Origin of the sequence: Paenibacillus foliorum (assembly GCF_013141765.1) — a bacterium.
In the GTDB taxonomy this organism is placed as follows: domain Bacteria; phylum Bacillota; class Bacilli; order Paenibacillales; family NBRC-103111; genus Paenibacillus_S; species Paenibacillus_S foliorum.
Genome location: NZ_WHOD01000098.1, coordinates 1 through 57,671 on the forward strand (window position 1 = coordinate 1; position 57,671 = coordinate 57,671).

The 57,671-nt window shown below is 45.9% G+C and carries 46 protein-coding genes and 2 riboswitches (1 of these 48 running past the window's edge); of the genes, 39 read left to right on the top strand and 7 right to left on the bottom strand.

The window, feature by feature from the left end; translation table 11 throughout:
- From GC093_RS25305 to GC093_RS25340, 8 genes are all read left to right on the top strand, one after another.
- Nucleotides 1-1,593: S-layer homology domain-containing protein (locus GC093_RS25305; protein WP_171654699.1), on the top strand; the 1,593-nt coding region annotated here is incomplete at its 5' end.
- Between the two features lie 764 nt (nucleotides 1,594-2,357).
- Nucleotides 2,358-3,149 (top strand): HAD-IIA family hydrolase, encoded by a 792-nt coding sequence (locus GC093_RS25310; protein ID WP_312886609.1) that lies wholly within the window; start codon nucleotides 2,358-2,360, stop codon nucleotides 3,147-3,149.
- 126 nt (nucleotides 3,150-3,275) lie between these two features.
- Nucleotides 3,276-4,604, top strand: coding sequence for an ABC transporter substrate-binding protein (locus tag GC093_RS25315; protein ID WP_171654701.1), 1,329 nt, complete (start codon nucleotides 3,276-3,278; stop codon nucleotides 4,602-4,604).
- 155 nt (nucleotides 4,605-4,759) lie between these two features.
- Complete coding sequence (locus GC093_RS25320; protein WP_171654702.1) at nucleotides 4,760-5,650, top strand: carbohydrate ABC transporter permease; 891 nt, start codon at nucleotides 4,760-4,762, stop codon at nucleotides 5,648-5,650.
- Between the two features lie 20 nt (nucleotides 5,651-5,670).
- A complete protein-coding gene (locus GC093_RS25325) occupies nucleotides 5,671-6,483 on the top strand; it encodes a carbohydrate ABC transporter permease (protein ID WP_171654703.1) in 813 nt (270 codons plus the stop codon).
- 84 nt (nucleotides 6,484-6,567) lie between these two features.
- A riboswitch (TPP riboswitch) is annotated at nucleotides 6,568-6,674 on the top strand.
- 157 nt (nucleotides 6,675-6,831) lie between these two features.
- Nucleotides 6,832-8,106, top strand: coding sequence for an acetylornithine deacetylase (locus GC093_RS25330; protein ID WP_171654704.1), 1,275 nt, complete (start codon nucleotides 6,832-6,834; stop codon nucleotides 8,104-8,106).
- Nucleotides 8,107-8,151: 45 nt separating this feature from the next.
- Complete coding sequence (gene tenA / locus GC093_RS25335; protein WP_171654705.1) at nucleotides 8,152-8,829, top strand: thiaminase II; 678 nt, start codon at nucleotides 8,152-8,154, stop codon at nucleotides 8,827-8,829.
- 13 nt (nucleotides 8,830-8,842) lie between these two features.
- Nucleotides 8,843-9,352, top strand: a complete 510-nt coding sequence (locus tag GC093_RS25340; protein WP_171654706.1) for a metallophosphoesterase — start codon at nucleotides 8,843-8,845, stop codon at nucleotides 9,350-9,352.
- On the opposite strand, the gene GC093_RS25345 is transcribed toward GC093_RS25340, so the two are convergent.
- A complete protein-coding gene (locus GC093_RS25345) occupies nucleotides 9,318-9,653 on the bottom strand; it encodes a hypothetical protein (protein WP_171654707.1) in 336 nt (111 codons plus the stop codon). The genes GC093_RS25340 and GC093_RS25345 overlap by 35 nt on opposite strands.
- Before the next feature lie 152 nt (nucleotides 9,654-9,805).
- Here GC093_RS25345 and GC093_RS25350 point away from each other — a divergent pair, with 152 nt between their 5' ends.
- The 6 genes from GC093_RS25350 to GC093_RS25375 all read left to right on the top strand — a co-directional run bounded on the left by GC093_RS25350 (nucleotide 9,806) and on the right by GC093_RS25375 (nucleotide 18,721).
- Nucleotides 9,806-10,582 (top strand): C40 family peptidase, encoded by a 777-nt coding sequence (locus GC093_RS25350; RefSeq protein ID WP_171654708.1) that lies wholly within the window; start codon nucleotides 9,806-9,808, stop codon nucleotides 10,580-10,582.
- Between the two features lie 354 nt (nucleotides 10,583-10,936).
- Nucleotides 10,937-13,759 carry a fibronectin type III domain-containing protein gene (locus tag GC093_RS25355; protein ID WP_171654709.1) on the top strand — a complete coding sequence of 941 codons (2,823 nt, stop codon included), beginning with the start codon at nucleotides 10,937-10,939 and terminating at the stop codon, nucleotides 13,757-13,759.
- 153 nt (nucleotides 13,760-13,912) lie between these two features.
- Nucleotides 13,913-14,827 (top strand): TRM11 family SAM-dependent methyltransferase, encoded by a 915-nt coding sequence (locus GC093_RS25360; RefSeq protein WP_312886608.1) that lies wholly within the window; start codon nucleotides 13,913-13,915, stop codon nucleotides 14,825-14,827.
- Between the two features lie 248 nt (nucleotides 14,828-15,075).
- The gene (locus GC093_RS25365; RefSeq protein WP_171654710.1) at nucleotides 15,076-15,852 is read left to right on the top strand and encodes a TspO-related membrane protein; all 777 of its coding nucleotides are present in this window, start codon (nucleotides 15,076-15,078) and stop codon (nucleotides 15,850-15,852) included.
- A 322-nt stretch (nucleotides 15,853-16,174) separates the two neighbouring features.
- The gene (locus GC093_RS25370) at nucleotides 16,175-18,121 is read left to right on the top strand and encodes a dihydroorotate dehydrogenase (protein ID WP_171654711.1); all 1,947 of its coding nucleotides are present in this window, start codon (nucleotides 16,175-16,177) and stop codon (nucleotides 18,119-18,121) included.
- A gap of 285 nt (nucleotides 18,122-18,406) precedes the next feature.
- On the top strand, nucleotides 18,407-18,721 hold the full coding sequence (locus tag GC093_RS25375; RefSeq protein ID WP_171654712.1) for a DUF2325 domain-containing protein: 315 nt from the start codon (nucleotides 18,407-18,409) through the stop codon (nucleotides 18,719-18,721).
- A gap of 322 nt (nucleotides 18,722-19,043) precedes the next feature.
- Here the strand turns inward: GC093_RS25375 and GC093_RS25380 are convergent, their stop codons facing one another.
- The gene (locus GC093_RS25380) at nucleotides 19,044-19,907 is read right to left on the bottom strand and encodes an AraC family transcriptional regulator (RefSeq protein ID WP_216624804.1); all 864 of its coding nucleotides are present in this window, start codon (nucleotides 19,905-19,907) and stop codon (nucleotides 19,044-19,046) included.
- A gap of 158 nt (nucleotides 19,908-20,065) precedes the next feature.
- On the opposite strand from GC093_RS25380, the gene GC093_RS25385 reads away from it, so the two are divergent.
- Nucleotides 20,066-20,473, top strand: coding sequence for a hypothetical protein (locus GC093_RS25385; RefSeq protein ID WP_171654714.1), 408 nt, complete (start codon nucleotides 20,066-20,068; stop codon nucleotides 20,471-20,473).
- Nucleotides 20,474-20,545: 72 nt separating this feature from the next.
- Here the strand turns inward: GC093_RS25385 and GC093_RS25390 are convergent, their stop codons facing one another.
- From GC093_RS25390 to GC093_RS25400, 3 genes are all read right to left on the bottom strand, one after another.
- Entirely contained in the window at nucleotides 20,546-22,126 is a 1,581-nt protein-coding gene (locus GC093_RS25390; RefSeq protein WP_171654715.1) for a glycoside hydrolase family 26 protein, read from the bottom strand.
- An 84-nt stretch (nucleotides 22,127-22,210) separates the two neighbouring features.
- On the bottom strand, nucleotides 22,211-22,408 hold the full coding sequence (locus GC093_RS25395; protein WP_171654716.1) for a hypothetical protein: 198 nt from the start codon (nucleotides 22,406-22,408) through the stop codon (nucleotides 22,211-22,213).
- A 539-nt stretch (nucleotides 22,409-22,947) separates the two neighbouring features.
- Nucleotides 22,948-23,316 (bottom strand): helix-turn-helix domain-containing protein, encoded by a 369-nt coding sequence (locus tag GC093_RS25400; protein ID WP_171654717.1) that lies wholly within the window; start codon nucleotides 23,314-23,316, stop codon nucleotides 22,948-22,950.
- A 480-nt stretch (nucleotides 23,317-23,796) separates the two neighbouring features.
- On the opposite strand from GC093_RS25400, the gene GC093_RS25405 reads away from it, so the two are divergent.
- The 21 genes from GC093_RS25405 (at nucleotide 23,797) to GC093_RS25505 (ending at nucleotide 51,952) form a co-directional block, all read left to right on the top strand.
- Nucleotides 23,797-23,976 (top strand): hypothetical protein, encoded by a 180-nt coding sequence (locus GC093_RS25405; protein WP_171654718.1) that lies wholly within the window; start codon nucleotides 23,797-23,799, stop codon nucleotides 23,974-23,976.
- 409 nt (nucleotides 23,977-24,385) lie between these two features.
- A riboswitch (cobalamin riboswitch) is annotated at nucleotides 24,386-24,615 on the top strand.
- A 278-nt stretch (nucleotides 24,616-24,893) separates the two neighbouring features.
- Nucleotides 24,894-26,771: a precorrin-3B C(17)-methyltransferase gene (gene cobJ / locus GC093_RS25410; protein WP_171654719.1), complete on the top strand. Its 1,878-nt coding sequence runs from the start codon at nucleotides 24,894-24,896 to the stop codon at nucleotides 26,769-26,771.
- Between the two features lie 34 nt (nucleotides 26,772-26,805).
- On the top strand, nucleotides 26,806-27,843 hold the full coding sequence (locus tag GC093_RS25415; RefSeq protein WP_171654720.1) for a sirohydrochlorin chelatase: 1,038 nt from the start codon (nucleotides 26,806-26,808) through the stop codon (nucleotides 27,841-27,843).
- A gap of 87 nt (nucleotides 27,844-27,930) precedes the next feature.
- The gene (cobK, locus tag GC093_RS25420) at nucleotides 27,931-28,704 is read left to right on the top strand and encodes a precorrin-6A reductase (RefSeq protein ID WP_171654721.1); all 774 of its coding nucleotides are present in this window, start codon (nucleotides 27,931-27,933) and stop codon (nucleotides 28,702-28,704) included.
- A gap of 4 nt (nucleotides 28,705-28,708) precedes the next feature.
- On the top strand, nucleotides 28,709-29,359 hold the full coding sequence (locus GC093_RS25425; protein WP_171654722.1) for a precorrin-8X methylmutase: 651 nt from the start codon (nucleotides 28,709-28,711) through the stop codon (nucleotides 29,357-29,359).
- A 6-nt stretch (nucleotides 29,360-29,365) separates the two neighbouring features.
- Nucleotides 29,366-30,640 (top strand): cobalt-precorrin-5B (C(1))-methyltransferase, encoded by a 1,275-nt coding sequence (locus GC093_RS25430; RefSeq protein WP_246315298.1) that lies wholly within the window; start codon nucleotides 29,366-29,368, stop codon nucleotides 30,638-30,640.
- Nucleotides 30,641-30,689: 49 nt separating this feature from the next.
- Complete coding sequence (cbiE, locus tag GC093_RS25435; protein WP_246315300.1) at nucleotides 30,690-32,054, top strand: precorrin-6y C5,15-methyltransferase (decarboxylating) subunit CbiE; 1,365 nt, start codon at nucleotides 30,690-30,692, stop codon at nucleotides 32,052-32,054.
- Entirely contained in the window at nucleotides 32,047-32,757 is a 711-nt protein-coding gene (cobI, locus tag GC093_RS25440) for a precorrin-2 C(20)-methyltransferase (RefSeq protein ID WP_171654724.1), read from the top strand. Before cbiE ends, cobI begins: the two co-directional genes overlap by 8 nt.
- Nucleotides 32,757-33,533: a precorrin-4 C(11)-methyltransferase gene (gene cobM / locus GC093_RS25445; RefSeq protein ID WP_171654725.1), complete on the top strand. Its 777-nt coding sequence runs from the start codon at nucleotides 32,757-32,759 to the stop codon at nucleotides 33,531-33,533. Before cobI ends, cobM begins: the two co-directional genes overlap by 1 nt.
- Nucleotides 33,530-34,654 (top strand): cobalt-precorrin 5A hydrolase, encoded by a 1,125-nt coding sequence (locus GC093_RS25450; protein ID WP_171654726.1) that lies wholly within the window; start codon nucleotides 33,530-33,532, stop codon nucleotides 34,652-34,654. Before cobM ends, GC093_RS25450 begins: the two co-directional genes overlap by 4 nt.
- A gap of 25 nt (nucleotides 34,655-34,679) precedes the next feature.
- Nucleotides 34,680-36,101: a cobyrinic acid a,c-diamide synthase CobB gene (locus GC093_RS25455; RefSeq protein WP_171654727.1), complete on the top strand. Its 1,422-nt coding sequence runs from the start codon at nucleotides 34,680-34,682 to the stop codon at nucleotides 36,099-36,101.
- A gap of 2 nt (nucleotides 36,102-36,103) precedes the next feature.
- Nucleotides 36,104-36,661, top strand: coding sequence for a nitroreductase family protein (locus GC093_RS25460; protein WP_171654728.1), 558 nt, complete (start codon nucleotides 36,104-36,106; stop codon nucleotides 36,659-36,661).
- A gap of 337 nt (nucleotides 36,662-36,998) precedes the next feature.
- On the top strand, nucleotides 36,999-38,009 hold the full coding sequence (locus GC093_RS25465) for an aldose 1-epimerase (RefSeq protein WP_171654729.1): 1,011 nt from the start codon (nucleotides 36,999-37,001) through the stop codon (nucleotides 38,007-38,009).
- A 57-nt stretch (nucleotides 38,010-38,066) separates the two neighbouring features.
- Nucleotides 38,067-39,041 (top strand): Gfo/Idh/MocA family protein, encoded by a 975-nt coding sequence (locus GC093_RS25470; protein WP_171654730.1) that lies wholly within the window; start codon nucleotides 38,067-38,069, stop codon nucleotides 39,039-39,041.
- An 83-nt stretch (nucleotides 39,042-39,124) separates the two neighbouring features.
- Complete coding sequence (locus GC093_RS25475) at nucleotides 39,125-40,357, top strand: MFS transporter (protein ID WP_171654731.1); 1,233 nt, start codon at nucleotides 39,125-39,127, stop codon at nucleotides 40,355-40,357.
- 129 nt (nucleotides 40,358-40,486) lie between these two features.
- The gene (locus GC093_RS25480) at nucleotides 40,487-41,473 is read left to right on the top strand and encodes a LacI family DNA-binding transcriptional regulator (RefSeq protein ID WP_171654732.1); all 987 of its coding nucleotides are present in this window, start codon (nucleotides 40,487-40,489) and stop codon (nucleotides 41,471-41,473) included.
- Nucleotides 41,474-41,883: 410 nt separating this feature from the next.
- Nucleotides 41,884-43,209 (top strand): S-layer homology domain-containing protein, encoded by a 1,326-nt coding sequence (locus GC093_RS25485; protein ID WP_171654733.1) that lies wholly within the window; start codon nucleotides 41,884-41,886, stop codon nucleotides 43,207-43,209.
- A 31-nt stretch (nucleotides 43,210-43,240) separates the two neighbouring features.
- On the top strand, nucleotides 43,241-48,103 hold the full coding sequence (locus GC093_RS25490; RefSeq protein ID WP_171654734.1) for a fibronectin type III domain-containing protein: 4,863 nt from the start codon (nucleotides 43,241-43,243) through the stop codon (nucleotides 48,101-48,103).
- Between the two features lie 27 nt (nucleotides 48,104-48,130).
- Nucleotides 48,131-49,696 (top strand): endonuclease/exonuclease/phosphatase family protein, encoded by a 1,566-nt coding sequence (locus GC093_RS25495; protein WP_171654735.1) that lies wholly within the window; start codon nucleotides 48,131-48,133, stop codon nucleotides 49,694-49,696.
- Between the two features lie 56 nt (nucleotides 49,697-49,752).
- Nucleotides 49,753-51,093, top strand: coding sequence for an ABC transporter substrate-binding protein (locus tag GC093_RS25500; protein WP_171654736.1), 1,341 nt, complete (start codon nucleotides 49,753-49,755; stop codon nucleotides 51,091-51,093).
- A gap of 79 nt (nucleotides 51,094-51,172) precedes the next feature.
- Nucleotides 51,173-51,952 (top strand): hypothetical protein, encoded by a 780-nt coding sequence (locus GC093_RS25505; RefSeq protein ID WP_171654737.1) that lies wholly within the window; start codon nucleotides 51,173-51,175, stop codon nucleotides 51,950-51,952.
- A gap of 106 nt (nucleotides 51,953-52,058) precedes the next feature.
- On the opposite strand, the gene GC093_RS25510 is transcribed toward GC093_RS25505, so the two are convergent.
- Together GC093_RS25510 and GC093_RS25515 are read right to left on the bottom strand one after the other, a co-directional pair.
- Nucleotides 52,059-53,600, bottom strand: coding sequence for an MDR family MFS transporter (locus GC093_RS25510; RefSeq protein ID WP_171654738.1), 1,542 nt, complete (start codon nucleotides 53,598-53,600; stop codon nucleotides 52,059-52,061).
- Nucleotides 53,601-53,750: 150 nt separating this feature from the next.
- Nucleotides 53,751-54,842, bottom strand: a complete 1,092-nt coding sequence (locus GC093_RS25515) for a ParM/StbA family protein (protein WP_171654739.1) — start codon at nucleotides 54,840-54,842, stop codon at nucleotides 53,751-53,753.
- A gap of 193 nt (nucleotides 54,843-55,035) precedes the next feature.
- Here GC093_RS25515 and GC093_RS25520 point away from each other — a divergent pair, with 193 nt between their 5' ends.
- The 3 genes from GC093_RS25520 to GC093_RS25530 all read left to right on the top strand — a co-directional run.
- The gene (locus tag GC093_RS25520; RefSeq protein ID WP_171654740.1) at nucleotides 55,036-55,995 is read left to right on the top strand and encodes a M23 family metallopeptidase; all 960 of its coding nucleotides are present in this window, start codon (nucleotides 55,036-55,038) and stop codon (nucleotides 55,993-55,995) included.
- Between the two features lie 19 nt (nucleotides 55,996-56,014).
- The gene (locus GC093_RS25525) at nucleotides 56,015-56,443 is read left to right on the top strand and encodes a bactofilin family protein (RefSeq protein WP_171654741.1); all 429 of its coding nucleotides are present in this window, start codon (nucleotides 56,015-56,017) and stop codon (nucleotides 56,441-56,443) included.
- Between the two features lie 236 nt (nucleotides 56,444-56,679).
- Nucleotides 56,680-57,671 carry the 5' portion of an MHYT domain-containing protein gene (locus GC093_RS25530; RefSeq protein ID WP_171654742.1) on the top strand. It continues 802 nt past the right edge of the window, so 992 of the gene's 1,794 nt are visible here — the first part of the coding sequence; its start codon is at nucleotides 56,680-56,682; its stop codon lies beyond the right edge, outside the window.

Below are 57,671 nucleotides of genomic sequence, written 5' to 3' on the forward strand. Positions count from 1 at the left end.
GTATCAGCAGGGAACGCGAGCGGCGAAAGCGCGAACGCATCGCAAGTCAGCGTAACTCCAGCTGAAGGGATTACGATTCCAGCAGCTCCAACTGGATTGACGGCAGCAGCAGGCAATGCTCAAGCAACATTGGGCTGGAGCAGTGTAACAGGAGCCACTTATTACACCGTGAAACGCAGTACTGTGAGCGGGGGCTCATATACGGTAATAGCAAGTAATGTCAGTGAGACAGCTTACACAGACACAGGCTTAACGAACGGAACGACTTATTATTATGTGGTGACAGCAAGTAATACAGCAGGGCAAAGTGCGAATTCGAATCAAGCAAGTGCAGTACCTTCTACAGGGAGGAGTGGAAATCACAGCAAGGGCAGTGGTACGGGTTCAACGGGCACGGATGTCAGTCAACCAGCCGTTCCGACTGATCTAATTAAAGCCAAAGATGGCAAGGTGGATTCCTCCGAGCTTAAGGAAGCATTTAGCGCTTATTCCAAGGTACAGGTAAAATTAGCTGGGGATAAGATAGAGATTCCTGCGGCCAGTCTTACCGAAGCCAGCAAGGAAACGGGCAAGCTGCTGGTTGTTGCGAGTGATAATGCGACCTATACGCTGCCTTTATCCTTATTGAAGCTTGAGGCTTTGGCACAGCAGCTGGGAGTGAGCGTGGATGACATGTCCATCCGATTTACACTTCAGAAACTAAATGGCAGCGATGCAGCTGAAGTTCAAGGCGCTATAGCAGCATTAGGCGGCAAGCAAGCAGCCGATGCCATACATTTTGAAGTGGAAGCAGTTAACAAAGCAGGGCAATCGGTACGCGTTACCTTAGGTTCTACGTATGTATCTAGAGAAATTGCTGTAAATAAGACGATTGATCCCAAGAAAGCGACAGGCGTACGGATTATGCCGGGATCAAATCAGCTTAGATTCGTGCCAACCCTCTTCTTTACGAAGGACGGGATTACAACAGCTACGATTAAACGTAATGGGAACAGTGTGTATACTATAGTAGAAAATAACAAATCCTTCGCTGATCTAGCGAATCACTGGGCCAAGGAAGACATTAAGTTGTTAGCGAATAAGCTCGTCGTTGATGGAGTGAGCGATAACCGTTTCGAAGCGGACCGCCCTATCACGCGGGCGGAATTTGCAGCGCTGCTGGTCCGAGCATTAGCGATGGATCCTGCGGCTGCAAAAGCAAGCTTCAGCGATGTAAAAGACGCTGACTGGTATGCAGAAGCAGTGGCAACAGCTGTGTCCGCAGGCATTATAAGCGGCTATGAGGATGGTGCATTCCGTCCGAATAAAGAAATCACACGTGAGGAACAGGCGGCGATGATTATTCGCGCGATGACTTACGTGGGTGTTGATACAGGGATTACCCAAGCCCAAAGTAAGCTCGGGGATATCCTGGCACCATTCAAGGATGCAGGCAAAATCGTTTGGGCGAAATCGGAGATTGCTGCAGCCATCCAGTCAGGACTGATGAACGGCATGACGACTGACACCTTGGAATCAGGCAGCCATGCCACTCGTGCACAATCGGTCGTATTGTTGAAACGCTTCTTAAGCAAAGTTAACTTTATTAACTAGCAGCTTCATGCTCTCTAGTTAAAAAAACTGCCTGGCTCTCTGTATGTACTTTGAGAGCCCAGGCAGTTTTTTTAGAAATTCTCCCATAGTGGCCGTGAGGCCGTGGACATTATGAACTCTATCATCAATCATGCTTTATCTTTGGGATCAATAGCACTCACTAGCTCTAGCAAGCGGAACGTAGTTCCGCTATTTGCGTATATCCCATCGAATTCATGAAGTCGACGGAACTACGGTGCGTTATTTCGTTTGTAATGACGAGAAATTGCTCTATTTCAAGCAAATAAGTGATCCACGTTCCGTTTCACTCGAATGATATCGTTTACATATTTAAATAGAGCATCTCTCTTCCTCTTCAGCGTTAAGAGTTAAGAGTTAGCCGTTAAGAGTGTGAAGTGCCGCTCAAACGGTGATTGGCAGACGGAGGAACATGGATCTCCATGGATCCGGTTTCTTGACACATTTACAAAACATTTACGCGTGTTTGATCGTAAGATAACATTCGGTTGTTATAGTATGGAAGTAAGAAACAATTGGATAACAAGGGTACGAGATGAGGAGAAAACCCTTTTATGCAGCAGACGGACAGCCTGTTTAGGCGAGTGCAGCCGTTTGATGGATAGAGGGTTTTTTGTGCTGTTGTTCAGGAGGTATAAGTTTTACGGCTTGATGTTTTGTATCAACATGGACAAACGTGGACGGTCCGCTAAGGACAGTTAAGCCGACTATTCTTGTTTACAGGAGGGGCACAGACATTGTCGGATGTGATCGATTTTGAAGGCTATTTTTTTGACTTGGATGGAACGGTTTTGCTGGAAGAACAACTGCTTCCAGGTGTTCTAGAGACTCTTAAGGTGCTGCGTCAAGCAGACAAGAAGATCCTATTCCTCACCAACACGACAACACGAACGAGAAGAGAATGTCAGGTTCGTCTTCAGAAGCTGGGTCTTGAGGTGTATCTGGACGAGATAATTACGGCGGCATTCACCTCGGCGCTTTACTTGCGTGAAAGTCACCATGAGCCAGTCGTGTTAGTAGTAGGAGAGTTGGCGCTGATCCATGAACTGGAGGAGCAAAAGCTTCAGCATACGACGGATCCATTAGCAGCTACCCATGTGCTTGTTGGCATGGACATGAGCTTCAACTACGACAAGCTGCATCAAGCGATGAAAGCTGTGCGCAATGGAGCGACTCTGATAGCAGCTAATCCTGACCCGAATTGTCCAGTGGTCGGCGATCTCATCCCTGACACATGGTCGATGGTAAAAGCGATTGAAACAGCGAGCTGTGTTGCAGCGACAGCGGTAATTGGCAAGCCATCGAAGTACTACGGTACCAAGGTGCTGGAGAGAAGCGGGCTTCCTGGCGAGCGTTGTCTTATGGTTGGTGACAGGCTGGAGACCGACATTTTGTTCGGAGCAAACAATGGTCTTCGTACAGCATTAGTGCTTACAGGGGTCACCTCCGAGAACGATATGAAGCTATCTCCGATTAAACCGGATTATGTATGGTCTTCACTTAATGATTTCGTATTGAGGTATCAAGCAGCCAATTGATGATGTATTTAACCTTGCTTCACACTGCTGTAATAGCTGCTTTACATTTGTCTGTTACAGTGGTAGTGGATAAGCACGCAGTGGAGCAAGCCTGCATACCAAACTATTTTTAAAGGAGAGAATTCCATGCGTTCCCTTACAACCAAAATGATTAGTATCGCTTTATGCTGCACCACACTTGCTGCTTGCGGCAAAACGGCTTCCGTGCCTAATACCGCTTCACCTGCAGCGGCTCCTGCTGAAACCAAGACAGAAGAGAAGGTTGAGCTAACCTTCTATTACCCAATCGCAGTTGGAGGGCCTTTGACGTCTACAATTGAGCTTATGGCCAAAGAATTCACAAGTCAGAATCCTAATATTACGGTGAAGCCTGTCTACACAGGAAGCTATGCAGATACCGCTGTGAAGACGCAAGCTGGAGTACAAAGCAAACAACCCCCTGATGTGGCCGTGTTGCAATCGACAGAGCTATTCAGCTTGCTGGATATGAATGCCGTTATTCCATTGAATGATTTCATTGCCAAAGAAGGCGGAGACAAATACCTTTCTGATTTCTACCCGGCGTTCATGTCTAACTCTCAAACTGGCGGCAATACATACAGTATCCCTTTCCAACGCAGCACTATCGTTCTTTATTATAACAAGGCACTATTCAAGGAAGCGGGTCTCGATCCTGAGAAGGCGCCGCAAACGTGGGCAGAAATGAAGGACTACGCCAAGAAGCTGACTAAGAACGGCACTTGGGGTCTAGAAATCCCTGTAACCGGCTATGGGTACTGGATGCTTCAAACTTTTGCCTTGCAAAATGGTAAAAACCTGATGACTGAGGATGGCAAAAAGGTCATGTTCAACACGCCTGAGAATGTAGAGGGAATGCAATATTGGAGCGACTTGTCCAAGAAGGACAAATCGATGCCTGAGGGAGTTACCGATTGGGGAACCGTGCCTTCCGATTTCTTAGAAGGTAAAACAGCGATGATGTACCATACGACCGGAAACCTATCTAATGTAAAAAAGAATGCCAAATTCGACTTCGGCGTAGGCTTCCTTCCTAAGAATAAAAACTTCGGCAGCCCAACGGGCGGAGGCAATTTCTATATTTTCAAGGATATTGACAAAAAGAAGCAGGAAGCAGCATGGAAGTTTGTGAAGTTCATGACCGAAACGGAACGCGCAGCACAATGGAGTATCGATACCGGCTATGTAGCTGTGAAGAAATCGGCTTATGAAACCGAGCGCATGAAGAAATATGCCGCTGATTTCCCGGCAGCTCTCGTAGCCCGCGATCAGCTACAATATGCATCGGCTGAGCTGTCCACACATAACAACGGTAAAGTTATGAAAACATTGAATGACCAGGTGCAGGCTGTACTGACAGGCACACTGACCCCTGCTGAAGCTTTGCAGAAAGCACAAGAAGAGGCAGATAAAGCTTTGGCTCCATTTAATAAGTAAGATACCAATGAATTGGGGGAGCACCTTGAGGGTATGGCTGAGCTTAGGTAAATGCCATTGAAGCACCCACCCCCGTGTGTGCTCCTGTTCTTCTCTTAACTCAGATGGATACGGTATATAGAATTTAGACACTTATGTAAGAAGGAGGCTCCCCCTTGGGCGTCACAAAATTAAACCTTTGGAAAACGAACGTTTTTGCATGGCTGCTGCTTTTGCCTTCGTTAATCTTTTTGTTCCTGTTCACCTTTTACCCGATTGCCAAGACGATCCGCCTAAGCCTTTACCAAGCTGATTTGGCTACTCAGGTGCCTCTGTTTATAGGTTTGGATAATTATTCGAATCTGTTGGATGACGAGATATTCTGGAAGGTGATGTACAACAATTTCTGGTTTGCGCTGGGAACAGTGCCCACCTCAATTAGTCTTGCTATTCTGATGGCGATTTTCGCTAATAAAGCACTTCGGGGGACTGGCTTGGTACGTACTGCCTTTTTCTACCCTACCATGATACCTATGATTGCTGTTGCCAATATTTGGTTGTTTATTTATACACCGCAATACGGATTGTTGAGCAGAGTAATGAAAAGCTTTAGTGCTGGCGATATCAACTGGCTAGGATCTCCTCAGATGGTTATGTGGGCGATGGTTTTTATGGTGATTTGGAAGGAAGCCGGCTATTTCATGATATTTTATTTGGCTGGGCTGCAAAATATTTCCCCCGATCTATATGAATCGGCTCATGTGGACGGTGTAGGGCGATGGACGGTATTTCGCAAAATCACGTTTCCCCTGCTGATGCCGACTACCTTGTTTGTAACTATTGTGGCGTTGACGAACTCGTTCAAGCTGGTAGATCATTTGATGATTATGACCAAAGGCGGGCCGAACAACGCGAGTAATTTGCTACTCTATTATATTTACGAAACGGCCTTCAGCTTCTGGGATCAGGGCGTGGCCTCCACCTTGACTGTGGTGATGATTGCGGTTCTGCTGCTGTTTGCTGCTTTGAATTTCTTTGGTTTGGATAAAAAAATTCATTATCATTAAGAAAAAGAAAGGCGATTCTTATGCTGCTATCGAAATTGAACATTAGCCGCTGGCTCCTATATATATTCGCTGCATTGTGGCTTGTACCGCTGCTTTGGATGACGGTGACGGCATTCCGTCCCAAGCAGATCGCGCTCTCGCCCTCGTTTTCGATGGAGTTTACACTCCAAAACTTTGCCACTGTATGGTCTGCTGCGCCGTTCACCCAATATTACATCAATACCGTTATTATCGTCGTGTGTATCTTTGGTGTGCAGATGATTACCGCTACGATGGCTGCTTTTGCTTTTGCCCGAGTTAAATTTTATGCCAAAAGCTTAGTATTTCTGTTGTTTCTCGTGCAAATTATGGTTCCGGCGGATGTGCTAATTTTTCCAAACTACACGGTTCTGAAGGAATTGTCGCTGCTCGATACGAAGCTTGGTATTATGATACCTTATTTTGCCTCAGCCTTTGGCATTTTCCTGCTGCGTCAAATGTTCATGACAATCCCGCCGGAGCTGGATGAAGCCGCCATGATAGAGGGCTATTCCAAGTGGCAGATTCTTTGGAGAATTTATTTTCCATTGTCTCGCCCCTCTTATATTGCGTTTGGACTAATCTCGGTCAGTACTCATTGGAACAACTTTTTGTGGCCGCTCATTGTAACGAATTCGGTTGAAAACAGGCCCTTGACCGTGGGACTTGCGATATTCGCCCAATCCTATGAGATTGGCGCTCAATGGACGGAGGTCAGTGCAGCCACACTGTTGGTTATTGCCCCGCTAATGGTCGGATTTCTGCTGTTCCAGCGTCAGTTTATGAACAGCTTCATCCATTCGGGAATTAAATAAATCTAAGAGATCATGAATATGGCTGAAGTTTGAGTTAGCAAGTACTCGTATGGTACTATCTAAATAACCGCTAATTGAATATTTATTGAACACTAGGGGTGCTGTTTAAGCTGAGAGAGACGACCTAAAGTCTTAACCCTTCAATACCTGATCCGGATAATGCCGGCGAAGGGAAGTGGCTGTACTTGCATGGGGTTGTCTATGCAATTAGCCGCTTTCATTCGGAAGCGGTTTATTTGCTATTGTGCGGCTGGGCATACTTTGATGGCTTTTCTATGGAAAAGCTAAGCGGGAAGCTTATGAAGAAAGCTTTTGCTTATGCAAAAACTTTTAGGAGGAGAACATGCTATGAAAGAGCAGTTGGACCTGTTGATCCGGCAAGTCGATGATCGTCAAGATGAGCTGATTGGTCTGTTAGAGCGGTTAATTCAATTCCGTACACCGGCTCCACCTGCCCGTAATACGGAGGAAGCCCAGCAGTTTATCGCATCTTTTTTACAAGATAAGGGCTTTGCAATAGATAAATGGGATGTGTACCCTGGAGATCCTAATGTCGTTGGCGTGTTAAAGGGGCAGGCAGGGGATACCTATAAGAGTCTCATTATCAACGGTCATGTGGATGTAGCAGAGGTTAATGAGGACGAGCCATGGGAGAAGGAACCGTTCACGCCGATAGTAAGAGACGGGGTTATTATCGGGCGCGGCGCTTCGGACATGAAAGGCGGTCTGGCCGGCGCGTTGTTCGCTATTCAACTGCTGCATGAGGCCGGTATCGAGCTCCCGGGGGATCTCACATTTCAATCCGTAATTGGTGAGGAAGTAGGAGAAGCGGGAACGCTGGAATGCTGTAAACGCGGCTATAGTGCAGATTTCGCAGTTGTGGTCGATACGAGTGACTTACATATTCAAGGTCAGGGCGGCGTCATAACCGGTTGGATAACTGTAAAAAGCAAGCAGACCTTCCATGATGCCACCAGAAAAAGTATGATTCATCCGGGAGGCAAGCTGTTCGGCGCGAACGCAATTGAGAAAATGATGAAGGTCATTCAGGGGCTCCAGGAATTGGAAAGGCACTGGGCGGTCATGAAGAGCTACCCGGGGTATGCACCTGGAACCAATACGATCAATCCTGCTGTCATTGAGGGAGGCAGACATGCTGCTTTTATTGCCGATGAATGTCGGTTGTGGATTACCGTCCATTTTTATCCGAATGAAACCTACGAGCAGGTAGCGAAGGAAATCGAAGCGCACATTCTACAGGTGGCTGAAGGTGATATATGGCTGAGAGAGAATCCGCCGCAGTTTGAATGGGGAGGGTCTTCAATGATTGAGGACCGTGGTGAAATCTTTCCTTCTCTGGAAGTAGACGCGAATCATTCCGCTGTGCTTACATTAATGAGCTCGCACGAAAGCGTTGTTCGCGAACAAGCAATTGTCGATGTTTCGCCTACCGTAACGGATGGAGGTTGGTTCGGAGATGCAGGCATCCCTGCGGCCATATATGGTCCAGGGGATTTGCAAAATGCGCATGCGGTCAATGAGCAGGTTTCTATTGAGCAGCTGATCCATTTCACCAAAGTCATCCTGAAGTTTATTTATGAGTGGGGTCATACAAGAAAATAATCATTTGCATTAGTTATAGTTACTATTAGAATTGGAGGAAGCAGCATGAAATTTACCGAACATTTACTGGAAAAGTTCCACCTGGAATGGCGTCAAACCTTTGAGCATCCTTTTGTGCAGGAGCTGGGTAAGGGGACGCTGGATAAGGAGAAATTCCGTTTTTACATGATCCAGGACTACTTATATTTGATTGATTATGCGAAGCTGTTTGCATTAGGGGCGATCAAAGCGAATGATCTTGAAACCATGGGGAGATTTGCTGCGCTTTTGGATTCCACATTGAATGAAGAAATGTCGCTTCACCGTACCTACGCAGCTAAATTCGATATTTCGGAGGAAGAGCTGGAGCAGGCTAAGCCCTCGCCTATCACTTTGGCGTATTCGCATTACATGCTTCATGTAGCACAGAATGGTTCGCTCGCCGACCTGACTGCTGCACTGCTTCCGTGCATGTGGAGCTATTGGGAGATTGGTAAAGAGCTGAACCAAATTCCGGGTTCCGCTGATCATGAATTTTATGGAGAGTGGGTCAGCATGTACAGCTCGGATGAATTCGGCTCCTTGGCACGGTGGTGCATCGGGCTGATGGATCGTTTAGCGGAAGGGAAATCTGAAGCCGAGCTTGCCAAGCTGGAGGAGATTTTTCAGAATACGACACGCTATGAATATATGTTCTGGGATATGTCTTACAATCGCCAAATGTGGCCAGCCCACGTAAAGTAAAGGAGAGCTGCCAATGCCCAACGTATTTTTGATTTCCGACCATCATTTTGGTCATGCCTCTATTATTGATTTTGAATCCAGACCTTTTACCAATGTGGATGAGATGACCGAGACGATGATTGAGAAGTGGAATTCTGTTGTTCGCAAAGAGGATAAAGTATACCATCTGGGCGATTTCTCCTTTTTGAACAAGGATAAGACCGCCAGTATTGTGTCGAAACTCAACGGCTATAAAATATTAATTATGGGCAATCATGACCGGGGAAGAACGAGACGGTGGTGGCTTGAGGCAGGGTTTGATGAAGTGAGCGAGCATCCAATTGTTTATGGAGGTTTCTTCTTCCTATCGCACGAGCCCATGTATATGAACAAGCATATGCCTTATGTTAACATCCATGGTCACATTCACGGTCAAAAATATGAAGGCAATCAATATATCAATGTTTGTGTGGAGCATTGGGATTATACGCCTATCTCCTTTGAAGCTATCAAAGCATTGGTCGTTCCGAATGAGGAGCAGTAACTGTAAGGCCGAACCGTTCCAAGTGGCTCCAAAGCTGTTCTTTTTGTAAAATTTCTATTTGCTTTAAGCCCATAAGATCAAAGTGGGGATATGGAGGACGCTGATGGATATACGCAGGGTTGAGTCCATTAGCGATACACCATTCCGATAAAATATCGAGATGAGAACACCCCACTTTGGTGACGGTTTTAATACCTGGAAAGCGCGGGTCGATCCAATAATGGGTAATAAAAGCAAGCTCTTCCCGCGTCACGGCGTCCTTCCACTGCTGCAGTTCTTTTCTAGTTATTCCGAATGCCACTTTTGCGAACCCCCTTTTATGAACATAGATGTTACTTACTGTAGGTTCGATTATAGCATGAGCTGGATCAAACCTTGAAATTATGGGCTGTATGTAATAAAAAAGAGAAATTTTGGCACCCTAACCCCATTATCTTTGCAGGGGGTATGATGATGCGAAAATTAAGATTAACAATTGGATTTCTATGTAGTGTTGCCTTGCTCTCCGGATGTGCCACACCAAAACCAAAAATTCAACAGCAATCCGTACAGGATGATTCGCAAAGAGTTACAGAACCTGTATCTGACAATAAAATGTCAGATCTTAATGTCATTGAACATGATGCAGAGCTTTATGTGGGGGATTTGGGCGTGGAACAAATGGTTTCGCCTTCAAAGATTAGGACTTTCGAAAAGACAAGCAACAAGAAGAATTATTTACTCGCTCCGAATGGATATCCGTTGGAACAAGCTTTCCCTAATAAGGCTATTTCCCCTATTAAAGACAGCTACGTGGAAAATATAATCGAGACCGCGAAAACTTATTTAGGCACCCCTTATGTGTACGGGGCTGATCGAATGGATCCATCGACCTTCGATTGCTCGAGCTTTACGCGCTGGGTGTATTTATATTCATTAGGCATGGATTTGCCTTGGGATTCAAGGAGTCAAGCTGCCTATGTTACAGCGTTTTCCAAGCGAACCTACAAGGGCTTAAAGGAAGCTCGCCGCGGCGATCTGTTGTTCTTTACTAGATTTAGGGGCAATAAGGCATCCGATTATGCAGGGCTAGATGCTTCTGAAAAGCAAATCACTCATATGGGCATTTATTTGGGTGGGGGGAAGATTATTCATTCGGCTTCCAAGGAAACAGGGGGAGTCAGGATTGACAACATTATGGGAAAACATTTGGAATATCGGTTAGTAATGGGCGGTGGAGTTCTTGATTGAACAAGCACTTGTAACATGATTTAAAGGTATTTCAAATGGGCACAACCTGTTGTTCGAGAAAGCCAATTCCAGGGGATCACGTTGGTGATGCCTTATTTGGCGTTTCTCATCAGTTGAACCTCTTTTTCGAGAAATTTCAACAATGACAACACTTTTCGCGATAAGCTACCTTTTCAGATTAGGTACAAAGCCACTCTTGACATGATACAAAACGTATCTTATATTGAGGTCGAAAGTATACATATTGTACCGGTAAATAGAGGAGAAATGATTCGACAATTACTATTTTATTTGTATGAGAGGACTGAAAATTAAATGGATGCTATGCACGTCCAAAACCGCAGGTGGAAAAAAATGAGCTTATGTCGGAATTTGAGCATCATGATTATGACAGTGATATTTCTACAATACAGCCTTCCATGGGCATCTACTCAAGTATATGCGTCTAATTACTGGGAAAGCCTCGGTACGGGCGTGGAAGGTAGAATTGATGATATCGCGGTTTCCGGCAGCAATGTCTACGTCGGGGGAAGTTTCGTCCCAAGCGGCGAGATACTGACGAAGTTTATTGCCAAGTGGGATGGATCTGCCTGGAGTAGTCTGGGTGGAGGGGTAGATGGAGCGGTTCATTCCATTGCGGTTTCTGGCAGCGACGTTTATGTCGGGGGACAGTTCTTGAATGCTGGAGGAAGTCCAGCAAGCTATATTGCCAAATGGAATGGATCAACCTGGCAAAGCCTAGGCAGTGGTCTGAGCAGCAATCCGAGCAGCAGTGTTGTAGGGACAGTCGATGCTATCGCGGTATCGGGAACCGATGTATACGCCGGTGGAACCTTCACTTCAGCAGGAGGAACTCCGATCAGCTACATCGCGAAATGGAATGGATCAACTTGGCAAAGCTTGGGGAGCGGTCTCAATGGTGAGGTTCGTGCTATCGCTGTATCGGGAACTGATATATATGTAGGGGGATTCTTTACCACTGCGGGCGGCAGTCCGGCCAAATATATTGCTAGATGGGACGGTTCAAGCTGGCATAACGTTGGCTCCGGATTCAATGATGGATTCAATGTTCGTGTGGAAACGATCAAGATATCCGGAACTGATGTATACGTAGCTGGTCATTTTACTGGAGCAGGAGATGTTCAGCTAGGCCACATCGCCAAATGGAACGGATCAGCCTGGCAAAGCCTGGGTACCGGACTAAGTGACACGGTTTATGACATTGCCGTATCTGGAGTGGATGTATATGCCGGCGGGGTCTTCATGAATGCAGGTCCTCGAGAGGTCAGATTTATGGCCAAATGGAGCGGATCAACCTCTTCGTGGGATAGTGTAGGCGGCGGCCTTGGTACGGTTGTGGAGGCGGGATTTGCTTACGCGGTAACCAAATCCGCTACAGGTATTTATGTGGGCGGACAATTCTCTGTAGCAGGCGGCATCCCGGCCAGTTATATTGCTAAATGGGTTACTGGCAGCACTGAGCCGGCCATAACTAAACCGGACCCGCCGACTGGAGTGACCGCGGCTGCAGGCAAAGGTTTGGCAACGGTAAGCTTTATCCCACCAGTTAATAATGGAGGTGGTATCATTAAGGGCTATACGGTCACATCCAGCCCGGGTGGCTTCGTAGCAAGCGGGACAGCGAGTCCGATCACTGTAACAGGACTGACCTACGGTATGGCATATACATTCACAGTGACGGCGGCGAACGAAGCCGGAGCATCTGTGCCATCCGAGCCTTCGAGTCCAGTAACTCCAAGTCCGACGGCAACAGTGCCGGATCCGCCGACAGGGATAAGCGCAGTAGCGGGCAAGCAATCGGCCACAGTAAGCTTCACACCTCCGGTTAACAATGGGGGCAGTGCCATTACGGGCTATACCGTTACATCCGATCCAGGTGGCTTGATAGCGAGCGGAGCTGGCAGTCCCATCACGGTGACGGGGCTGACCTATGGGAAGGCGTACACTTTCACGGTGACAGCGACGAACGAGACGGGGACATCGTTGCCATCAGCGCCCTCAGGCTCTGTGTCTCCTGGAGGTCCGCCGGCAATAGTGCCAGATCCGCCGACGGGGGTAAGCGCAGTAGCAGGTAATCAATCGGCCACAGTGAGCTTTATACCGCCTGTCAACAACGGCAGCAGCACGATAACCCAATATACCGTTACGTCGAATCCGGGCGGGTTCACTGCAAGCGGGGCTGGCAGTCCGATTACGATAACTGGGCTGAATAATGGAGTGTCATACACGTTCACGGTAACGGCAACTAATGGAGCAGGCTTATCTGCACCTTCACCAGCTTCAGCATCCGTCACACCATTCTCGCCGTCAAGGTCGTCATCCAGGTCATCAAGTTCTTCTTCGGCGTCAGTCCCAGGCGCTCCGACTGAAGTAAGCGCGTCAGCAGGAAATGGTTCGGCTATTGTGAGCTTTACGCCACCGGTTAACAATGGAAGCAGCGCCATTACGGGCTATACCGTTACATCCAGTCCAGGTGGCTTGACGGCAAGCGGGGCTGGCAGTCCGATTACGATAACTGGGCTGACCAATGGAACGGCCTACACGTTCACAGTGTCAGCGACTAATGGAGCAGGCATTTCCATCTCGTCAGCCCCAACTGTATCCGTAACACCAATTCTTCCTGTGACTGCAGTGTTGCAGCACAATGCCTATATATCGGGATTTCCTGACGGCACGTTCAGACCGGATAAAAGCGTCTCCCGCGCTGAGCTAGCCACCTTATTGTCACGAGTATTCAGTAAGGAGGAACAAGCAGCAGCAAAAGTGTATACGGATGTCGAGTCCTCGTATTGGGGAAAAGCAGCCATTGACAAAGTGACAAAAATGGGGTTGATGCAAGGGTACGAGAATGGGGCCTTCGGACCGGATAAAAGCGTCTCCCGTACGGAATTAGCTATCATCGTAGCTCGCTTAAACATCCCTAAGGATGAGGTAGGAAAAATGATAGACCGAAATTCAGCTGAAGCTGTAACCCGCGCCGAAGCCGTCACCATCCTTAGTCATCTGCTTGGCAGGCTGCCTCTGTCAGGAGCAGCTCAAAAGTGGAGTGATGTTCCACTGCAGCATGAGAATTACGAGTTCATTCAAGAGGCATCTATCGACCATACCTACGAACATAGGAAGGACGGCAAGGAACAATGGGTTCCTTCATCTTAAATGGATTGGTATTGCCGATTATACAACTGACACAGCGCCTGACATAGCAGAACCTGTCCCACCGTTTAATATATCTTGGACTTTTTAAACAGTTCTCAATAATGTTAAACTGGAGGGGAATGTTTTTCTGAAAAGTAAGGATGGAGCAGTCGAGTGAATTTATACACATTTATATGCCATGAGGATGAGAGAGAGCTGTGCAGCCTGGAGCTGCGTACTCTGTTTGGAACCGAACCGTGTGTCGGTTATATGCAATCGGAGCGGTCTATAGACCCGAGCCGCAGTCCCTTCATCAAGCAGCGGCTCGCTGTGATGTACAGTGGCGGCAGCCTCGAAGAGATCGCGCATCAAGTAGAGGCGCTGGAGCTTGAAGCTTCGACGTTCAAGGTTGTTTACGTCGAAGCTGAGGGCGCTGCTGCCTATGATGAGCAGCGGGCAATTGAGCGGCAGCTTGGCGCGCGTATTCGCGGCAAGGCCGAGATGCGCAAGCCGCAGCGCCTGCTCGGCGTGGCTTACGCGGAGGGCCGCTGGCTGTTCGGCGATTGCCGCAGCAGCGAAGCCGTATGGCTGCGGCATAATGCCAAGCCGCAGCATTATTCCACCGCGCTAAGCACACGAGTAGCCCGCGCAGTGGCGAATATCGCCGTGCCGCAGCCGGCGGGTGTGAAGGCAATCGATCCCTGCTGCGGCATCGGGACCGTATTAATTGAGGCACTATCGATGGGCATCGATATTATCGGTCGCGACATCAACCCGCTGGCGGTGCGCGGCGCGCGGGCCAATTTATTGCATTACGGATTTGCGGATACTGTGGCAATCGGAGACATCAGAGAGTTAAATGGCAGCTATGATGTGGCGATTGTTGATCTGCCGTATAATCTTTGCTCCAAGCTTTCGCAGGAGGAGCAGCTGGCAATGCTCCAAGGCGCGCACCGATTAGCACGCAGAGTGGTGATCATCGCGACGGATACCATCGATTTAGCCATTCAAGAGGTCGGTTTTACCATAGTTGACCGGTGTGTCGTTAAGAAAGGGAGCTTTTCGCGTCATATTCTCGTGTGCTCTTAGCTTAGTAAGCCTTCTGCTTGCAAATAACCGCTTTCGTTCAGCCATTGGCTGGTTCGACAGCGGTTGTTTACATTTAACCTGCTCCTACGAATCTTTGCGTAGTAGGTTAGCTATCATCCGAATAGGTTATAGTACCCTATGAGAAAAATTCATAGAGTCGAGTATAGTGCGATATGGACAAGCATATACTGCTAACAACTGCATATGTTAACGGACTATATTACCAATTTGGATGGGAGGTTTTATTAATGAAACAGTCCTTGCAACGCTTGTTGAATACGGTTTCACTTCTCGGTGTACTTGTGGTGAATTGGCTTGCAGATGCGCTGCCTATCAACGGATTAACTACTGGACAAATATCGGCCATGTATCCTGTGCAAATTACGCCCGCGCCTTATGCCTTTTCGATTTGGGGGCTTATTTATGCCCTGCTTATCGGCTTCGTCATTGTTCAATGGCTGCCAAAAGTACGGGAACGCGCAGAGGTGAAGCGCATTGGACCCTGGTTTATGGTTAGCTGTCTGTTCAACGTGGGCTGGATTCTAGTATGGCATTATTTATATATCCATGCTTCGGTGTTTGTGATGCTGGGTCTTTTACTTTCATTAATAGCGGTCTACTTATGTACAAGACAGCTTGGATGGTCATCGGAGCCGTTGATTCTATGGTTGGTACAAGTTCCATTCAGCATTTATCTGGGTTGGATTTCCGTTGCAGCTATTGTAAATGCTGCAGCAGCTCTTAATGCAGCACATTGGGATGGGTTTGGCATGTCAGGTACGGTATGGACTGTGTTTTTAATACTTTTAGCGTCAATTATTACCCTTGCTGTGGGCTGGCTTTATGATGATCCAGCTTATGTTCTAGTACCTGTATGGGCGTTTATTGCCATAGGAGTGGCGAATCATGGAAACACGGCGATTGTTTATATGGGAGGGACTGCGGCAATTCTATTGTTTGTTTTTGCTCTCTGTCTATTAGCAGGTAGAAAGCTTCAATGGCGCCGCTCCGCGGTTGTGGGGTAAAAAGGAAAAGAATACGATGAAACTAGAAATAATTAGCGTGCTTTGTTGACCTGAGAAGCTTCTGTCTTTTCAGCATGGATAATGTGGTATTGTTTGAAGGCCGTGTCCCTGGAGGAGCGGTCTTTTTAAATTTATATGTTGGATTTGGGGAGAGGAGCGAAGCGTATCCCTTATTTAATAAGTAGGAGCAGCCGTTAATCCTTAGCTGGAAAAAAGGATAACCACGCTGCCTGTGGAATACCATAAGTTATTATGATGCGAATAGTAAAAACGCTTCTCTTTAACTTTTATAAATATATTTTACAGTTTTGAGGTGTTGAGCATGCCAGATTGGTCTTATCAAACTTTGTTTCGTCCTATCTTGTTTCAATTGCCGTCTAAGCTTGCACGTGATTTCACGTTGAACGCGATGGGAACCTTGAGCCGGCTTCCTAGTGGGAGCTTTGTGATTCGGACGTTGGGACATATGGAAACCGAGCCGATCCTGGAAACAAAGCTGGCAGGGGTCTCACTGAAATATCCTGTCGGGTTATCAGGAGGCTTAGATACCCGCGGTACGGCGCATAGAGCATTAGCGCAGTTTGGGTTCGGTTTTATAGAGATTGGACCGATTACTATAGAACAATCAGTTTCAGACCAACAAATCCTGCGGGATGTAGATAAGGAAGCTATCCTATACCCCGAGGATGGCGTTAATGAAGGGCTGGACCAAACCATACGAGCGATGCAAAAGCATCAAGGTCATTCACTCCCGTTGATGTTTCGTATAAGAAGTGCCCCCGGACTTCTGCTGGAGGAAGCCCTAGAGGAGCAGAGGCTGCTGATGGAGAAGCTCTCGCCCTATGCTTCCGCATTTTATATTGAGCTTCACAGCAGCACTAATGGAGCGGTAGAGCAAACAGCCTCGTATTTAGAGGCGGTTCTGAAGACCGGACAGTCGCTTCCAGATCCGAAGCCGATGCTTCTGTATATCCCGCTCGATTACCCCAATGGGGAACTACAGCAGTTGTTGAATGTGCTTCCCATAAATAGGTGGAGCGGGATCGTCATAGGGGATATGCGAAAAACGGCAGAAGGGTATGTGACTGGAAAAGAGAGCAAACCGCTATGCATGGATAAGGTGGCTCTCATACGCCGATTATGTGGTCAACCTATGCCTGTTATTGCAACCGGAGGTGTTCATGAGCCTCAGGATGCGCTTGATCTAAGGCAAGCCGGAGCCACTTATGTTCAGCTGCACAGTGGATTGGTGTATGCAGGTCCGGGGCTTCCCAAACGGATTAATGAAGCTGTGATATATGAACAGATCCGATATACCAAGCCGCCAGATAATCCATCCTTCTGGTTCAACTGGGGATGGATGTGCCTGCTGGGAATCGGTATGATAATTGGCGGATTACTAGCCTGGATCATTGCAGCGACGAGCGTCGTCCTTCCTTATGACGTTTCTTTTCTTGGCATGGGTGCAGCCGCATTGGAAGAGGCCAATCCATTCGTGCTTCAATTCATGTCCCATGATCGGGTTACTTTAGCAGGAACGATGATATCTATCGGTGTCATGTACTTTCAGTTATCGCGGTATGGTCTTCGCAAGGGTATCCATTGGGCTAAAACAGCGCTAATGACCCCTTGCTTGGTCGGGTTCAGCAGTTTTTTTCTATATTTGGGCTATGGTTACTTTGATCCGCTTCACGCACTGGCTGCGGCTATTCTACTACCTATGTTTATACTGTCAATGCGAAGAAATGTGGATCTGCCCTCCTATGATCCCCCGAATGTGTTGAATGATCGGCTTTGGAAGCAAGCCCAATGGGGACAGCTGATGTTTGTTGTGCTGGGCTTCTCGCTGGCTATCGGAGGTGTAGTTATTGCCATCGTTGGGATAACGAAGGTGTTTGTCCCGCAGGATCTAGCATATTTATGTGCATCACCAGAAATGCTGCAAGCGATCAATGAAAGGCTGCTGCCTCTTATTGCACATGACAGGGCAGGCTTCGGCGGAGCCTTATTTTCTAGCGCGTTATCTATATTAACTGCGGCGCTATGGGGAGTAAACCAAGGCAGGCGCTGGTTGTGGTGGACCTTCTTGATCGGAGGCATGCCCGGCTTTATTGCAGGCTTCAGTGTACATTGGCATATTAACTACACGGATTTCATTCATCTGTTCCCTGCTTATTTTGCCTTTCTTGTCTATGTAATCGGCTTGATTCTACTCTATCCATATTTGATGTATCAACAAAAGCGCAGGGATATCACAGGCGAAAATTAGCTAAAGCAATATTTAATAGGCCGACTGACCATAATCAAGCTGAAAAAAAGCATCCTTCTACAGTGGTAAGAGAGTGTGACCAAATCTCGAACCAGAAAAGGGTGTTTTTTGTTTTATTTTGGACATGATCAAAGCAGATCTTGACAATGATAATGATAACCATTATCATTTAATGTGTAAGCAATATTTGCGAGCAAGTATACATATCAAGCTAATGATACTGGTTTGCCGGAAAATGCTTACGATGCTGGTTTTGCTGAAGCGAAACCCTTAGGAGGAATGTACATGCCGGCGATTTTGGTAGTAGGGGCCGATCATTTAGGAAATATGCCAGAGCAATTAGCCAATATAGGCTTTGATGAGGTCATGCATATGTCAGGACGCAAATGTCAGATGGTTCGTAAAGGAATTCCCGACCGGATCAATGCCGTGCTGGTGCTGACCGACTATATCAATCACAACTTGACTAAGGTAATTAAACAACAAGCGAAGGAACAGGATGTTCCGATATACTATGCTAAAAGATCCTGGTGCTCGGTTCAAAAGGCTTTATGCTCCTGCACTATGGAATGTGAGTTAGCTAAAAATACTAAACACTAATTTTTGCTCTCCAATCATGTCCAAGCAGTAGCCTCAGACCCTAGAATATGGGCTGTACGGTCTGTCTGGACATGGGAAACAGGTATGCGTATGCTATTTATAACGCTCTCGAATCCTGGGCGTTCGTTGTATTGCTGTATGACGATGGTCGATTCCCGTTAGCAATGAAGTGATTATAGGCATGCCTAAGCCATCACACCAATGGCTACCTCCTCCATAAAATCCCTCATTAAAGTTTACTTTTAGATCTTGTCCACTGATTTCTCCCTGTCAGCTCTACATCTTAATTCCCCCAAGGTTGGCTCATTATCTCAAGAGCAATTTATTTCTGCATAAATGATTGAGAGCGGTATTGAAGGGGCGAAAATCCGGTAATTTTTTTAAACAATCTGCAAAAATACGAGAAATTAGGAATTCCCACACTAACTCCAACTTGTTCGATTGGGGTTGTTTCGGTGTTCAACAGCCAGCAGGCTTGACGGATTCGTCGGGACATGATGTAGTCGGTAATACTGCTGCCTGTTTCAGAGCTGAATAGATGAGAGACATGGTGCTTGGATAAATGCAGCTCATTAGCCAAAATTTCAAGAACAAACGGAGCTGTATAATTCATTTCAATCCATTGCATGATTTTCTCAGAGTGACGTTCAGAACGGATGGGAGCGTTCTCTGTAAGTGCAGTTTCGTGCCATAATCTGCGGATACGGTCTAATATTTGGATGGTCATCAGCGATGCTGCCTCGTAATATTCTGTGTCTGATTGGCTCAAGTGTTTGTCGAAGAAGTGACTAAGAATTTGCAGAATAAACGCATCGTCGGATTCATTTGTAGTAATCACTTGATTAGTAAGAGTCCCTTTCCATAAATGCTCAAAAAATCGGTTTACGGCAGGGAACATTTTTATATAGGCTACTAAGGCCGTAGGTTCAAATTTTAGTAAGGAGCGTTCATAGGGAGAATCTTTGCTAACTTCAAAATGCACCCGATGCAGCTGGAACGGCTGAAGGCACAGTATGCTTCCTGCTTCCAGAGTATACATCTTTTGATTTAATACTGCATGGCCCCGGCCGCGGTGAACGATCAGCAACTCGATGCCCTGATGGTAATGATAGAAACTTTTGTACTCCTCGCAGTAATTTTTATATTGAAGATAAAACGGGTTTTTATCCAGTTGAAATTGTGCCAACAGCAATGTAACCGCATCCTCTCCAAAAGTTATAAAAACATCGCAATACAGTACTATTTTGACACAATCAAATATAACTGTACATCATAAAAATTTGTTATTCTATGAATAACGCCACTCGAATTAGTAATTGTATTCCTATCCATTAGCACCATGTTGTGAAAGGACAGGATGAGGCGAGCCGCGTTCACAATGATGTGATTATCCAAAAGGAGACGGATCGTATGACGACGACGGTACAAGATTTAGTAACGGATGCTGAGTACACTCGTATTTTGGATGGAGTTAACGATTTACTGAAGGAGACCTATCAAATTCCCGACAGCAAATCGGCCTGGGTATTAGATCAAAGTCATGGCAGGGTTGATGATTATTTATTCGACTATTCTTCCTATGTAGCCTTAGTTAAGGATACGCGCAGCTATATAATGGATACATTCGAAAATCAGTTTGAACAGAAGGTTAAAAAGGAACAAGAACAGACCGACCGGATGATTAATGATGCAGCTGCGTGGCTTGCCTATGAATGCGTCAAATGTTATTTTGAAAAGCGTTTGTGGAGATAACTATGGATGTGCCTGGACAGTAAAAATAACCCCCTCATTCCACATTGGGATAGGAGAGGTTATTTTTCTTGTTTATTTAGGTAAGGGTATGCTTGCTTCTGCAAGCTTCTCCATGCTTCTGTTAAATGCGGTGATAGTCAATGGCAGAGAGGGATCGAGCTTGGAAAAGTCGAGCTCAATCTCCCAAGGCAGCTCATAGGTTATGCCCAATTGCTTCCCATCCTGATAATATACGATGGCAAACGGATGTTTGCTCTGGGGAAAGGATACATGGGTGAACAGCTTATGCTTACCCTGCAGCTTCGAGGCCTGGGACCAAGGAATGTATGTCGAATTCTCATGGGTACGAGCACCTTCTTCAACGCGGCTTAAGAATAGATCGTGTTGAATGGATCGCCTGTAGAGTAGGTCTGCGAACGGATTTTCACCGAGATCATAAACCGCATCCATCTTGCTGCGAATGGCTCGTTCCTTGCCGAAGTTAAAATAAGTGATAGCTTTTACCCGAGGGTACATCCGGGCTAAATAACCATATAGGTCCCCAAGCTGTCCCTCTGCCCAACGCTCATAGCTTTGGTTAGTCGTCAAATTATAATGCGAGACGGCTCCCTCCGAGATCATGATCGGTTTACCAGGAAATTTGCCGCTTAACGGTTGAAATGATTGGAGAAATCCGCTCTTATCCCCGATTTTATCCTCAGGACCGCCAACCGCATAGAGCGAGTAGCCAATCCAATCGACATACTCGTCTCCAGGATAATAGTCATCGATATTGTTCATAGGCATGAAATTAGGTGACCAAACCATTACGACATTCGGTGCTTCTTCTTTCATAATCTTGTGGATGAGGCGGAACTTCTCTATATATTTCTTTGGATCGCCATGCCAGGGCACCCACGCTCCATTCATTTCTGAAGCGTAGCGAAGAAACACGGGAATACCGGATGCCTTGGCCTCGCGAGCGAAAGTTCGCACGTATTCGTCATCTTGCACATCATCCAGCCCATATCGAGGCTCCCAACCAATTTGTAATGCGCCACCCAAAGCTTTTACCGTTTCTGCTGTCTTTATTGGGAAGTAGGATGTAGGGTTGGTTTGAACCTTCCGCCAGCCTACATAGGATAAGTAAATGGCGTGCTTGCGTCCGTAGACGGATTCGATGTTGTTCATATTAAATCCAACCCGTTTATCTGCCCCAAGCATACCTAAGTAAACACCGGACTGTGGTTCGAATTTGGCTAGTGTAGCGGATGCTGCTGAGGGTACGCTAACGTAAGGCTCTAGAGTAACCGTTTGCAGTTCGGCAGTAGTTGGCTCGAAAGCTGCCGACACAGATACAGAGGAATCATGAGCCAAGTATTGCTTGCTTAGGTCTTCCGCCGCATTGGCTTGTTCCAGTTCATTGACGCTTCTATAGTAGGCAGCTTTCCGGCTGACCAAATCTGCCGCTGCACGCCATTCGCTTTTACTCACGGTATCGGCCAGCTGTTGGTCCCACCAAGCTAATGTTTGATTAACGGGACTTATCGGAACGGGCTCAGCTTCAACCAGCGGATTAATCAATGGAACCGAGTTTCTATTTAGATGGAACTGTACAACATACACAATATAAACAACAAACAACGAGGCAACTAGCAGTGAGATTTTCCTCATTCGTACAATCCTCCGGCCGATGATAGTTTCCTCACCATTATACCGTATAAAATAAGCGGCGAATGTAGAAATATGAGGAAATTATCAAGTTCTGTTAGAAGAACGTTCTGCACGAATAAAGGCTATAAACTTTCTGGCATCCTCATGGGTTAATTCGCGACCTTCTAATGTAAGAGTAAATTCTTCTAAGATGTGATCGTCCGAAAATGCTAAGTGTTTCACAAATGTTTGGATATCTTTATTATTGAGCATGAAAATCCCCCTTGTTCCGATCCTTTTCATAGTTTAAGTTGACCTCCTGTTGCATAAAGTCTGCTAAAAGAAGTTTAATTATTGATACTTTTTGTATCAAAATTTCAAGTGTTAATAGGTTTTAATAAACAATAGATACTCTTTGTATCAATATATTCTCGCATGAAATTACATGAATATCAATCATTTTTAGTAAAACTATCATTTTTTCAAATGAAGGATGCTGCTTTCTACTGGAATATAAATACACGAATTTGAGAAGATAATTGCATCGAAATTACGCCAAAGTTTCCACAATTCTCGTTTGCCCATGTTCAGGATACTACGGGACATGCTATGGAGGCTTGGAACGCATGGGAATCGCGTGGTTACAAATAAAACCAAATAACAGGGTGGTTAGAAACTAATATGATCTGCCACTAGTTGGAGGATTTACCGCTAATCCTGCGGGAGTTCGTGACATGGCTTAAAATTAAGACCCACAGCGGGTTGCTGTGGGTCTTGTCTTAATTGTTCTTTTATTTGTTCTTTTATCCAAAGGAATGTGGCTGATAAATGCTGTGACTAAATTAACCCATGGATCGTTCCGCTCGGATAAATGCAATGAAACGTCTCGCTTCTTCTATTGTTAATGCTTTACCGTCAATAGTTAAATTAAATTTCTTTAATATTTCTTGATCGGATAACTCAAGGCTGTCCGTGAACTCACTAGTTTCTAGATACTCAGATGCTTTGGGATCCTTGGTTCGACTCAATAAATAATCAACAGATACGTTGAAGAAGTTGGCTATCTTTTGTGTAGTTCCATGATCAGGTTCCCTGCGGTTATTTTCGTAATGGGAAAGCGAGGCGCGGGTAATTTCTAATTTGCGCGCAAGTTCTTCCTGAGTAAGCCGTTTTTCATTACGAAGCTCGACGATTCGATTACCGAAGTTCACGTTGTACCTCCTAACCTAATAAGTGCGTGTTCAAAAAGTTAACTTTTCAGCACCGAGAAGGTTGCAATATTATCGATTATACATCAGTCCTTACAATGTAATCAATAAACTTGGAGCGCAATGGGGGAATTATGTCGATATAGAAACTATTACTTTTGTGGAAGCTTGACGAAATCCGTACTCTACCAATTGGTTTAAGAGATAAAGTTGCTGATGTGGAGAATGATTCATATAAAAAGTGTCTAAGAAATCGACAAGAAGTTGGCTCTACGTAAGGGAATTTGAATAACAAGCAGGGATTTTTCCGAATGAACTGTTTAACTATTTTTTTTGGAAATAGTTAGGGTTTCGACAAAAATAATGGGCATTAATTTCAAAACAATACCATCAAGTGACACTTTTTTTTATATGCGTTCGTTATAATAGTGTCTAAAAGATTCTTACCATTAAGGAATTCAAAGATGGAGAGTGGAGATAACAATGGAACGGACAAAGACGAGTCTTGATATCCGCTTAATTCTGAAGCAGCTTAATATTCCAATTGAAAAATATGAGCAGTGGAACCATATGGACAACAACAGTAAGTCAGAGCCGCTTCCATTACAATACCCCGATGCTTGGAATTCTGCTGAGTCCACTCTTCGCCGGCAGAAAGCTTAAGTTATTAGCCGCTGCCTCATGCAAAACAAACACATATTGTGCGTGTTTAAAAAGTCCGCTTTCAGAACCGAGAAGATTGGACGAAAGTCGAGGAAGGAGGAACGGAGCGTAGGTAATACCTACGGAGTATCGGACTTCCCGGGTTTGTTCAATATTCGATGCCGATCAGCTGCTTGCTATAATTCGTTATAAGAAAACCTCAAACGTTGTAAAGCCATGGGTGGGCGACCGCGTTTTAAATGTTGGTTTTCTTGTGACAAAGAATAAACTTCAGCTTTGCTGAATAGGGTATTCTTTGTCGTTCAAAGTGTACTTTTTAAACATCCTCATAAACCGAGTTGTCCTCTCATAGCATCATAGTGTTATAGACAAAGCTTTGCCTTGAATGATATGATTGCACTGGACAACTCAATATTTTTTTAGAAGAGGTGCTGTAAGTAGAGAGTTTTCTACTTCAGCTTAATAGGGAAGCCGGTTTAAATCCGGCACGGACCCGCCACTGTAATGAACACCGATTCACTTTGAGTCGGTACATGTTCCGATAATGTTGCCACTGGAGCCCATAGGGCCAATAATCCGGGAAGGTAGTCGGAGGATGCTGTTCTAAGTCAGGAAACCTGCCTGCTTTGAAAACACTGTTGACCTACGAGGATTTGGGGAGGTGTTAGAAATCCGCTTACCTTTTATAAATAAGACACTGTTATCGTCTAGTGTTTCTTATGGTCTGCGATGCCCAAGCATTTCTAACACATATGTTGGAAATGCTTTTTTTGTCGTTCATACAAATTTTCAAATAGATTTTCGTGTGTGTTGAGGGCTCCTCTTAAAATGCGAGTTCAAAAGTCTGCTGTTGGTGTGAATATATAGGACTTGATTGTCCCATGTGAATATATAATTAAGGAAAGGATGTGTGCTGTATGGCTGGGAAATTGCTTATTGTCGGCTTCGGACCGGGCAGCTTTGAGCATATTACAAAACGGGCTCGCGAAGCGCTCCAAGAGAGCGAGGTTATTATTGGCTATAACACTTATGTGGATCTGATTCGTGGGCTGTTGAGCGACCAGGCAATTGTCCGTACAGGAATGACCGAAGAGGTTAGCCGTGCTCAAGAAGCGGTAAGGCAGGCGGAAGCAGGGAAAAAGGTTGCGGTAATCTCTAGCGGCGACGCGGGTGTGTACGGTATGGCTGGTCTTGTGTATGAGGTATTGATGGAAAAAGGCTGGCGCAGGGAGAGCGGTGTGGAAGTTGAGATTATTCCTGGCATCTCAGCAATAAACTCTTCGGCTTCATTGCTTGGAGCACCCGTCATGCACGATGCCTGCACAATCAGTTTAAGTGATCACTTAACACCATGGGAGCTCATTGCAAAACGCGTGGATGCGGCAGGACAGGCGGATTTTGTCATCGCTCTATATAATCCGCGCAGTGGTAGGCGAACACGGCAAATTGTAGAGACGCAGCGAATTTTGCTAAAGTATCGATCACCGGAAACACCCGTAGGGATTGTGAAAAGCGCCTATCGGGAGCGGGAGCATGTAGTGGTGACGAATCTGCGCGATATGCTCGACCACGATATCGGCATGCTGACGACGGTCATCATCGGGAACTCATCGACAACGGTGTACGATGGATTGATGATTACACCGCGCGGTTATCAGCGCAAGTATACCTTGGGAGCGGATGTGCAGCCGCTCCGTCCGCATCAGCGGCTGCAGCAGGAGGCAGAGCCCTGGGCGCTGCAGCAGTGGGACTCGGAGCCTGTCGGTGACGGCGATGAGGACTGGACCTTTGAGGAAGACGACGATGCCGAAGATGCGTATGTGAAGGCGCCGGAACGCGCCGGAAGTGCGGTAGCGGTAGGCGCGGAGCGAGAGGCGACGCTGGCGCGCGGCGGAAGTGCGGTAGCGATAGGCGCGGAGCGTGAGGCGACGCTGGAGCGCGGTGGAAGTGCGGTAGCGATAGGCGCGGAGCGTGAGGCGACGTCGGAGCGCGGCGGAAGTGCGGTAGCGGTAGCAGCTGCGGCAGCTCCGCTGCTGCTGGCGCTGGAGGCGCTGCAGCTCGCCACGCGCGGTAGCGGCGAAGCCATGGATACCAGCGGTGCGTCAGCGGCTGGTGGGTCTGCGCTGATGGCCGGATTGTTCCGGCAGCAGTCGATTTTTGAGCTGGCGGTGAGCCCGGGCGTAGCCGACAAGAAGTTCACAGCTAAGCAGATGATTACATTAGCTGATGTTGTTGGTGAGAAGGGGACGATGGAGTATACTCCGCATCACCAAATGATTTTGCGTGTGCCAACTGAAAATCCTGAGGAAATTACGGCAAGACTGCGCAGCGAAGGTTTTCTCTTAGCTCCAATCGGAGATGTGGCACAAATCAAGGCTTGTGATTTTTGCAATGGCGAGAAGGGTGAAGCCATTCCTTATGCAGAATCTTTGCAGCAAAAGCTAGGTGGCATCAAAGTACCGAAAGAGCTGCGGATCGGGTTAAACGGCTGCGGAATGGCGTGCTATGGAGCCGTAAATGAAGATATCGGCATCGTATATCGTAAGGGCAAGTTTGACTTGTTCCTGGGGGGCAAAACCGTAGGCCGCAATGTACATCCTGCTCAACCTGTAGCAGAAGGAATTGATCCCTGGCGTCTGGTGGAGACCATTGAACGTATTGTACACCGGTTTATTGATGAAGGACATCCCAATGAACGATTCCATAAATTTTTTAAACGAGCGAAGGAACTGGAAGGCTACCGTCATCAGGATATGCCTGCTTTTACAATAGAAAATGCAATTTGTGGGGATTAAAACTAGCATGCAGTAGAACGGGAGGAGTTTACGGATGAACGCGGTATTATTTGTAGGACATGGAAGCAAGGATGCGGAGGGCAACGAGGAAATCCGTATTTTTGTGAAATCGGTAGCTGAGGGACTCGAGGATTTGATGGTGGAGACTTGTTTCCTGGAGTTTGAATCTCCAACTATTATGCAAGGAATTGATAAATGCGTTAGACAAGGAGCTTCAAGAATAGCGGTTGTCCCTATCACATTATTTTCTGCGGGGCATGCCAAAATCCATATTCCTGCGGCGATTGACGATGCTAAATTGCGTTATCCAACTATTGACTTTACATATGGTAGACCCATTGGAGTCCATCAGCAGGTGCTGGATATTCTCACTTCGAGGCTGGAATCCGTAGGTCCCTTGAATGAGCTTGGACTAAATCAGGAGCAAGGGCTTGAGGAAACAGCTGTACTCGTAGTTGGCCGGGGCAGCAGTGATGCTGATGCTAACAGTGATTTGTTTAAAATCTCCCGCCTCTTCTGGGAAAAATTAAAGGTCAAATGGGTCGAAACGGCATTTATCGGGGTAACGGCTCCTTTAATGGATGAAGGCGTTGAACGATGTTTGAAGCTTGGGGCTCGCAGAGTTATAATTTTACCTTATTTCTTATTCACAGGTGTATTAATTAAAAGGATGGAGAACATGTTAGAGCAGTACTCGGAGCGATATCCAGAGCTTGAGTTCGCGCTGGCCGATTACTTTGGCTTTCATCCAACATTGAAAAATATTTTGCAAGAGAGAGCTCTTGAAGCTGTACAAGGTGAGTCCAAAATGAACTGTGATATGTGCCAATACCGCTTGGCGGCAATGGAGCACATCGATCATCACCATCATCATGACGATGACCATCACCATGACCACGATCATGGTCATGGTCATGATCACAGCCACGACCATGGACACAATCATGATCATGATCACAGCCATGACCATGAACACAAGCATGACCACGGTCACGAGCATGACCATAATGACCACCATAAACATGAACAACATACTCCTGTTCATGCCAATGACTCAGGTGATAATAAGTAGAACAAAGAGTTAGATCCACTTGAACCTACGCTTTTCTACAAGCGATAAAACAACTTCTGTATTAAGTAATCGCGAGGAGGTACTTTCATGATACTGGTTATGGCCGGAACTAGCGATGCGCGCGAATTGGCATTGAGTATTCACCAAGCAGGCTATACTCTGCTTACTACTGTTGTAACTGACAGTGCAGCCAAATCGATGGATGAAGCAGGCTTGCCTGTACTCATCGGACGCCTGACTGCCGATGCTATTGCTGCATTGGTAAGGGAAAAGGGGATTCGTACTATCGTGGATGCAACGCATCCGTTTGCTGAAGAAGCGTCCAAGAATGCAATAGCCGCAGCTCAAGCAGCAGGAGTACCCTACATTCGCTATGAGCGCGACCGTTTGACGATCGAAGGGCATCCGCTTATCACATTCGTTGATGATTATGAGCAGGCGGCAGAGCAGGCAGCAGCGCGCAAAGGCGTTGTGATGCTGACAACGGGCAGTAAGACGCTGCATATTTTTGCCAAGCGGTTGCTTGGCTTGCCGGATACCACACTGGTTGCCCGGATGCTTCCACGCAGAGATAATATGGAGAAATGTGAAGAACTCGGACTGGAGCAAAAAAACATAGTAGCGATGCAGGGGCCTTTTTCCAAGGAGCTGAATAAGGCGCTTTACTCACACTACAAGGTGACTTTGATGATTACGAAGGAAAGCGGAAAGGTCGGCGCGGTGGATGAAAAGCTGGAGTCGGCACTGGAGCTGGGGATTGAGTCTATCATTATCGGTCGCCCGTCCGTGGAATACGGATTACACTTTAGCGATTTCGACAGTGTTGTAAATAAATTAAACGAACTTCTACAGGAGGCGTAAAAATATGGATTTTGGTACGGAGTTTAAGCCGTTGACCGTTCAGCCGCAAGAGATCGAGGAGGAAAGCTTCCGTATGATTACGGAGGAATTGGGCGAGCATCCTTTCACAGAGGAGCAGTACCCTGTCGTGCAGCGGGTTATTCATGCATCCGCAGATTTTGAACTGGGGCGGAGTCTCGTATTCCATAGGGATGCCATTCAGGCGGGAATCCGAGCGGTTCGTGCCGGTAAACCAATTGTTGCAGACGTACAAATGGTGCAGGTAGGTATCAGCAAGCCACGTTTAGCTAAATTCGGTGGGGACGTTAAGGTATATATTTCGGACCCGGATGTAATGGAAGAAGCAAAACGATTAAATACAACGCGTGCAATTATTTCGATACGCAAAGCAATTCTTGAATCCGATGGGGCTATTTATGCAATCGGCAATGCGCCAACAGCGTTGCTGGAGTTGATTCGTTTAGTTAAGGAAGGCGCAGCAAAGCCTGGCCTAGTGATCGGCGTCCCCGTTGGATTCGTGTCTGCGGCGGAGTCGAAGGAAGAATTGGCGAAGCTGGACATTCCGTTTATTACGAATATCGGACGTAAAGGCGGCAGTCCGGTTGCAGTCGCGACGGTCAATGCGATCTCCTTAATGGCGGAACGGTTAGGGTAAACTGCTATGACAGCGGATAATACGGGCAAGATGGATAATCCGGATAAAGCTGAAAATATGGACATGGCAAGCGAGCCAGACAAGTCCTCAGATAAGACTGACAAGTCAGATGGAGCAAATAAACCAAGTAAGTCTGACAAATCAGATGTAACAAGTAAACCAAGTAAATCAAGCCAAAAAGAAGTCAATGCAACCAAAGAAGAGAAGCCGTTACGGCATGGTTATACAACAGGTTCTTGCGCAACGGCGGCGACTAAAGCGGCACTAACAGCACTAATCCTGCAGGAGAGTCAGTTGTACTCGACGATCCGAATACCGATCGGAGAGGACGTTACATTCGAGATTGTTCGCTGTGAGTATGAAACGGAGCGTGCAGAAGCGGAAATAATCAAGGACGGCGGTGACGATCCGGATGCAACTCATAAAGCACGGATTATTTCTGAGGTCAGCTGGCGTTCTGAGTCAGGCATCGAGCTTGACGGGGGTGTCGGTGTAGGCCGCGTTACAAAGCCGGGCTTGCCCGTGCCTGTTGGTGAAGCTGCGATTAACCCTGTTCCGCGTAAAATGATTCGGCAAGCAGCAGAAGCTGTGCTTAACCAGTATGGGATAGACAGGGGAGTTCGGGTCGTTATTTCTGTGCCGGATGGCGAGGAAATCGCAAAGAAGACATTGAATGGAAGACTCGGAATTCTAGGTGGAATTTCGATTCTTGGTACAAGAGGCACTGTGGTGCCTTTTTCCACTTCTGCCTACAAGGCAAGCGTTGCTCAAGCTATTCGTGTCGCTGTGACTTGTGGATGCACTCATTTGGTGCTGTCAACAGGTGGACGCACTGAGAAGTATGGGATGGACATGTATCCTGATTTATCGGAAGAAGCGTTCGTCGAGATGGGAGATTTTATTGGTTTTGCTCTCCTGCAAGCGAGAAGACAAGGCATTCGAAAAGTGACCTTGGTTGGAATGATGGGTAAATTCTCGAAGGTGGCACAGGGAGTTATGATGGTACATAGCAAAAGTGCGCCCGTCGACTTTGGTTTCCTGGCAAAGGTTGCATCAGATGCAGGGGCTACTCAGGAGCAAGCAGCAGCTATTTTGGAGGCCAACACGGCTGCACTAGTCGGTGATTGGATGCAGGAATGGGGCTATAGCACTTTTTTTGAACTGCTATGTTCTTATTGCTGTGAAGCTGGTCTGAGGGAAGTCGGAGGCGGCATGGAGATTGAAACGGTGATTATTTCCATGAAGGCCAGCTTGTTGGGCAGCGCACGAATGGATGGCTGACAACGGTAGAGTGGGGGTTGACTCACCGGCATGCAATGCAATGGGGGGAATGGGCAGGATGAATGAACGGCATACACCAATTGATGGCAAGCCGAGCAATAGCAATCTAAGCAGTAAGCCAAGCAACAACAAACTAAGCAACAACAAACCCAAGGTCATAGGCATTGGAGATAACGGCCGTGACAGCTTGCTTCCGTTGTATCTGGATTGGATCACACAAAGTGAGGTGCTAGTCGGCGGGGAACGTCAGCTGCAGTTTTTTCCTGAATACCCAGGAGAGAAGGTAGTGGTGAAAGGCGGCTTGTCAGAGCTAGCAGCACGACTAAAGTCAGAAGCAGAGCAAGGACGAAGGACGGTTGTGCTGGCTTCAGGTGATCCATTATTTTATGGGATTGGCGGCTATTTGAGCTCCAAGCTGGAGGTAGAAGTGTATCCGAATTTGAGCTCGATTCAATTGGCTTTTGCGCGAATGGGTGAAAGCTGGCAGGATGCCGAGCTCATCAGTGTTCACGGACGAAACATAAAAGGGTTGGCTCAACGTATTGACGGGAAACGGAAGGTAGCTCTGTTAACCGATGATCATAACAATCCTGTTGCTATAGCAGCTTATTTACTTTCTTTTGGCATGGAGGAATATGAAGTCTTTGTTGCGGAAAACCTGGACGGATCTGAAGAACATACCGGTTGGTTTGGGTTGCAGGATCTGGCAGCCATGGAAGCAGCGGACTTCTCCTCATTAAATGTTGTCATTCTTAAACATAAAGCCGATGCAGCCTCCACGCTGCCTGATTGGCCGCTTGGGATTGACGATGAGCTGTTTGCGCAGCGCAAGCCGGATAAAGGATTGATCACGAAAAAAGAAATCCGTGTGCTGAGTCTTGCGCAGTTGGGGCTTCGGCCGAACAGTATCGTGTGGGACATCGGCACCTGCACAGGCTCGGTTGCTATTGAAGCTGCGAGAATTGCGCGTCAGGGCGAAGTGTATGCCATTGAGAAAAACGAAGGCGATTTGCAAAATTGCTTGGAAAACATGCATCGGTTTCGTGCGGATATCACAGCTGTTCAGGGACGTGCTCCTCAAGGGTTGGAAGCTTTTCCTGACCCGAACGCCGTGTTCATTGGCGGCAGCGGAGGCGAAATGAAAGAGCTGCTTCACATTTGCTGCAGTCGTTTACAGCCTGGAGGCAGGATTGTGCTGAATGCGGCAACTATTGAAAACTTATATGAAGCTAACCGTACGTTCGCGGAGGAAGGCTTTGCTACAAACATTACATTAGCGCAAATATCGCGCAGTAAACCCATTTTGGATATGACGCGATTCGAGGGCTTGAATCCCATTTATATAATAACGGCACAGCATAAGAAGCCCGAAAACAGCACGGCTGGGGAAAAGGAGACTAAAGCAGGTGAGTAATTTAGGCGTTTTATATGGTTTGGGCGTCGGTCCAGGCGACCCGGAATTGATTACAGTTAAAGCTTTTAGAATTTTAAAGGAATCGCCTGTAATTGCCTACCCTCGTAAAAAAAAGGGAGCTAAGAGCTACGCGCTCGCTATTACGGAGCTGTATGTAAATACGGAAGAAAAGACAATGATCGGATTAACCTTCCCGATGACCAGAGACCGTGAAGCATTGGAAATGCAGTGGAACAAAACGGTAGATTCCGTCTGGGAGCATATTCAACAGGGGAAGAACGTTGCTTTTGTAACCGAAGGCGATCCGATGATTTACAGCACATTTATTCATTTAATGAGATTGATGAAGGAGCGCCATCCTGAGGTGGGTATAATCTCCATTCCGGGCATTTCCTCGATTAATGCATCTGCATCCCGTCTAGGCATCCCAATGGCTGATGGAGACGAGCAGATCGCAATTGTCCCGGCTACGGAAGATTATGATACGATGCGGCATGCGATTGAGTCTCATGATTGTATCGTTTTTATCAAGGTGGCTAAGGTAATCGATCTGATGATTCGGGTCTTAAGCGATCTTGGTTTGGTGGACAAAGCGGCGGTGCTTACAAAAGTGACCTCTTCGGAGGAAGAGATTTGGCGCAATATTTTGGAGCTTAAGGGTCGCGAGCTTGAATATCTTACGTTAATGGTGGTGAGGAAATAATGAAAATTTATATCATAGGTGCGGGTCCTGGGGATCCAGATTTGATTACGGTTAAAGGTCTTCGTATTTTGCAGGAGGCTGACGTTGTTCTGTACACGGATTCGTTGGTTAATGAAGAATTGATCGCCAAGGCTAAGCCTGATGCTGAAATTTTGAAAAGCGCGGGGATGGATCTGGACGAAATGGTCCGGGTTATGGTAGATCGTGTCAAGGAAGGCAAAATGGTGGCGAGGGTTCATACGGGGGATCCTGCTGTGTTCGGGGCGATCATGGAGCAGATTGCTCTTTTGAAAAAGGAAGGTATCGGCTACGAAATCATTCCAGGCGTAAGCTCCGTATTTGCCTCGGCAGCTGCTGTCGGAGCGGAATTGACTATTCCAGAGCTAACTCAGACGCTAATTCTTACTCGTGCAGAAGGACGGACACCGGTACCTGAGCTGGAGAAGCTGAAGGACTTGGCTTCGCATCATTGTACTATCGCGTTATTTTTAAGCGCGACCTTAACCAGAAAGGTTGTCACGGAGTTAACAGATGCTGGCTGGAGCGAGAATACACCGGTTGCTGTCGTACAGCGTGCGACTTGGCCCGATCAACTCATCATACGCACAACACTAGCTAATCTGGAGAAAGATATGAAGGAGAACGGCATTCGTTCCCATGCGATGATTTTGGCAGGCTGGGCGCTTGATCCAGAGATTCACACCAACGAAGAATACCGTTCCAAGCTATATGATAAAGAATTTACGCACCGCTTCCGCAGAGGGGTGAAACCATGATTAAGCTGAGCGAAGGCATCATGCCATCTATTGAACAACGCGGCGATTATGCGATTATTGCTATTACTAAGCATGGCGTTGAGATGGCAAGAAAGCTGCAAAGCTCCTTTTCTCATTCGGATTTATATTATATGTCTAAATTTGAGCGTGGGGATGAGGCGGCTCGCGGCATTCAAATGTTCGAGGGTAGCGTTCGGATGTTATTTCCTGCGTTATTTCCAGCTTATAAAGGCCTTATTATAATTATTTCATTGGGTGCGGTTATCCGCATGATTGCTCCTTTGCTGGAGGATAAGAAAAAAGATCCCGGTATCGTCGTTATTGACGATAAGGGGGAGAATGTGATCAGCGTGTTATCCGGCCATTTGGGCGGCGCGAATGAGCTGACTCGTGAGGTGGCAGCGGCACTTAATGCCAGAGCGGTCATTACCACGGCTTCCGATGTGCAGGGGACTATTGCCGTCGATTTATTCGGACGTCGCTTCGGCTGGGTTTGGGAGTCGGCGGATAAGCTGACTCCGGTTAGCGCATCTGTTGTCAACGAGGAGCCGGTTGCTGTCGTGCAGGAGTCAGGCGAAACGGGCTGGTGGCTCTATAATACACCGCTGCCGGAGAACATCCGTGTCTACGCAACGGTAGCTGAAGCGATTGCCGCACAGCCAAAGGCAGCGCTGGTGGTAACGCACCGAGTGTTGAGCACCGATGAGGAAGAGATTCTCACCAACGGTGTGCTGTATCGGCCGAAGGTGCTTGCGCTTGGCGTAGGCTGCAACCGTGGAACATCCGCGGAGGAGATCGAGGCGGTGATTGTGGAGACGCTGGCAGAGCTGCAGTTTTCGCTGCGCAGCGTGAAGGCAATCTGCACGATCGACCTGAAGAAGGACGAGGAAGGTCTGCTCGCGGTTGTGCAAAAGTATGGCTGGGCGTTCGAAACTTATACGCCAGAGCAGCTGAACGAGGTGTCTATCGAGAACCCATCGGACACTGTGTACAAATTCACTGGAGCGTACGCGGTTAGCGAGCCTGCAGCGAAGCTGTACTCTGGCGCTTCAACCCTTGCGCTTGTAAAGAAAAAATCCGGCAACGTCACTATTTCCGTTGCTGTCATTCCGTTTATATAAGAAAAATCCGTCAGGAGCTAATCTTATGACTGTTAGAAAATTAGTAATCGCCGGAACAGGCAGCGGCGTTGGCAAAACTACGCTGACCATCGGGCTGATGGCAGCACTTCGCAGTAGGGGTCATCAGGTACAGGGCTTCAAATGCGGCCCCGATTATATCGACCCAACTTATCATACCGCTGTTACCGGCCGCATCTCACGCAATCTCGACAGCTATATGCTGTCTCACGATATAGTAAAAGAGCTATACGCCAGAGCCAGCCGTGATGCGGATATCTCTATCATAGAAGGTGTAATGGGCTTCTACGATGGCAAAAATCCAAAAACCAATGAAGGCAGCACAGCAGAAATCAGCATGCTGCTGGATGCGCCTGTGCTGCTCGTGGTTAACTGCCAGAGCATGGCGCGGAGTGCCGCTGCTATTGTCAAAGGGTTCCAGGCTCTGGAACCCCGCGCACGTATCGTTGGCGTCATTGCCAACCGATGCGGAAGTGAAAGCCACTTCCGCATGGTCCGCGACGCCATTGAGCAGGAATGCGGAATCCCTGTAGTGGGATTCCTGCTGCGCAGCGACGACATCCAGATGCCTGAGCGTCATCTGGGCCTTGTTCCATCGGTTGAACGCGGGGAGCTGCAGCCGTTCTTTGATCGGCTGTCTGCGCTTATCACCGCTACCATCGATGTACAGCGGATCTGGGAGCTGGCGGAATCCCCAGCGGTGGAACTGCCTGATGCAGACGGATTTAACTTATTCCGTCATCGAGGCAGTCAAGCAGTCAAAATCGCTATTGCAAAGGACTCGGCTTTCAATTTTTATTATCAAGAAAATATAGAGCTGTTGGAAGCCTATGGTGCTGAATGCGTCTATTTCTCTCCATTAGCGGGGGAATCACTACCTGAGGGCGTGCACGGACTTTACCTAGGCGGAGGCTTCCCTGAGGAATTTGCTGACCGGCTAACAGCAGATGAACCCGTTAAGGATTCCATACGCAGCGCAATCCAACAAGGGCTTCCAACTTTGGCCGAATGCGGAGGCTATATGTATCTCACGGAAGCTATCGAGGACACGCAGGGTCAGAGGTTTCCGATGCTGGGAATCATCCCTGGATTTGTCCGAATGCAGCCCAGATTAGCCGCACTTGGTTATCGGGACATCACAGGCACGGAAGGTAACTTCCTGCTAGGTCCAACGGATAAAGCGAAAGGGCATGAGTTTCACTACTCCACCTATCAACCGCTTCCTGATATCGAGATTCCGTACGCCTATGAGACTAAGGGGATGCGTGGAGTTAAGCAGGAAGGCTACCGCAATGAACTAGGCAATCTAATAGCGGGCTATACGCATATTCATTTTGCTTCGGAGCCTGACTTGGTGCAGCGATGGATCACTAAATGCCTGGACTATAAAGATAACATTTTAACCTCTCATTCAAAAAGGAGCCATTGACCATGTCTGTTATAAAACTATTACAGCAGCGCAGAGCTATTAGAAATGTAAAGCCGGTTGAAGTAGAAGATGAGAAAATTCATGCGCTACTTGAAGCAGCTACGCTAGCGCCGAATGACCGACTTCGTGAGCCTTGGCATTTTTATGTAATTAGGGGAGAGTCCAAGCAGCGTTATGAAGCTTTGGCTTTAGAATATTTGGAGGAACGTTTCCCAACCAAACCGAATTTGGTGAAGGAATCGTTGAAGGTGTTAACGGCAACGCCTCTAGTTATTGTAGTTACCTCGGATGTTATTCCGAATGACAGTGCCTCATCCAAAGATAATGAGTACGCAACAGCATGCGCGATTCACTCGATGTGGCTTGCTGCAGGAGAGCTTGGATTAGGGCTAGTTTGGAGAACCCGTGGAATAGGCCTTGTCCATGATGAACGTATGCATCAGTTTATCGGCTCACCTGAAAATAAGCAAGTTGTCGGTACTCTGTTCATCGGCTATCCGGCTGACGAAACAGCGCCAACTGCCAGAACCCCTCACCGTGACAAAATGACTTTCTTATAATTATTAGACTGATAAGTGTGCTCCAACCCTTCGTATAGTGCTGTTGTTTTCGCAAACACCATTATGGCTAGGGCTGGAGCACTTTTTTTTATATCCTCACTTGTGATACCTGTTGCAGAGCTATGCATCCCGAGTTTTACAAAGCTGAACCAACTATGACTACAATCGGAACTAGGTTTTGCGCTTGAGTCTAATTTGTTGGATAATGGAAAGGATTGGATTACTCAATTCAGGACTATCGATATGGAGATGGATATTGCTGGTGCTGAAGAAAACATACACTCATGCACATCCTTGCCAAGTCATCTTCTGAAATAAAATAGTAGGAGGGATAATAATGGAACAAGCTTCAGCTAAAGAAATTTCTTTTTATAATGTACCTGCAATCGAGCTAATCTCAGGAGGTTATCGAGCCGTTATCGTTCCTGAAATCGGGAGCAATATGGTAGAACTGAGCCGACCGGGAGAGAACTTAAGCTTTTTGCGTACTCCAGAGAGCTCCGAGCAGCTGCGCACAGCAGGGCAGCGGTATGGAATTCCACCATTATTTCCGCCCAACCGAATTATGGGTGGTAAGTTCTCTACTCCTTTTCGCGATTACGTACTCCCTTTGAACAGTTCGGACGGAGAGCATTTTATGCATGGTATTCTTCATAAAAGGGCTTGGGAGATCAAAGGTTACAGCGTCCGCGATGACGGTGCAGCCCAGATTGTTCTCCATATGGATATGGGAAAGCAAGGAGAAATGTTTGCTTATTTCCCGCATGAATTTTCTTATGAACTGACATATATTTTGTCCGAGCAAGGGTTAGAGCAGCAGGTCCGAATTGAAAACTATGGTGAAGAACCGATGCCGCTAGGAGTAGGCTTCCACACTGCCTTTCGGGTGCCATTCCATGCAGAGGGGCAAGAGCAGGATTATCGTTTAAAGGTGTCTGTAGGAGAGAAGTGGGAGCTAACGCCTCTGTTTGTGCCTACAGGTACTCTGATGCCGCTTGATGAGAAGGATCAGCAGCTGCTTGGAGAGGGAATTCAGCCAACAGGAGAAGCCTATGCGAGTCACTTGACTAGTAAAGCCGTAGAGCGCAACGGAAAAAGCTTTCATGGTGCCGAACTCATAGATACCGTACGGAATATAAGTCTTGTGTACGAGGTAGACAAGGTATTTGAACATTGGACCCTATGGAATGATGACGGACAAAGCCGATTTATTTGCCCTGAGCCGCAAACATGGGCAATTAATGCACCCAATGTGCTGCTTCCGGATGAAGTTACAGGGTTTCAATTGCTTGTGCCAGGAGCTGTATGGACAGCTACATGCCGGATGTATGCAGTAAGCGGAGAATGATGATCAGCTTTTAAGCGAGCCAACTATTATAAACTCATATAAAGGGAGAGATATATGATGTCTTTAAAAATTGGTTTTGTCGGTACGGGCTCTTTTACTCGTTTTCACTGTAATTTGCTCGCGAAGATGGAAGATGTGGAAGTCACAGCATTCTGTGGAACAAGCTTGGATAAGGCGGAGAAGGCTGCATCAGGTTGGAACGAAGCCAAGGGCTATGATTCAATCACAAGTATGTTGGACGCCCAAGCCTTGGATGCTGTTTACATTTGCGTACCGCCTATGGCTCATGGTGAAACCGAATATGCTTTGATTGAACGTGGCATTCCCTTTTTTGTTGAGAAACCGCTGGGTTTGGATATCGAGCTTCCTACAGACATATTGTACAAAATAAACGCTCAAAAGCTGATTACATCCGTCGGCTACCATTTCCGTTACATGGAATCTACAAAACGTGCAGCAGAGCTGCTTAAGCAAAGAAAAATTGGAATGGCGCTTGGGCAATGGATGGGCAGTATGCCAAAGGTAGGCTGGTGGCGGAAGCAGGATGGTTCAGGCGGTCAATTCATCGAGCAGACCTCGCATATTGTTGATTTGATGCGTTATTTAATGGGCGATGTTGAAGAAGTATACGCAGCTTATGCCAATCGTGTTATGCATGAGGTAGAGGAAGGGGTAACGGTTCCCGATGTAGGAACAGTCACAGTCAAAATGGCTAGTGGGGCTATTGCAACGATATCGAATACTTGCATTTTACCAGGCGATGGACCGATAGGATTTCAAATATACACAGATCAAGGATTGCTGGAAATTACTAAGGATAGCATAAGAGAATTTGGTAAATCCTTTGTAATTGAGCACAAAAATATCAATAATCCGTATGTTCGCGAGCACGAAGCATTTCTTCACGCTGTTAGAACGGGAGACAGCTCTCGTATACTATCGCCTTATGCAGATTCAGTGAAAACGCAGGCAGTCACTTACGCAGCTATTCGCTCCGCGGCAGCTGGTGCGCCGATTCGTATCAGTAACTAATAAGTATATGCATGGGCTGAATTGCGTCAGAGCCGTATCGTGGGGCGATCTAGAATTAGCATTAATGAGAGGATGATATAGCTATGTCATCAGCAACACCGGGAGTGGCGGGATTACTCCGTAACCGGTTTGTGCAAGCAATTTTATTATCGGGGCTTTTCTTGCAGATTGGGATATGGGTACGGAACTTTGCCATACTGCTGTTTGTAATGGATAAGACGAATGGAGATCCATTCGCAGTTTCAATGATTTCAGTGGCGGAATTTGCGCCGATTTTTATTTTTTCCTTTATTGGAGGCACGTTCGCAGACCGATGGAGACCTAAAAGAACTATGGTGTGGTGTGATCTCCTTAGTGCTGTATCGATATTAGCTGTGCTCCTGACATTGTCGTTCGGCACATGGAAAGCCGTATTTTTTGCAACATTGGTTTCGGCTATTTTGTCGCAGTTTTCCCAGCCATCAGGCATGCGGTTGTTTAAAATTCACGTTCCAGGGGAGCTGATGCAGCTAGGAATGTCGTTGTATCAAACGATGTTTGCTATCTTTATGGTTCTTGGTCCAATAATGGGAACGTTCGTGTACCAACGATATGGAATTGAAGTTGCGATAGGCATCATGGGTGTCGCCTTCATTCTTTCTGCAGCTGTGTTGATGCTTTTGCCTCCTGATAAAGAACTCGAGGAAACGAATAAGACGACTACGCTGTCCCAGGAAATGGCGGCAGGGTTCCGCTATGTGCTATCGAAAAAAGCTCTAACAACGCTTGGCGGTTGCTTTATGGTGGCTGGGCTGGCACTTGGGTTGATTCAGCCGCTGGGTGTCTTTCTGGTTACAGAACGATTGAGCTTGCCCAAGGAATATATTCAATGGCTAATGATGGCCAACGGTTTGGCAATGATAGCAGGCGGTGGCTTAACGATGGGCTTAACTAAAAAGTTAGCTCCGCAAACACTATTGGCCTTCGGTATGGTGGTTAGCGCAGTCAGTATGATCGTGACGGGTTTATCCACTTCATTGTGGCTGACTTTGGGCGCTCAGTTTTTAGGCGGATTTGTTCTTCCCGCGATTCAGATTGGTATTAATACGATGATTTTGCAAAATACAGAGGAAGCTTTTGTCGGCCGGGTTAACGGAATTCTAAGTCCGCTATTCATGGGGGCGATGGTGCTAACGATGAGTATGGCCGGCTGGCTGAAAGGGGTATTCAACATTGTTATCATGTATGAAACCGCTGCGGTCTTGTTCATCATTGGAGCACTGCTGATGATTCCGCTCTTCCGAATGAGCGGGATTCGGCCGGAGCTGGAGCCGTAAGGAAAAAACAGCTTTCTTCGTAACATAGACCGTCGTTCTGCGTATCCGATTAGGATATAGGGATAGTGGAATAGGAAGGCAGCTTTACCTTGGCATGTTTTGACTCTTATAGTAAGGGAAGTTTTTTTGATGAGTTCTGTGAAAGAAGTGGCGGAAAGAGCGGGTGTTTCACCTGCGACGGTTTCCCGGGTCATTAATAATGATCCTACTGTGAAACCGGAAACACGTAGGAAGGTGCAGCAAATTATTGAGCTGATTAACTATAAGCCGAACCAGTTTGCCAAAAATCTCCGGAAGCAGGCAAGCAAAATTATCGTCATGGTTCTTCCTACGATGAATAATCCGTTTTTTGCCGGTATCGCTAGAGGTGCTCAAGCGGCCACTTATAAAAACGGTTATCATATCATTACAGGAACAACGGAGTTTAATAAATGGCAGCTGGATGCTTATATTAATTTGCTGAGAACGAATCTGGCCGACGGTATCATTTTCGTTTCGCTGCATGCAAGCAAGGATGTTTTAGGTGATGTATTTAATAAATACCCGGTTGTATTATGCAATGAGTATTTTGAGGATCTGGAAGTTCCCTGTGTGACCATTGATAACCATAAAGCTGGCTATGATGCGGCACGAGAGCTCACCAGCAGAGGGAAAAAGAACATCGCTTATGTCACCGGGACAAGAAAATCCAGCTCAGGTGCAGGGCGTTTAAACGGATACAAGCAAGCGTTAAGCGAAGCTGGGATCGACTATAATCCTCATCTTGTTGTGAAAGCGAAAAGTGTGCTGGAGCAAATTAAAGATGCTATTAACGGAATTAAGGAAAAGGGACTGGAGATTGACGCTATATTGACAAATTCGGATCTACAGGCTTCCTACATTCTGAAGGGAATAAAGGATAGGACCATATTTTTACCTCCGGATATAAGTCTGATTAGTTTCGACGGGACATTTGTATCCGAAATTACGAATCCTAGTTTGACGACAGTTGCACAGCCCATGTATGAATTAGGTTATAAATCTGTGGAAATGCTGATTCAGAAATTGCAAAACAAAAACCATATTCAGGAGAATGTAGTGCATCTCCCGCATCAGTTAATTATTAGAGAAACATGAGGATAAGATATCAGTATTCGGTGCTGCCCTTACATGGCTGTTTTACGCCTTGAAGGGTGGCATTTATTTTGATCAAGGCATTTTCACAAAAAAACATTGATATATTAAATAATATATAATATATTTATAACGTATAAATAAAAATGAAATCGATTTCATGACGTTTCATTCGGTTCACATGATCAACAAAGAGAAAACAAGTTGGAAGGCAGGTGAACAGGTGGGATGGAAGCGTTTTACAGAAAATGAACTTATTGTAATTTTTACTCTAGAGGCAGTGCGGATGCCCTTTTCCAACCCGAAGAGTATACATAGTACTTAACAACACCCGCCTGTGTCTATAAATGTTCAAACTGAACGCTTTGAGATGTAATTTTATGTATTTCTACTACTTATCTGAGGTGAAAATAATGAAAATGATAAATTTCCGCAAAATATTCGTTCCTGCACTTGCACTATCTTTAATGATGACGAGCCTAAGTGTAGTCTCCAATCCCCAAAAAAGTTATGCGGCTGAATCGACGACGATTCCTTTACTCATTACAGAAATTGTACCGAATTCAAACGGTAATGCTCAATACAGCTTTATAGAGGTTTACAATGCATCCGATAAAGAAATCGATCTGGCCAATTACAGTATTTATTACTACTACGATACGGCAAACATTTGGAATGAGAAAAAAGCTAACGTTTGGCCAATCATTAAAGATTCATTCAGCAATAGCAGCATCATCAGGCCGCAAGAAGTTAAAGTGATCTGGGTCAAAAAAGAAAAGTCACATAACGCTCCACTGGATGAATTCAAAAAAAACTATGGAAAAGCAGCAGATGATTTAACGGAAGCACAGACGCTAGTTCTAAAAAACCCTAAAACGGATGGCTTGAATAAAACTAAACTGAGAGCCGTTGGAATCGTCGATTCAAAGGGCAATAGGGTTGTGGGAGCAATTTATAACGATGGAGAAAGTATCGATGTAGAAGATAATGAAAGTATCGTCTACTCTTACCCAAGCAGTATCGGGAATACGATGAACAAGATGTCAACACACGAAAAAGCGACACCCGGCACACTGCTTCCCAGTCAGAGTTCAGTTAAAAAAGAAACGAAGCCTAATCCGGTCGTTATTCCGAAAGTACCCTCTAATTCCGGATCTGCAGTGGAGTCAACCATTACCTTCAGCGACATGAAAACACATTGGGCCAAGTCAGATGTTGAGCTGTTGGCGTCCAAAAAAATTGTCACGGGCGTCGATAATCACAACTTTGCACCTGATGGAACGATTACCCGGATTCAATTTCTGGCTATGCTTGTCAGAGGACTAGGGTGGGAAGAGGGGAGAACGGAGCAGGCATCTGAAGCGCCTCAACTATTTAAAGATGTGAAGTCTTCGGATTGGTTTGCTAAGACCGCGGTCACCGCTTCCAAGGAAGGTCTGATCAGCGTCTCCAGCGATGGTTTGCTTAAACCAAATGAAAATATTAACCGTGAAGAAATGGCCGTAATTATTTCCAAAGCATTAAAAAGTGTCAGCGGAGCAGCATCAACGGACACCGGCACGGCAGTAACCTTCAGTGACCAGAACGCTATTCGCGCTCAGTCGGCAGTAGCTGAAGTGGTACGTGCGGGAATTATGCAGGGAATGACAGAAACCGAGTTTGCTCCGGAAGCCAATACGACCAGGGCGCAGGCGGTAGTAGTGATTAAACGGCTGTTGCAGTACATGAAAGTGTTATAATTAACCAGAACTATACGGGAGGGTAATGCCGTTGAAATTCAGCAAACTGTTTAATCTAGTTATTGTTTTTGCTTTACTGCTTGCGAGCTTTCAGTTTACAACAGCACCAACAACAGCCCATGCCGCGCAGGCACCATCATTGATTATCACTGAGGTAGTACCGAACTCAGGAGACAGCGGAAGCAATTATTCCTATACTGAAATTTATAACGCCTCGGACGAGGAAATCGATCTGACAGGCTACTCGATTAAATACTTTTTCGGTACGATAGCTAACTTTAACAAATATCCCGGCTCAGATGTGTATTTTACGGATGCAACTAAAATTAATACATGGCCAATCGTCATGGATACCTCGAGCACCGACATCAAGATCAAGCCTAAACAAACAAAGGTCATCTGGGTAAAAAAGCAAAACGGTAAAGGCTGGAATACGCCGTTAAGCGAATTCCAAAAAAACTACGGTTTGGCCGAAGGTGAATTGACTGGAGCCCAAATGCTCGCCCTGAACAATACGGGGACAGACGGCTTTAGCGGAACCAGCTTCCGATCGGTCGGTGTCGCAGACCCTTCCGGCAAACTCATCAGCGTAGCGGTGTATAACAAAGGGGCATCAGCGACACTGGACGTCTCAAGCAAGGAAAGCGTCCAGTATACGTACCCGTCGGCTGGCGGTTTTATTTTGACTCAAACGGCTACACATAAGACACCGACACCAGGACGTCTGCCGATAGATGAAGTTCTGAATCCATCAGTGAAGTGGGATCTCCATTCGGCAGACATCAGCTGGACAGAACCTGACCATTTGACTTCCAGTGCGGAGTATAAGTTTGTCAATATTTACAACGCAAACGGTATAAAGGCAGCTGGCCCGATTGCGAAGGGAACGACTACGGCTCGAGTGAACGGATTAAGCAGTGGTACGGATTATACCTTCAATATCAAAACGATGTCGGCCGATGAGGTGTACGAGAGCTTCGGCACGCAGACACCTCCCGGGCGTACGATCCGATTGGATGGATTGCCTCCTGCTCAAGTACCGCAAATTTCGGCTGAGATTGTAGAAGATTCGATCAGGCTGAAATGGGTGGCTAGTTCCGAGGAGGATTTGGCCGGTTACCGTATCAAAGCGTATCATTATGACCGATCAACCAATCAAAACATCCCTCTTTCCGGTCAACCTTATGATTATGAAGCAGCAGCATCAGAAACTTCACTTATAATCAAACATGATTTTATAGGAGGAGAACTATATAAGTTTGCCGTTATGGCATATGACTTAGAGGGGCTTACCTCGGCGCCTTCGGAACTGGGTTCAATCGAATTTGAGAATAAACCGACAGGTCTTAAAGCAGTAGAAGGGAACGGAACTGTTCTTTTATCATGGAATCCGCTGCTTCTTCCACTCTTGGGATATAGGGTTTACGTAAATGATGTCCCTGTTAATAGCGATGCGGTTACAGTCAACGGTTCTGTATACGATTATCAGGTGGCGGGATTGACGAACGGAACGAAATATAAGTTTACGGTAACGGGCGTATTCGATTCCAAAGAAACACTCCCATCAGAGCCGGTGTATGCGACACCAGTCGTACTGGAAAGCATAGATGTCAGCCCTTTATCGTCCAAACTGTGGCTCGGCGGCCTATACAGCCTTTCGGTCACAGCTAACTACTCAGGAGCTTCTCATGTGGATGTGACGAACGCCGCCGCATTTTCAAGCTCGGATGATAAGGTAGTCAAGATTGATGAGATGGGGAGTATTACAGCGTTGACGGTCGGTAAAGCCGTAATTACCATCTTGTATGGTGGTAAAACGGCTGTTGTTCCTGTGGAGGTTGTCATTAAAACTTCTTCTTCGGTTCCTTCGCTGCTTGTCACGGAAGTAGTCCCGAACTCGGGAGACAGCGGAAGCAATTATTCCTATACTGAAATTTATAACGCTTCAGACGAGGAAATCGATCTGACAGGCTACTCGATTAAATACTTTTTCGGTACGATAGCTAACTTTAACAAATATCCGGGCTCCGATGTGTATTTTACAGATGCAAGCAAAATTAATACATGGCCGATCGTCATGGATACCTCGGGCACCGACGCCAAAATCAAGCCTAAACAAACAAAGGTCATCTGGGTAAAAAAGCAAAACGGTAAAGGCTGGAATGCACCGTTAAGCGAATTCAGAAACAACTATGGTTTGGCCGAAGGTGAATTGAATGGAGTCCAAATGCTCGCCTTGAACAATGCCGGTACAGATGGTTTTAACGGCACCTCCTTCAGATCGGTTGGTATCGCAGATCCTTCCGGTAAACTCATTAGTGTAGCGGTGTATAATAAAGGGGCTTCCGCGACACTGGACGTATTAAACAAGGAAAGCATCCAGTATACATATCCGACAGACGGCGGCTTCATTATGACCCAAACAGGGACGCATATGAAACCAACGCCAGGCCGATTGCCGATTGCTGAAGTTGTGAATCCCAAAGCAAGATGGGGGAAGACAACGGCACTTATCAGCTGGACGGAGGCAGGCCCCCTAACAGCAGCTGAGGAATATCAATATGTCAATATTTACGATCAGAACGGGAATCTCATGGAGGGGAAGATACCGAAGGGCAATACAGCGGTCAGATTTAACGGGTTAAGTGAAAATAAGGAGTATCAGTTCCTGATCAAGACCATGACAGCGGATCAAGTATACGAGAGTATGGGTGTGGCGACTCCACCTGGACGTGAAATCGTGATTGACGGATCACCACCGTCCAAGCCGCAACAAGTATCCGTGCAAAATGAGGGTGATGCCATCAGGTTATCTTGGGCATCTAATTCAGAGCCGGATATGGCCAATTACCGTGTAAAAGTATATCATTTCGATCGCAGCTCAAACCTGAATAAACCGATTTCTAACCTTGAGTTCGATTATGAAGTGAATGCTTCACAAACTTCAATCATGGTCAATAAAAATTTGATCGTCGGTGAAATTTATAAATTTGCCGTAACAGCTGTTGATTTGGAAGAACTTTCTTCACAAGCTTCCGAATTGGCCACGATTTTGTATGATCCTAAGCCAAATAAACTTAAGGCAACAGTTGGCGATCAAAGTCAGACCGTTTCCCTTAGCTGGGATCCATTGTTAACACCTTTGCTTGGATATAGAGTGTATATGAACGATGTGCCAGTGACGGCTTCCACTTACACGGTAAATAACTCGGTATACGCCTATAAAGTGACAGGATTAACGAATGGATCCACTTATAAATTCACTGTAACAGGTGTGACTTATAATAAAGAAACGACTCCATCCGATCCGGTGTATGCGAAACCTTATTTTCTCGAGGGGATTTCAGTTAACGGACTATCTTCAACAATAAGAACTAACAGCAGCTGGAATGTTTCGGTTACTGCCAATTACTTAGGAATGGACAACGTGGATGTCACATCACAATCCAAGTTTTCGAGCTCCAATGCGAGTATTGCGACCATCGATGCCTTAGGGAAAGTAACGGCGTTAAACGTTGTTGGAGATACGACCATTACCGCAGCGTATGGGGGTAAAACAGCTTCCATGCAAGTTTCGGTAATCAGATCATCCAATCATTCAAGCGGTAGCAGTGGTGGAGGCGGAAGTGCATCAGGCGGAAGTACCGCCAATACGTCCCCTAACATAACTGCTGAGAAACCGGCTTCTGTAGAATATATTACACGTAAAGAAACTAGCTCTTCTGGTAACCCTATGGCCATCCTTGATGTGAATGGAAGTCAGTTAAAAGAGGCGTTTACATGGTTGGATGCACAAAATCATACGATAACGATTTCTTACAGCGGTAGTGAAGCTGCGGTAAAGATGACAGTTCCTGCCGCCATATGGATGGATGGGTTGACCCGTAAGCCCAATGCTGCAATGATACTGAAAACAAATCAGGTTACGTATGAGCTGCCGCTTCGCGCCCTTAATTACCAAGAATTGATGAAGAATCTTGGCGGAAGTATAAGCGATATGAGCATCAGCATTCAAATAGAAAAATTGACGGGCTCATCTGAAGAAAAGAGTCGTGAACTGGTCCAGTCTCATGGAGCAAAATGGCTCGGTACAGCTTATCAATTTACAGTCTGGGTAGAATCCGGCATGGGCAAATTGGAAGTTAATCCATTTGACGGGGTATATGCAGTCCGCACGATTGAGATGGATGGAGAAGCAGATGCGGCTTCAGCGGCCGTGCTGGATTTGTCCAGCGGTCAAATGAAGTTTGTTCCATCCTATTTCGAGAAACGAGACGGTAAAACGATTGTCACGATCAAAAGACAAGGTAACAGTGTTTATGGCATTATACAAGCGACTCGTACATTTGACGATGTACAGGGACATTGGGCTCAAGCCGATATAGAACAGATGGCTTCCAAGCTGCTGTTTGATGGGATTTTTAAAGATACGTTCCATCCGGATCAAGCGATTACACGAGCAGAGTTCGCAGCCATCTTGGTCCGTTCGTTAGGTTTGGTGCCAAATCAAACGACGGGCTTGAAATTCAAGGATGTGAAGAACAGTGACTGGTTTTTCGATTCCGTCCAATTGGCCTCGCAGTCAGGACTAATTGAAGGAGACGATAACCTTCAATTTTATCCTAACGATCAGATTACCCGCCAAGAAATGGCTGTTATGATGTCAAGAGCTCTGCATATGAGTGAAGCTTCACTGGCTCAGGTCACATCGAACTCGTTCAGAGATAACATCAACATCAGCGATTGGGCACTAAAATCGGTGGATGAAATGGTTAGTACAGGTATTATACAAGGAATGGATGACAACCGGTTCGCCCCAGTTGCCAATGCGACCCGTGCGCAAACAATTACCATGACGAAGCGATTGCTGCAATATTTACAATTTATTAATTAAATATGGGAGAAAGTGTGGGACCCAAACATGATAAGACGACATCCCCGCCTCTTACAAATCATCCTTAGTATTCTAACTATCGCGTGCGTCCTGCAGCCTATGCAGCAGGCGTCCATGGAAGATAGCGATGGACAAAATGATGATAGCGGGAAGGAAAACCATATGAGATTGATGACGTACAATTTGCGGTTTTTGAATGACAAGGATGAGCAAACCTGGAAAAGTCGTCTGCCTTTGATAGTTGAGATGATACAACAGTTAAGACCGGACGTTTTCGGTACGCAGGAAGGTGTGCTCAAGCAGCATAATGATCTGTCTGCGGCACTTCCTGAATACGATAAAATCGGCGGTCGTAGTAAGAAAGATAATTTTGATGAAGTTACAACTATATATTACAACAAAACTCGGGTTTCCCCACTGGAAAACGGACAATTCTGGTTGTCGGATACACCCAATGTGGAGGGTTCAAGAACATGGGGGAATCGGGTTCGAAGATTGGCTACATGGGTCAAATTTCAGGACATGAAAACGAAGCAGCCATTTTATTTCCTCAATACGCATTTAGATCATGAGTCGGAAGAGGCAAGACACAAAGGGGCTCAACTGATAGCTTATAAGGTGCAACAGTTCGAGCAGGGAGTGCCTGTATTTGTAACAGCGGATTTCAATGATGATGTCGGTAGTGAAACCTATAAATTATTCAAAAATGCGGGTTTTCTGGATTCCATGATTACATCCAAAACTCGAATAGGAGAAAACCTCGGTACGTTCAACGGGTTCAATAAAGCAACCGGCAGTGGTATGGCGAAGCGAATTGACTGGATTTTGTATCAAGGTGATGTATCGGTAGAACATCTGGAGATCAACGATTTTGCTAAAAACGGGAAATATCCAAGTGATCATTTTCCTGTAATTGCGGATGTGAAGCAGAGGAAGGAAATCTCGGTTAGACAGGATTCAAACAGCTCAGATGACCGTGCAGATCAGGTACCACCGCTGTTGATTACCGAGATCGTACCCAAATCATCCAGTGGGCAGCAGTACGGATATATCGAGATGTATAACGCATCGGAGCAAGATATTGACTTATCAGATTATAAAATTCACTATTATAGCGACCCGAGTAAAGCGGGAACAAGTGATGAAGGTACAGTGAATAAGTGGGATATCACAAAGGATGTATTCAGCGAGACCAGTGTGATCAAGGCGAAAGAAGTGAAGGTCGTTTGGTTGAAAAAAGAGATCAGACACGATGCGCCCCTAGACGAATTTATAAGCAACTATAGTTTGGAGCAAAGTTCGCTGACCGGAGACCAGATGCTTGTGCTAAAAACCCCGGGTACAGAGGGAATGAATGGTAACCTGCGCAGAGCTGTTGCTGTTGTCGGTCCACAGGGGGATATCATCAGTTTGGCCGAGTATAACGATAAAGGATTGAATGTTACCCAAAATGATAGTATTATCTATACGTTTCCGAAGAATGGGAGCAACAAGATGGTAACGTTGGACGTATTTCAAACACCAACGCCTGGTACCCTGCAGCAAGGTCAAGTTCCTAGTGTAACTGATGGGAGCAACAAAGACACCGAATGAATTTCTTTTTAGTAATGTTAGATCATCAAATGCAACTTTGCAAAGGAGTAGACGCAATGAATTTCAGAAAAGGTGAAAATAAGCGGGGTAAAGCAGGGCAAATCATGCTTCGTACCGTATTGGGTATCTCGGTTTTGTGCATGGTCGCCGGTTGTAATAAAACAACAGATCCAGCAGCAGTAGCAGATAACACTGCAAGAGAAGAACAGCATAATCCGGTAACGATCAGCGTTGGTATCAAATCGACTGGATATTTAAGTGATGAAGAATTTGACCGCTATTTTGTGCAACCGGTGAAAAAGAAGCATCCATGGATTACACTGTCTCGGGTAACTTATACGAACAATTCGTTGGCAGGTTTGGTGACGGCTGAGCAAACGCCGGATATTATCATATCGAACAATGTGAACGGGATGCCTCAGTTAGAGGATCTGAAATTGTTGGAATCCATTGAAGGTTTAATTAAAAAGCATAAGTTGGATGTCTCCACAATTGAGCCGGAAGCTTTAGAGGCGATTAAATCAGCATCGCAGAAAGCAGAGCTTGTGGCTCTCCCATACTCTAGAAACTTTGGGGCGCTGTACTATAATAAAGATATTTTCGACCGCTTTGGCGTTCCTTATCCGAAGGATGGTATGACTTGGGCTGAAGTAGCAGAACTTGCTAAGCTCGTGACCCGTAACGAGAACGGTGTCACGTACCGGGGCCTTGAACCTAACGTGCCTGAAAGACTGGCCTCGCAATTGTCTCTTCCTTTAGTAGATACAAAGACGGAAAAAACGGTAATTAACTCTGACCAATGGAAAAAAGTATTAAGTCAGGTGGTGGATATTTACCGTATTCCTGGCAATAGCCAAATTACAACGAAAAGCAAAGGCGACGATTTGTTCACCAAAGGGACGCTAGCTATGATTGCTGAAATTAATATTATTTTTGATGCGGGACTGGATAAATTAAAGGATCTGAACTGGGACATCGTGTCGTTTCCGACTTGGCCTGAGGCGCCTGGCGTAGGCATAGGACCGGATGAGCATTTGATGGTATTGACAACAACAAGCAAAAACAAAGATGATGCTTTTCGTGTGATGGCAGCCGTGCTTTCAAATGAAGTGCAGTTGGATCTTTCCAAAAACGGCAGATTCAGCGTACTGAAAGATGAAGGAGTCAAGAAAGCATTCGGTTCGAATATGGACTTTATGAAAACGAGAAACATTCAGGCGGTTTACAAAACGAGCCTGGCGAAGCCTTACCAGCCTACGCTTTATGATACTGCAGTAATTAATGTTATCTCCAAGGAAATGACGAATATGGTCACTTCAGGCAAGGATATTAACTCCGCGCTTAGAGATGCGGAAGAAATGATTGATAAAAATATACAATCAGCGAAAAGCAAATGATATGGAACGTGTAGTGGCATCCTCAAATGCTTTGTCTGATGTAATGTATTTATTTAATAGGATAGGAAGAGGATGAAACATGCTAAGTATTACAAACCAAAAGATAGCCGGCATGAAACCGGTCTGGGCTCCATTCCGGGGAGTTTCCCTTTTGTTTGACAATCCGGGAAACAGTATTCAACCATTGGGCTCTTACGATCTATTAGAGGTTATTTGCTGCAGGCCATCAGATCCGGAACTTGCTTTTTATCACAATCTCAATAAAGCAGGATTGGATCAGTTCATTAAAACGTACTTTTTTTGTCCGCTGCCTTTTCATTCCTACCATGTAACGGTTTGGGATGGATTGAATAATGGCAATTTGAATAAAATAGCGCGACCGGACCGTTTCGATGCAGAGGATATGTTAGCGAATCTGCATGAAACATTTTCAGCTTCTGAGCGCAATCGTTTTCTGTGCACTGAGCAAGGAGTTTCACTTGATCTTCCGATGGAAGGTCCCATCACATTTGCTTTCAAAGAAGTGGAAAAACGTGGGAATAGCGCGGTAGTCGTCAATCTAAAGCCTGCCGATCCCATATCAGAACAACGCCTGAAACAGGTTGAACAACAGAGAACCATGTTGATTGAAGAGTACAAACGACGTTATGGTTTATATACGACTTCTACCGCTTTCCGTCCTCATGTATCCATCGGATATTTTGCCAACAAGGAATATGCGGAGCTAAGTGATGCGGCTATAGCCAGACTAAATGAAACACTGGCCAAATCGACTCAAGGCTTAACGGTCACGTTTGCCAGTATGAGCTTGTATGGTATGAGTGATATGGAAACCTTTTTTCGGCCAGTGAAGCGTTAATTGGGTTCTATTTATTTCAGGTACGCATAACAAATAAGAAACAGTCTAACTTCGGTCTGAAGTTTAGACTGTTTTTTGTGCGTCATTATTATGAAACGGAGCATGTTTAATGTGAAACTACGAAACTATCGTTTGCTTCCTCTTCTACAACGACAACGAACTTCTCTCTGCTCATTGCCAAAGCAGCAGTCAACGCGAGTACAGCAGGGATAATTCCCAAGGCAAATGTCGTCACGATGGAAGACGAGAGGCTTTCTGTGATCTGGCTGAGTACTTGCTCTGGAATTTGGCTGCGAGTTACCGGATCCAGTAGAGCATGCGGGTCATTAAAGTCTAATCCTTGAGGTAATGCGAGTTGACCGCTGCTGGTGAAAGAATCTGTCAGATGCCGTGTTAATGAGTGGCTTTGTATAATGCCAAATAGGGTAATGCTGATCGTCATGCCGAGCGATCGAAGAAAGTTTAGTGTAGAGCTTGCCGCGCCTCTCTGATTTGCTGAAACTGAGTGTATGGCTGCATTGCTCAGTACAGAGAACGAAGCGCCGATTCCCAAACCGACTAGAATCATATAAGTCGTGATAAGAAGTCGGGATGAACTGGGTGTTAATGTGGTTAGAAGTGCAATTCCTGCCACAAGCATGATGAGAGTGGCAATCAGGATGGCACGATACGAATATTTGGAAATCAAGAAACCTCCGGCAGTAGCAGTAACGACAGTGCCCAGCATCATTGGAAGCAATACAAGACCTGAGTTCGTTGCGCTTCCGCCAAGAACGCCCTGAATGTAGATTGGAATATACACAGATGCCAGAATGAATGCGGCCCCACTTAACATGGCAATTGAATTGCTTGCTGCGTAGAGGCGGCTTCGGAACATACGAAACGAAATGATAGGCTCTTCTGCTTTTGTCTCCGCATAGATAAACCCGACAGCGAGCAGTGCAAATCCAGTGAATAAGCTGATGATAGTAGTGGAGCCCCAGGCATATGTCTTACCGCCAAGTTCCAATGCGAACATGAGGCAGACGATGGCGCCAACCAACGTTAAAGCACCAGCCCAGTCGATTCGCTGCTTAGCGTGTTGGTGCGACTCTTTATAGAAAGAGGCGATCATTAAGAAGGCGATAAGCCCTAAAGGCAAATTGATGTAAAATATCCATTCCCATTGAATATAGTCAGTAATGTAAGCACCAAGCAGGGGACCGAATATGCTGGACATGCCAAACACAGCGCCGAACATTCCCATCAGCTTGCCCCTGCTCTCGGGTTTGACCACATCGAACATGATCGTGAATGCAATCGGTACAAGAGCACCCCCGCCAATTCCTTGAATAGCGCGGTAAATACTCAACTGAACAATCGAGGTAGCTGTTCCACATAATGCAGATCCTAGCATGAATACGATAATACCGAAGACGAAAAAGCGCTTGCGTCCATACATATCGGACAATTTGCCGAAGATGGGCATTCCTGCCATTTCTGCAACCATATAAGCAGAAGTTACCCATACGAATTTGTCGAGCCCTCCAAGATCCCCAATAATGGAGCCCATAGCTGTAGCCACGATCGTATTATCCATCGAAGCCATAAGAATCGAAAGCAGAAGTCCTGCTAAGACCATTCCAGTTTGATTACTTGTTTTTATCATGTTTTCATTTCCCTTCTTCAATGTATAAACTGATTATAAAGAAAGAACCCTGACAAGAGTCTGTCAGGGTTTAAATAGGAATATAAAAAAAGCTATCCCAAAGTAGATACATCTACATGAGGGGTAGCTTGTTTGATTTAAGATTATTTCTTACACAAATGAAGTCTGATTCATCTTACTCTTGGCAAGCTTCAGGTAGCCTTGTACGTTAAGCATTTCGCTGTCGTCTACAAAACGAAGCTTGATCGGACCGGCAGCGTCAATAATATAAGGTTTAAGTGCTGCTGCGCCTCCGCCAATAACGTAGAAGCATTGAATGTCAGGATGCTTCTTCCAACGTTTTTTGATTAGATCGACGATTTTGGATGCAGCTCTGTTGAAGTACATATCGATGACGGGCTTTATGGTGGATTGACCTTCGCCCATACGGCGTATATTGAAGTCGTTGCGTTTGATCCGTTGGACTAGCTTGGCGCGGCTTGGGAATCGGTAGCCATATTGATCCTCCACGTCCCGGATAATGTTATCCAAGTATGTAGCGAGTCCTATTTGCTCTCCTGTGCTGAATTGGTTATCGATGCTCATTTTGTTCACAACCGGAAAGTCAGTTGTTAAAGCACCCATTTCGCAAATGCCGATGCAGCCGTTGTACAGCTCCTCATCTTTTACTTGCAGGCTGTCATGGGTCGCCATATGGAACAAAGCCGCAGCACCCTCAATGGACACAATCGCCCGACGAATGGATACTTTGACCTTGCGGTTGCGCATATTCGGTGTTGATAGGAAGGTCACTTCATGCTCGCCTACCAAGCGGTCCTCAAATGTTTTGTTGTAGTAAGAATAGGTGCGGACCGGAAGTCCGGTTCCGATTACATACTCCGCTTCTTCTGTATTGTTATAGCCGGTATTCGTAACGGATTGACTGACGATGGCCGCATAAGCTAACGCGGTTAAAGCAACAATCAAGGATTGATCCGAGACGGCCTTGTTATCCGTCTCTTCCAGCTCCACACTATCCTCATTTTCCATGGCCAGCAAACCAACGAAATACCGTTGATTATTTCTGGATAGTCTCGGACTGTGGACAACAACATCGAGTGCTTTAAGGGGAGAATCCTCTTCTTGCAAAATATGTCGTTCAAATCCGGGTGCTACAATATTTGGGACCGTTAATGGATCACGAACACCATCCAACACTACTTTAATACTGTCATTACCGATATCAATTCCCGCTAATTTCATCTATAAATGCCCTCCTGTCAATTCCACCTGCTTATTTAGTACTAAATTCGCTCCCTGTGATTGAAATCCCTTCGTACTTTAGAACCATTTTCAGGGGGTGGCTGTCTGCTGAGAAGGTTTTTTTGTCTAATGTGACGAATAATATCATATTCTAGCGAGGATTGTAAATTTGTGCCAATTAGAAAGGGCGGAAATGAAATTGAAATGGGGCAAAAAGCGTTATACATTCGTTATTATTCCTGATGCTAACAGCTCTGTTCGTCGTTTCGAGGTGCCCAAGCTGATCCCTTACATCGCCGGTGCAGGTTTATTAAGTTTAGTTATCGTAACCTTGTTTCTGTACGTTCTTCATGCACGAACGGTAATGGTTGCGAGTAATTTGCAGACGCGTGTATACAGTCAGGATACCTTATACGCAACAACGGTTCAAGAGAAGAATGAAACGATCGAGCAGCTGCAGAACGAGGTTATCAAGCTGTCCAAGCAAACGTCGGATATGAAGTCTCAAATTGATGATATTCGTAAGCTGGAGGAAGAAGTGCAGACCATTAAAGGATCTGACAAAAAGACAGCCTCGGCTGATCCGGCATCTACGGGGAAGGCAATGGGAGGGGTTATGCATCCAGCGACTCAAGACGAGGTTAAGGACATGCTGGAGCAGACCAGAACAATGCTGACTGATATGAATGAAGAAGTGGATAATCTGAAAAATAGTATTGTTAACACTAAAGAGGAAGCATTGGCTGTTCAACAGAAGCAGAGAGTCACGCCTTCTATTTGGCCTGTAGACAGCCGGACCATAACCTCTGGCTTCGGACTGAGGCAGGATCCTTTTACATTTCGCCCTACCTATCATAGTGGATACGATATTAGTGCGCCGCTAAATTCAAAGGTTAAAGTTACAGCAGATGGTGTCGTTCAGTCTACAGGAAGCGACTCGCTCCATGGCAACAATATTGTTGTAAGCCACTCTGACGGACTGCGGACCTGGTACATGCATCTGAATAAGATTAATGTGGACAAAGGTGAAAAGGTAGAAAAAGGTCAGGTTATCGGCCTTGTCGGTTCTACTGGCAGAAGCACGGGCAATCATTTGCATTACGAAGTGTTGAAAAACGGCGTAAGTATTGATCCGAAGCCGTATTTAAAATAGTGTGAAAGAAGGTTGCTTTATGTTTAAAGGGAAGAAACATGCGGTAAACTTCACCGATACGCTTATTGGCGAAGGTACTGTATTTGAGGGCAAAATCAAGTCGGAAGCGAGTATTCGTATTGAGGGACAAATCATCGGGGATGTAGATTGTGCGGGTGATGTTACCATAGGAGAGCTTGGAGTCGTCAAATCGAACATTAAAGCTAGAGATGTTATTCTAGCAGGTACCGTGAATGGGAATGTGCTATGCAAAGGCAAGCTGACTATTCGTTCAACAGGCAAGCTGTTTGGAAATACTACGGCGCAGTCGCTTATAATCGATGAAGGCGGTAAGTTTCAAGGGACGAGCAAAATGGAAAGCGAAACTTCCCAGCCTGAAACTCAGGATAAAGCTGAGCAGCAGGGAAATCAATATCAACCTGTCACGACATCACCCACTTGGCAATGATTCGTGGATATAATTAACTCACTGGCACGTACTAGAACAACCCTAAGTACGTGCCTTTTTTATGATTTGCAGCAGGAAATTGAATTGATTTTGTAGAATATCAAAGATTAATGGGTTCGTGTTTAGAAGAAGTCTGTTACAAAATCTATGTTCTTATGACATAAGTTTACTTTCCTGTATTATTGAAACCCTAATAATTATCAATGACAACTAATGACAGTAATGGGGGTTGAATAATGGATGTAAATGAAGGCAACTTTTACTCGTTATCACTTGTAATTTTATCCATTGCAATCGCTATTTCTTCGTCTTATGTATCACTGGATTTATCCCACAAATCACGCCTTACATCGAACAGAAGGATTCAGTACTTGTTCTTGATTTTCAGCTCCTTTTCATTGGGAATTGGGATTTGGTCCATGCATTTTGTAGGGATGCTGGCGTTTCATACACATTTTCCAGTTTCCTATAATCTATTGCTTACTTGTGTTTCTTTTGTCATTCCGATCCTTTCTTCGTTTATTGCCTTCAGGCTTGCCAGCAGTTTGAAAACGTACCGTTTTATTTTTGCATGTTTTTGCATGGGGGCGGGTATTAGCTCTATGCACTATATTGGAATGGCGGCGTTAGAAAGCCCGTATGAAATTAAGTATGAACCCATACTGTTTGCACTATCCATTCTAATTTCTATCGGGGTCTCGTTCCTATCAATGTTCCGAATGTTTCAGGTTAAGAATAATTTCCTTGATGTGTGGGGTAAATTAGCCAATGCACTTCTACTAGGAACAGCGATCTCAGGCATGCATTATACGGGAATGAATGCTTTTCACTTTACCTTGGGCGAAAATCATTTCTCCCCTGTAAATTCGTTGTACGTCCAGTTAACGAGCTACGTTATGGAAGCAACAAGCTTATCTTACTTCGTGTGCTTAGCTTTATTTTTACTAGTTGGATGTGTGTGTTTCGGCGTTTATATTGATAGAAGGCTGGCTTATGAGGCCGTAAGCAAAAATGAGCTTTATTTCCAATCGCTTTTTGAACATAGCCCGGATATTGTATGCTCAATCGATCTTCAAGGGAGAATTATTTCCGCGAATAAAGCGACTGAAAAGATACTCGGTTATTCAAAAGAAGAGCTCAGAGACCGAGCGTATACAGATTTCATCGTGCCTGAGGAAGTGGAAAAGTTCGATCTGAAGTTTGAGAATGTAAACCATGACGTACCGAA

Excerpts from the sequence above, each read along its gene's own strand:
- GC093_RS25485 (WP_171654733.1), top strand. The coding sequence starts at position 41,884 with ATGAAAATGATAAATTTCCGCAAAATATTCGTTCCTGCACTTGCACTA.
- cbiE (WP_246315300.1), top strand. The coding sequence starts at position 30,690 with ATGGGCAGGATGAATGAACGGCATACACCAATTGATGGCAAGCCGAGC.
- tenA (WP_171654705.1), top strand. The coding sequence starts at position 8,152 with ATGAAATTTACCGAACATTTACTGGAAAAGTTCCACCTGGAATGGCGT.
- GC093_RS25520 (WP_171654740.1), top strand. The coding sequence starts at position 55,036 with ATGAAATTGAAATGGGGCAAAAAGCGTTATACATTCGTTATTATTCCT.
- GC093_RS25315 (WP_171654701.1), top strand. The coding sequence starts at position 3,276 with ATGCGTTCCCTTACAACCAAAATGATTAGTATCGCTTTATGCTGCACC.
- GC093_RS25475 (WP_171654731.1), top strand. The coding sequence starts at position 39,125 with ATGTCATCAGCAACACCGGGAGTGGCGGGATTACTCCGTAACCGGTTT.
- GC093_RS25390 (WP_171654715.1), bottom strand. The coding sequence starts at position 22,126 with ATGAGGAAAATCTCACTGCTAGTTGCCTCGTTGTTTGTTGTTTATATT.
- GC093_RS25480 (WP_171654732.1), top strand. The coding sequence starts at position 40,487 with ATGAGTTCTGTGAAAGAAGTGGCGGAAAGAGCGGGTGTTTCACCTGCG.
- GC093_RS25510 (WP_171654738.1), bottom strand. The coding sequence starts at position 53,600 with ATGATAAAAACAAGTAATCAAACTGGAATGGTCTTAGCAGGACTTCTG.
- GC093_RS25425 (WP_171654722.1), top strand. The coding sequence starts at position 28,709 with ATGGATTTTGGTACGGAGTTTAAGCCGTTGACCGTTCAGCCGCAAGAG.
- GC093_RS25505 (WP_171654737.1), top strand. The coding sequence starts at position 51,173 with ATGCTAAGTATTACAAACCAAAAGATAGCCGGCATGAAACCGGTCTGG.
- cobM (WP_171654725.1), top strand. The coding sequence starts at position 32,757 with ATGAAAATTTATATCATAGGTGCGGGTCCTGGGGATCCAGATTTGATT.
- GC093_RS25375 (WP_171654712.1), top strand. The coding sequence starts at position 18,407 with ATGCCGGCGATTTTGGTAGTAGGGGCCGATCATTTAGGAAATATGCCA.
- GC093_RS25395 (WP_171654716.1), bottom strand. The coding sequence starts at position 22,408 with ATGAAAAGGATCGGAACAAGGGGGATTTTCATGCTCAATAATAAAGAT.
- GC093_RS25415 (WP_171654720.1), top strand. The coding sequence starts at position 26,806 with ATGAACGCGGTATTATTTGTAGGACATGGAAGCAAGGATGCGGAGGGC.
- GC093_RS25340 (WP_171654706.1), top strand. The coding sequence starts at position 8,843 with ATGCCCAACGTATTTTTGATTTCCGACCATCATTTTGGTCATGCCTCT.
- GC093_RS25355 (WP_171654709.1), top strand. The coding sequence starts at position 10,937 with ATGAGCTTATGTCGGAATTTGAGCATCATGATTATGACAGTGATATTT.
- cobK (WP_171654721.1), top strand. The coding sequence starts at position 27,931 with ATGATACTGGTTATGGCCGGAACTAGCGATGCGCGCGAATTGGCATTG.
- GC093_RS25450 (WP_171654726.1), top strand. The coding sequence starts at position 33,530 with ATGATTAAGCTGAGCGAAGGCATCATGCCATCTATTGAACAACGCGGC.
- GC093_RS25470 (WP_171654730.1), top strand. The coding sequence starts at position 38,067 with ATGTCTTTAAAAATTGGTTTTGTCGGTACGGGCTCTTTTACTCGTTTT.
- GC093_RS25495 (WP_171654735.1), top strand. The coding sequence starts at position 48,131 with ATGATAAGACGACATCCCCGCCTCTTACAAATCATCCTTAGTATTCTA.
- GC093_RS25460 (WP_171654728.1), top strand. The coding sequence starts at position 36,104 with ATGTCTGTTATAAAACTATTACAGCAGCGCAGAGCTATTAGAAATGTA.
- GC093_RS25465 (WP_171654729.1), top strand. The coding sequence starts at position 36,999 with ATGGAACAAGCTTCAGCTAAAGAAATTTCTTTTTATAATGTACCTGCA.
- GC093_RS25430 (WP_246315298.1), top strand. The coding sequence starts at position 29,366 with ATGACAGCGGATAATACGGGCAAGATGGATAATCCGGATAAAGCTGAA.
- GC093_RS25515 (WP_171654739.1), bottom strand. The coding sequence starts at position 54,842 with ATGAAATTAGCGGGAATTGATATCGGTAATGACAGTATTAAAGTAGTG.
- GC093_RS25405 (WP_171654718.1), top strand. The coding sequence starts at position 23,797 with ATGGAACGGACAAAGACGAGTCTTGATATCCGCTTAATTCTGAAGCAG.
- GC093_RS25325 (WP_171654703.1), top strand. The coding sequence starts at position 5,671 with ATGCTGCTATCGAAATTGAACATTAGCCGCTGGCTCCTATATATATTC.
- GC093_RS25525 (WP_171654741.1), top strand. The coding sequence starts at position 56,015 with ATGTTTAAAGGGAAGAAACATGCGGTAAACTTCACCGATACGCTTATT.
- GC093_RS25500 (WP_171654736.1), top strand. The coding sequence starts at position 49,753 with ATGAATTTCAGAAAAGGTGAAAATAAGCGGGGTAAAGCAGGGCAAATC.
- GC093_RS25365 (WP_171654710.1), top strand. The coding sequence starts at position 15,076 with ATGAAACAGTCCTTGCAACGCTTGTTGAATACGGTTTCACTTCTCGGT.
- GC093_RS25370 (WP_171654711.1), top strand. The coding sequence starts at position 16,175 with ATGCCAGATTGGTCTTATCAAACTTTGTTTCGTCCTATCTTGTTTCAA.
- GC093_RS25455 (WP_171654727.1), top strand. The coding sequence starts at position 34,680 with ATGACTGTTAGAAAATTAGTAATCGCCGGAACAGGCAGCGGCGTTGGC.
- GC093_RS25330 (WP_171654704.1), top strand. The coding sequence starts at position 6,832 with ATGAAAGAGCAGTTGGACCTGTTGATCCGGCAAGTCGATGATCGTCAA.
- GC093_RS25350 (WP_171654708.1), top strand. The coding sequence starts at position 9,806 with ATGCGAAAATTAAGATTAACAATTGGATTTCTATGTAGTGTTGCCTTG.
- cobJ (WP_171654719.1), top strand. The coding sequence starts at position 24,894 with ATGGCTGGGAAATTGCTTATTGTCGGCTTCGGACCGGGCAGCTTTGAG.